The following is a 42472-nucleotide window of genomic DNA, read 5'->3' as shown; positions in this document are numbered from 1 at the left end:
CAGTTGTTAAAGAGCGGGTGGTTAAGATCTTTCGTCTCAACCGAGGCGCGCATTCTACAGCGTCTCTTGTTTCTGTCAAGCGGTTATTTTAAGAAGTTTTCAAAGTTTCCTTATCAACTTCAACCACTTGCGCTTCGTTCGACTTAACGTCTCACGTCAGCGGGAGGCGAATTCTACAGCGTTACAACCTGCTGTCAACTGCCTTTTTCACCGCTGTCGATTCAAGCATCTGAACCGAAGCATTCCTCGCTGCTTACTTCGTCCAACTCTTTGATTATCAAGGAGTTTTCCGTTTCGTCTGCGCCGGAAGTGGGGCGAATTATAGACAGATTCAGAGGGACGTCAACACCTAATTTGAACTTTTCATGAAAAAGCCAAAACCCTAACGAAATCCGACGCTTCCTTCTGTTTATATAGAGATCGGCTAAAGACTCCTGCAAGAGCACCAGCCCTTAGAGAACGCCCCTCTTACGCAAGGCAGTTACCTCAGCGTGAGGTAATCCTAATAAGCCGGTTAGAACTTCCAATGTGTGCTCTCCCAGCAACGGCGGCGCACGCCGATATTCAACAGGCGTGGCAGATAAACGGATCGGACTGGCAACCTGAGGAACAGTCCCACCCAATGCATGAGGCAACTCGACATGGAGACCGCGGAATTGCACCTGCGGATCTGCGAACACCTGGGCGACATCGTTAATAGGGCCACACGGTACGCCCGCCCCCTCCAACGCCGCGACCCATTCGGCCGTGGTCTTGAAGACGGTGGCCTGCCGGATCAGCGGGATCAGTTCGGCACGATGCGCCACGCGCTGCTTATTACTCGCAAACCGCGGATCGCTGGCCCACTGCGGTTGCCCGGCCACTTCGGCGAATTTGCGGAACTGGTTGTCGTTCCCCACCGTGAGAATGAAATCGCCATCGGCGGTGGGGAAATCCTGGTAGGGCACGATATTCGGGTGAGCATTACCCAGTCGCCTTGGCGATACGCCCGTCGTCAGGTAATTCATTGCCTGATTTGCCAGGCAGGCGACCTGCACATCCAGCAACGCCATGTCGATGTGCTGACCAGGCCCTCCCTGATCCCGATGCGCCAGAGCAGCAAGAATCGCAGAAGTCGAATACAGCCCCGTCAGAATATCCGTCAGCGCCACGCCGACCTTCACCGGTCCCGCGCCATCCTCCCCCTCGGGACGACCGGTAAGGCTCATCAGCCCACCGAGCCCTTGGATCATGAAGTCGTAACCTGCTCGCTTGGCGTAGGGTCCCGTCTGACCGAACCCGGTAATGGAGCAATAGATGAGCCTGGGGTTCTCCAGTTGCAGTGATTCGTAATCCAAACCGTAGGCCTTCAGCCCGCCAACCTTGAAGTTCTCGATGACGATATCGGACTTCGCCGCCAGTTCGCGGACCAGCTTCTGGCCTTCGGGTTGGGTGAAGTCGATGGTGACGGACTGTTTGTTGCGGTTGGCTGACAGGTAGTACGCAGCTTCAGACGTGTTTTCTCCGCGCGGATCCTTCAGGAAGGGCGGCCCCCACGCCCGCGTGTCATCGCCGTTACCCGGGCGCTCGATCTTGATCACCTCGGCACCGAGGTCAGCCAGAATCTGCCCTGCCCAAGGGCCGGCAAGGACCCTGGACAAGTCCAGCACACGCAAATGCGATAACGCGCCCATTGCTGGCTCCTTAATAGAAGGCCTGGATGCCGGTTTGCGCGCGACCAAGGATAAGCGCATGGACGTCGTGTGTACCTTCGTAGGTATTCACCACCTCCAGATTGACCAGATGCCTGGCGATACCGAACTCATCAGAGATGCCGTTGCCACCCAGCATGTCACGCGCCATACGCGCGATGTCCAGCGACTTGCCGCAGGAGTTGCGCTTCATGATGGAGGTGATTTCAACCGCTGCAGTGCCCTCGTCTTTCATCCGGCCAAGACGCAGGCAGCCTTGAAGCGCCAGCGTGATCTCGGTCTGCATGTCAGCGAGCTTTTTCTGGATCAGCTGATTAGCTGCGAGCGGACGGCCGAATTGTTGACGGTCCAGTGTGTATTGACGCGCGGTGCGCCAGCAAAACTCGGCAGCCCCCAAGGCGCCCCAGGAAATGCCATAGCGGGCGGAGTTCAGGCACGTGAACGGACCTTTAAGACCGCGGACTTCCGGGAAAATGTTCTCTTCCGGCACAAACACGTTGTCCATCACGATCTCGCCAGTGATCGAAGCGCGCAGGCCGACTTTGCCGTGAATCGCCGGAGCAGTCAGGCCTTGCCAGCCCTTTTCCAGTACGAAGCCGCGGATATCGCCGGCGTCATCTTTGCCCCAGACAACAAAGACATCGGCAATCGGGCTGTTGGTGATCCACATTTTGCTGCCGGTCAGACGGTAGCCGCCTTCGACGCTTCGCGCACGGGTGATCATCGCGCCCGGATCCGAACCATGATTGGGTTCGGTAAGGCCGAAGCAACCAATCCATTCACCGGACGCAAGCTTTGGCAGGTATTTCTGCTTTTGCGCTTCGGTACCAAATTCGTTGATAGGCACCATGACCAGGGAGGACTGCACGCTCATCATCGAGCGATAACCGGAATCGACGCGCTCGACTTCGCGAGCGATCAAGCCGTAACACACGTAGTTCAGACCGCTGCCGCCGTACTGCTCCGGGATCGTGGCGCCGAGAAGACCTATCTCACCCATCTCGCGAAAGATCGCCGGGTCTGTCTTTTCATGGCGGAAGGCTTCAAGCACACGCGGTGCCAGTTTGTCCCTGGCGAACTGCTCGGCGCTGTCGCGAACCATGCGCTCTTCTTCGGTGAGTTGCTGGTCCAGCAACAGGGGGTCGATCCAACTGAAACTTGCCTTGCCGCTCATGACTCTCTCCTCACCAAATGCGCTTCCGGACCTGCCGGAGAAGTAATGAAGCGAGCCTAGGCCTGAACCCGGGATCGAGCAAACGACGATTTCGCATCATCCTGTGCTAATTTCTCACTCCGAGACACGGCCGGTGCCACCGGGCCGTCGCTATGAGTGAGGCAAAGGTACATGCGTCGTAAAATCCCAAGCACCGCTGCGCTGGTGAGCTTCGAGGCAGCCGCGCGGCACGAGAGCTTCACCAAGGCGGCTGAGGAGCTTTCTCTGACCCAGAGCGCGATCTGCCGTCAGGTCGCGAGCCTGGAAGAGTTCTTGAATGTCGGCCTGTTCCGACGTTCGCGACGGGGTGTGAAGCTTACTGAGGCTGGCCTTTCCTACAGCCGGCGCATCGCAACGCAACTTGACGCTGTTGAACGCGACACGCTGTCAGTGATGGGTCATCAGGGCGTCAATATGATCGAACTGGCGGTAGTGCCCACCTTTGGCACGCAATGGTTACTGCCACGCCTAAAGGATTTTCAGAAGAACCACCCTGACGTCACTATCAACCTGACCAACCGCACGCGACCGTTTTTGTTTGCCGATACCGAATTCGACGCAGCTATCTACTTCGGTGATGCTGATTGGTCTGGTACCGAGTCCCACAGACTGATGGGCGAAAATCCCATGCCGGTCTGCAGTCCGGCACTGCTTGGGGCACGGCACAGCATCAGCGCTCAAGAGTTGGCCGAGATGCCGCTGCTCCAGCAAACCACTCGGCCCTACGCCTGGCGGCAGTGGTTCAACTCGCTGGACATGGGGGTGGCTCGCGACATGACAGGTCCCCGATACGAGCTATTCTCCATGCTCGCTCAGGCAGCCATGCACGACATGGGTGTGGCGCTCATACCACCATTTCTTATTCAGCATGAACTGGCCGAAAAACGCCTGGTGATTGCCAACCCTCACCAGCTTTCAAGCTCAAAGGCGTATTACTTGATGATTCCGGAGCGCAAAATGGAATCAGCGTCGCTGAAGGCGTTTCGCGACTGGCTGATTCAGCAGGCCAAGACCTACTCCCTGCCCTGAATGCCTATCCACAACACGCACGTTCCCGTGTAGTACGAAAATCTTAAAACCTACATATATCTTGATTTGTCGCATTTGCGACACACGCTTCTTTTTGCTCGCGTTATCCCAATAGTCATACAAATAGCGCTCTACAGCCTGATTTCACTTCATTTTAGGAATTTTGCCTTAACACGGTTGTGAGAACCCGTTACCAAGGAAATGTATTTGGTATCAATGACTTAACAGGTTTTGTGCGTCAATCGGTCACAGGGTGACTTGTAGTACATTTTTCGTTCGGTTACAGAAACCCTTGAAGGCCTCTGGTATCCCCTGCAAAATGCCGCGCCCGGCTGTGTTAACGGGCGTAGTGATCGCAATCCCAGCCCTCGGGCCGTAGCGCGCTGGCCTAATTAAGACAATAAGATCACGCAGGAGATTTGACGTGCACATTGGAGTCCCCCTCGAAACCCAGTCTGGTGAAACCCGGGTCGCCGCCACTCCCGAAACCATCAAAAAGCTCATCGCCCAAGGCCACACCGTGACTGTGCAGAACGGCGCGGGCATTGCGGCGAGCGTGACCGACAGTGCTTATGAGGCGGCAGGTGCATTGATCGGCAGCACCGCCGATGCATTCGGCGCTGAACTCATCCTCAAGGTCTCCGCTCCCGGCGACGCCGAGTTGCCGTTGATCAAAAGCGGCGCAGTGGTGGTCGGGATGCTCAACCCTTTCAATAACGACATGATCGCCAAGCTGGCTGAACGCGGTATCACCGCTTTTGCCCTCGAAGCGGCGCCACGCACCTCGCGCGCGCAAAGCCTCGACGTGCTGTCTTCCCAGGCCAACATCGCTGGCTATAAGGCTGTGCTGTTGGCGGCGCAGCACTACCCGCGCTTTATGCCCATGCTGATGACAGCGGCCGGTACGGTGAAAGCAGCGCGCGTGCTGATTCTCGGAGCGGGGGTTGCGGGGCTGCAGGCCATCGCCACTGCCAAACGACTGGGTGCGGTCATTGAAGCCTCGGACGTACGTCCAGCGGTGAAGGAGCAGATCGAGTCGCTAGGGGCCAAGTTCGTTGACGTGCCCTACGAGACTGACGAGGAGCGGGAAGCTGCCGTGGGCGTCGGCGGTTACGCCCGCCCGATGCCGGCCAGCTGGATGCAGCGTCAGGCTGTGGCCGTTCATGAGCGTGCCAAACAGGCGGACATCGTGATTACCACGGCGCTGATTCCCGGTCGCAAGGCTCCGGTGCTGTTAAGCGCTGAAACGGTCGCGCAGATGAAGCCCGGCTCGGTGGTGATCGATCTGGCGGCAGCGCAGGGCGGCAACTGCCCTCTGACGGTAGCCGACCAAGTGGTGGTCGAGCATGGCGTGACCATCGTTGGCCACACGAATCTGCCCGCCATGGTCGCGGCGGATGCGTCGGCTCTTTATGCCCGCAACCTGCTGGACTTCATGAAGCTGCTCTTCACCCAGGAAGGCCAGTTCCAGATCAACCTCGAAGACGACATCGTTACCGCGTGCCTTATGTGCCGCGATGGCCAAGTCATCCGCAAGAACGGCTGAGGATAAAAATAATGGAAGAGTTCATCTCACCCGGTATCTACAACCTGATCATCTTCGTGCTGGCCATTTACGTCGGCTACCACGTGGTCTGGAACGTGACGCCTGCACTGCACACGCCCCTGATGGCAGTCACGAACGCTATCTCGGCCATCGTCATCGTCGGCGCCATGCTTGCCGCCGCGCTGACAGTGACGCCACTGGGCAAAACCATGGGCACCCTGGCCGTTGCGCTGGCGGCCGTTAACGTCTTCGGCGGTTTTCTGGTCACCCGGCGGATGCTTGAGATGTTCAAAAAGAAAGCGCCCAAGGCAAAAGACGAGGTGGCCAAGTAATGAGCATGAACCTCGTCACCTTGCTGTACCTCGTTTCGGCCATCTGCTTCATCCAGGCGCTGAAGGGCTTGTCTCACCCGACCACCTCGCGTCGAGGCAACCTGTTCGGCATGCTCGGCATGGGCCTGGCTGTTCTGACTACGATCGGACTGGTGTTCAAACTGGCTGCGCTATCTACCGACGGCGCCAGCGCAGGCATTGGCTACATCCTTATCGGTCTGCTGGTCGGCGGTACTGCGGGTTCGATCATGGCCAAGCGCGTCGAGATGACCAAGATGCCGGAATTGGTCGCCTTCATGCACAGCATGATTGGTCTGGCAGCCGTGTTCATCGCCATCGCTGCGGTGGTCGAGCCACAGTCGCTGGGCATCGTTCACCACTTGGGCGATCCGATTCCTGCGGGCAACCGTCTGGAGTTGTTCCTGGGCGCGGCGATCGGGGCGATTACGTTCTCCGGTTCGGTCATCGCCTTCGGCAAGCTGTCGGGCAAATACAAGTTCCGCCTGTTCCAGGGCGCACCGGTGCAGTTTGCCGGTCAGCACAAGCTCAATCTGGTTCTGGGTCTGGCGACGCTGCTGTTCGGCATCACGTTCATGCTGACGGGTAGCCTGTTCGCGTTCAGCGTCATGCTGATCCTGGCGTTCGTGATTGGCGTGCTGCTGATTATCCCGATTGGTGGCGCAGACATGCCGGTTGTGGTGTCGATGCTCAACAGTTACTCGGGCTGGGCAGCGGCGGGTATTGGCTTCTCGCTGAACAACTCGATGCTGATCATTGCCGGCTCTCTGGTCGGCTCCTCCGGCGCGATTCTGTCGTACATCATGTGCAAGGCGATGAACCGCTCGTTCTTCAACGTGATCGGCGGCGGCTTCGGTGGCGCAGTGGATGCCGGTGCTACGAGCGGCAGCAAGGAAGCCCGTCCGGTCAAATCGGGATCGGCTGACGATGCAACCTTCCTGCTGACCAACGCCGACACCGTAATCATCGTGCCGGGTTACGGGCTGGCGGTTGCTCGAGCGCAGCACGCGCTGAAAGAGCTGACCGAAAAGCTGACCCACGCGGGCGTTACGGTGAAGTACGCGATCCACCCGGTGGCCGGCCGGATGCCGGGGCACATGAACGTGCTGCTGGCGGAAGCCGAGGTGCCTTACGATCAAGTGTTTGAGATGGAGGACATCAACTCCGAGTTCGGTCAGGCGGACGTCGTCCTGGTGCTGGGCGCCAATGATGTGGTCAATCCGGCGGCGAAAAACGATCCCAAGTCGCCGATTGCCGGCATGCCGATTCTCGAGGCGTACAAGGCCAAGACCATCATCGTCAACAAGCGCTCCATGGCCAGCGGCTATGCAGGTCTGGATAACGAACTGTTCTACCTGGACAAAACCATGATGGTCTTTGGTGACGCCAAAAAGGTCATCGAGGACATGGTCAAAGCGATCGAATAATCGCTGCAACTCGCGATGAAACAACCCTCGGCGCAGGTCATGGCCGAGGGTTTTTTACAGCCCGGGTAAAAGTGTTTCTCGCGCAAAGGCGCTAATTAGAGCCTTTAGTGCGACCTTGGTAGCGGGACGAACGCTCCTCAAATCTCTAGACTTCGCTCACGCATCTTTGTCATGAGATTAAACAACATGCACCGTGAACGAATCCGTCTGCCTTCGCTGATGAGCAAGATAATGAGCGCGGCCGACGCCGCTTCCTTGATCAAGGACGGCATGACCGTCGGCATGAGCGGCTTCACCCGCGCCGGCGAAGCCAAGGCCGTGCCCCAGGCGCTGGCCGAACGCGCCAAAACAGTTCCGCTGAAGATCAGCCTGATGACGGGCGCCAGCCTGGGCAACGATCTGGACAAGCAACTGACCGAGGCCGGCGTGCTCTCCCGCCGCATGCCGTTTCAGGTCGACAGCACCCTGCGCAAGGCCATCAACGACGGCACCGTGATGTTCATTGACCAGCACTTGTCGGACACCGTCGAGCAGCTGCGCAATCGCCAGATCAAGGCCGTGGACATCGCCGTGATCGAATGCGTAGCAATCACCGAAGAGGGACATCTGGTGCTCAGCACGTCAGTCGGCAACTCGGCGAGCTTCGCCATTCTTGCCGAACACGTGATTATCGAGATCAACCTTGCCCAACCCATGGAGCTCGAAGGGCTGCACGACATCTATATACCCACCTACCGGCCAACACGCCTGCCGATCCCGGTGCTTAAGACCGATACCCGAATTGGCAGTCAGGCCGTGAAGATCGATCCGGCCAAGATCGTCGGCATCGTGATCAGCAATCAACCCGACTCGCCGTCGACGGTGTTGCCGGCAGACACCGACACTCAGGCTATCGCGGGCCACTTGATCGAGTTCTTCAAAGGCGAAGTGCGGCTGAACCGACTGACCAATCAGCTCATGCCGCTGCAGGCCGGGGTAGGTACGATCGCCAATGCCGTCATGACCGGGCTGATCGATTCACCCTTTCACGGCATGACCATGTATTCGGAAGTGCTGCAGGACTCGACGTTCGATCTGTTCGAGGCGGGCAAGCTGGATTTCGCTTCGGGCTGTTCCATGACGTTGTCCGAGCGCAAGCACTCTGCGGTCTACGACAATCTGGAGCAGTACAGATCCAGACTGTTACTGCGCCCCCAGGAAATCTCGAATCATCCGGAGGTCGTCCGCCGCCTGGGCATCATTGGTATCAACACTGCCCTGGAGTTCGACCTGTACGGGAACGTCAACTCCACTCACGTGGGCGGCACACGGATGATGAACGGGATAGGCGGGTCAGGCGACTTCGCCCGCAACGCCCATCTCGCCATTTTTGTGACCAAGTCCATTGCCAAAGCCGGAGCCATTTCAAGCGTGGTGCCAATGGTCAGCCACGTAGACCATACCGAACACGATGTAGACATTCTGGTCACCGAGATCGGACTGGCAGACCTGCGAGGCTTGGCACCCCGCGAGCGCGCCCGGGTCATCATCGACAACTGTGTGCATCCGGCCTATCGCGAGGCGCTGAATGACTACTTCCGCCGCGCCTGTGCAATTGGCGGTCACACGCCGCATGTGCTGCGGGATGCACTCAGCTGGCACCTGAACCTGGAAGAAACCGGCCGCATGTTGGCGATCTGAAAACACAGTTTGTCAGTGGCGACGACCTTTCGTCGTCACAGTTCGCAGCCTGAACGCAAATTCTGCAAAAACTGTACTGCTGTACGGGTGATTTCACGTACGCCTAACAGCAAATGATTGGCAAGATGGCCAAAAAAGCACACTTCTGGTGCAGACCCGTACAGTTGTCCCACTTCCGAACAAAACAGTGATTATTAACAGTTAACTGGAGCAGCACAATACAAATGAACTGTGTCTAGAGAGAGACGGGCAATGAGAGGAATATTGTCACCAATCAAGTCAATCTCTAATCCCGCCACAAGCGGAAGGAAGAAGCATCATGGAACGCACCGTCAGTTCCGAATTGTTCTACGAAGACACCGCAAAAACCGCACAAGCCTCGTTGCCGCTGCGCATGTTCGCCAACCTGATGCTCTGGCAGCGTCGCCTGTCCAGCCGCCATCAACTGGCTCGCCTGGATGCACGTTTGCTGGCTGACGCCGGTATCAGCGAATCCCAGCGTTACGAAGAGCTGAGCAAGCCGTTCTGGCGCTAAGTTAGCGTCTGCTGGTCCCAGGCCGAGCGCCTCTCACCAGCAACCCGAATTGTTCAAACAAAACCCGTCAGCAGGTCACTGCTGACGGGTTTTGTCGTTCTTGGGTCGGGCAAAACACGCTAAGGGCCAACCAGTACAGTTTTACGCAACTCAGAAAATCCCATTACAGTCCAACGACCACGGGTAATTGCGGCAGATATGGAATTACGTAGCGGCCACTGGCACAAGGCCGGGATAGTTCGGCAGCCCGCTTATAAGCTAATCTTGCGCCACCTTGACCATGCAGTCACAAGACAGCTCTCGCTGAGCTTCCCGATTTATGCGTCTGTGGTTTTCGAATCCCGTTATTTTTGGAGTGCCTGTATGTCTCGCGTTCGCCTGTTGAGTGCCGCTTTCCTGATCGTCGCTGCCACCGGAGCCCAGGCTTCCAGCTTTGTGGTTACAACGGACACCATCGTCCGTGCGCTCGATGCTTCGTCCAACGCCACGTCTAAAATTTCGTCCTCCTTCCACGATGACAAGATCGTTCTGGCCGCCCGCGACGACGCCGCAAGCTTCGTTGCCAGCGAAGGCGAGATCCGAGGCGTGAAGCTCCAGGGCGCCTTGCAACACATCCGCGAGGTTGCACCGGGCCTGCAAGCGTCGGACGCGCAACTCGCGCAAGCGATTCTTGCCATCTGATTCAGCTTCGCGACAGGTTTCTCAAACGCGAGCCCGGGTCTTTGCACTAGCTCTGGCCCAGGTGTTGCGCTAGCCTTGCGACTCGTTTCGCAGAACCTGAACAGCCCTGAATAGCCATGCATTCGTTGTTTCGCCTCGTGCTTGCCGTCACCGCAGCCTTGAGTATTTCAACTCAGGTTCTGGCGTTCGACGTGACAACACAAAGCCTGGTCAAAACCGGATACGCCACCAGCCAGGTGACAACCGGGCCTTTCGATAGCAAGTTGATAATTGCCGCCCAGGATGATGCTGCAGTGTTTGTCGCCAGTGACGGCCAACTGCGAGGAGCACGGCTGGAGTCTGCGCTGGCGTACCTGCGTCAAACCCGCCCAAAACTTCATGCAAGCGACCTTGAACTGGCGCAGGCAATCCTCGTCCAATAGTCACTTTTTTTGTAACTACCGTATTTTGGAGACGTTCCATGCGTACCCCGTTGATCGCTGCCGCCCTTGGCCTGCTCTTGCTGACTGATATGGCACAGGCGCAAACCCTGAAGGCCACCAGTAACATCGTCGTTCGCGCCCTCGGCCGCAGCATCGATTTCACCTCCGACACCACCTCATCCGTGCGCAACTGGAAACTCGTGCTCGAAGCGCGCGACGACGCCGCCAGCTATGTCGCCAGTAACGGTGACATCCATGGCGCACTGCTCGACGCAGCCTTCATCACACTGCGTGACCGCCTGCCTGAAGCCCGTAATGCCAGTGATCAGGACCTCGCCGAGGCCATCCTCGCACTGTGAAACGCCTCGCTGTCTGGCTGCTGACGTCGGCGCTCTCGCTGATTTGCACGAGCGCCTTCGCCGACCTCAGCCTGTCGCTGCATAACGACGGGCTCAGTCCTGCGCAACAAAAGGCCAGCCAGACATTGCTCGACGAAGCCATGGCGCACCTGCCGCCATTGTTCGTCAGCAAGCTTGATCGCAAGGTGGAAGTGCATTGGACCGACGACATGCCGTCCAATGCTTACGGCCGTGCAGACGGTCCCTACCGTCTGGACCTGAATGAGCACCTGCTCGCAGGCCTGACCGATGGCAGCGCCGCAACGACACGAACCAACCGTCCTCACGGCACCGTGCGCGAGGAAATGCTCGCCACGGTCCTGCATGAGCTGACCCATATCTATGATCACGCGCAGCTCTGGTCCCCTGAAGACCGCAAGCTGATCGTTGCGTGTGCCCGGCAGGGCAAGAGCGTGGGGAAGGTTGGCCTGCGTGACAGCTGCCGGGGGCAGACCGACCGACGTTTCACGCTGAGTGATGATCCGCGCCTTCTGGATCTGGCGGGATGGCCGCAGTACGTCGGCCGCCGCGGTGACAGGGAAGAGCGCAATGGCCAGGTCGCGCGCAGCCCGGATATCTACGAAATCAGCAGCCCGCTGGAATTCGTTGCGGTGAACATGGAGTACTTCCTCCTCGATCCGGCCTACGCCTGCCGCCGTCCGGCGTTGTACGACTATTACAAGGCTCGGTTCGACTGGGCGCCAGCGACGAAGGATCAGTGCCCGACGTCCTATCCTTATCTCAACGCCGGTAACGACTTCGCCCGAGAGCCGCTGGGCAAGCTCGATCCCGAGCGGGTGTATGAGGTGGATTACCTGCTGGCCGAGGCCAACCAGAATCTGGCGAGCCGTTGGGGTCACAGCATGCTGCGGCTGGTGATCTGCAAGCCTGGTCGCCCACGCGGCCCGGACTGCCGGCTGGACCTGGATCAGCACTTGGTGCTGTCGTATCGCGCGTTCGTCAATGATCTGCAGCTGTCCAGCTGGAGCGGCCTGACCGGCAAATATCCGTCGCGCCTGTTTGTCCTGCCACTGGGTCAGGTGATCGATGAGTACACCAAGACCGAACTGCGTGGCCTGGCCTCGGTCCCGCTGAAACTCTCCCGTGAGGAGATCAACGGTCTGGTTCAGCACGCAGCCGAGATGCACTGGGCCTATGACGGGGATTACTGGTTCCTGTCCAATAACTGCGCGGTGGAAAACCTGAAGCTGCTGCGCAGTGGCACTAACGATCCGCGGCTTGTCGGGCTGGACAGCATCATGCCCAATGGCCTGCTGGAAGTGCTGAAGGGCAGGGGGCTGGCGGATACCAGCGTGCTGGACGATCCCAAGAAAGCGCTGCGCATGGGCTACCGCTTCGACTCGTACCGCGACCGTTATCAGGCGATGTTCGATGTGCTGCGCAAGACCACCAGCGTCAAGCAAACAACGGTGGAAGACTGGTTGGCATTGACCCCGCAGGAACGGCGTCCGTATTTCGCTCAGGCTGACCTGCGTACCAGCGCGGCAATGCTGCTGCTGGAACAGGCCGGACTGCGTCGTCAACTATTGCTCGCGCAGGATGAGGTGAAACAGCGTTATCTAAGTGCTGTGGAGCAAAAGGATAACGGCGTTTCCAAGGCGACCGGCACATTGCAGGACATTCTGGCCAACAGCGGATTCCTGAGTCGCCCGGCGGAATTGCTCGGCAGCGGCGGCTACGGTTTGCCGCAGGAAGGCGAGTGGCAGCGTCTGGAAGACGAAAGTAGCCAGCGCCAGAAACAACTGCAGCGGCTCAGCGGTGATCTGGATAAAGAGGTGAGGGCGCTGCTTGATCCCGACCGCGCCGCCGAGATTGCTGCGACCGAAGACAATCTCAAGCAGGTCGGTGATCACCTGCGGGCATTGCACAAAGCAGCCGGCGGCCTGGAGCTGCCTTGATCGTTGCGCAGCGGCACGGCCGCACTGATTCAGGCTGTTTCCCCAGGCTCACCCGGCAGATGCTCGTCCAGGTGCAGCCAGGGCAGGCGGCTGTCGGTCCAGATATGCCGATCGGCAGGCGTGAGCTCCGGGCGATCAAGGGTGGCGATGGTCACGTCCATGGTCTCCGGGCTGTTGCGGCTGAACAGCGCGACCTGCGCCCCACAGTTATTGCAGAAATACCTGACGCACGTCGGCCCTGAATCATAGGGGGTCGGACTTCCCGCCAGCCATTTGAAAGCCTCGACCGGCACGCTGGTCCACGTCACGACGATCCCCCCTGACGTGCGCCGACAAATCGTACAGTGGCAGTGGGCAACGTCATCCACGGGCCCATCGATCTGGTAACGCAGATTGCCGCAATGGCATCCGCCGGTATGCAATTCACTCATGAGCACTCTCCAGGTTATGTAGGGGTCTGACCGCATCCTGGGGTCGATAACTCAAACTCCCGCTCGTCAACTTCAGAAGTGCAACGAAAGCTGGCTGAAAGCTTCCCCGTTTAGCATCACCTCACCGCCGGCGACAGACCGGTCGGCCAGGACGAACGCGCTTGACGTTCTCCGGCCCATCTACAACAACAATTAGGTGATTCCCGATGCTTGCATGTGCCCTGCAGTACCCCCTCCGTAATCCCCGACTCCACGCGCCGCTCGTTTTGAGCTGATCGATTCGTCTCGTCCGTTCCCCGCCGCGTAACGCTGGAGTATTGCTATGTTGACCTTCCTCGGCTTCGCCATGGTCGTCGCCTTCATGTACCTGATCATGAGCAAGCGCCTGTCAGCGCTGATTGCCTTGATCATCGTTCCTATTGTTTTCGCTCTGTTCGGTGGTTTTGCCTCCGAAATCGGCCCAATGATGCTGGCCGGCATCACCAAGCTTGCGCCAACGGGCGTGATGCTGATGTTCGCCATTCTTTATTTCGCACTGATGATCGACTCCGGGCTGTTCGACCCGGCGGTGCGCAAGATCCTCAAACTAGTGAAAGGCGACCCCGTCAAAGTGTCGGTCGGTACGGCGGTGCTGGCGCTGGTTGTCTCGCTGGACGGTGATGGCGCCACGACGTACATGATCTGCGTGGCCGCCATGCTGCCGCTGTACAGCCGTCTGGGCATGAGCCCGCGCATCATGGCCGGTTTGATCATCCTGGCCGGCGGCGTGATGAACATGACCCCATGGGGTGGCCCGACCGCGCGTGCGGCGAGTGCCCTGCATGTCGATCCATCCGACATCTTTGTGCCCATGATTCCGGCGATGCTGGCGGGCGTTGTGGCGATTCTGGTGATTGCCTACTTCTACGGCAAACGTGAACGTGCGCGCCTGGGCGAACTGCACTTGCCCGGTGACGAAGGCGATCACAGCGACATCAGCGTTTCCCAGTTTCCTGAAGCCCGCCGTCCCAAGCTGATTTGGTTCAACGCCGCACTGACGCTGGCGCTGATGGTGGCACTGATCATGGGCCTGTTGCCGCTGCCGGTGCTGTTCATGATTGCGTTCAGTATCGCCATGATCGTCAACTACCCGTGCCTGCAAGCGCAGAAAGACCGCGTCGCTGCCCACGCCGGCAGCGTGCTGGCAGTGGTCGGACTGATTTTTGCTGCGGGGATCTTTACCGGTATCCTGTCTGGCACCGGAATGGTCGACGCGATGTCGAAGAGCCTGCTGGCCGTGATCCCTGAAGCGATGGGCCCTTATCTGGCCGTGATCACTGCGGTGGTCAGCATGCCGTTCACCTTCTTCATGTCCAACGACGCGTTCTACTATGGCGTGCTGCCGGTACTGGCCGAAGCCGCTTCGCATTACGGCATCAGTCCGGTGGAAATGGCACGTGCCTCGATCGTCGGCCAGCCCGTCCACCTGTTGAGTCCGCTGGTGCCGTCGACGTATCTGCTGGTGGCACTGGCGGGCATCGAATTCGGTGATCACCAGCGCTTTACCCTCAAATGGGCCGTGCTGGTGTGCGTGTGCATTCTGATCGCCGCGCTGCTGATGGGAATCTTCCCGTTCTTCAGCAGCCTATAACGCAACTCAACGCTCCCTCTGGCGCAACCGTGCCGGAGGGAAAACGAACGCTCAAAGGAATACGTAATGGAATGGCTGACCAACCCTGAGATCTGGGTTGCTTTCTTCACGCTGACCGCCCTGGAAATCGTGCTGGGCATCGACAACATCATCATGATCTCGATTCTGGTCAGCCGCATGCCCAAGGCCATGCAGCCACGCACCCGTATCTTCGGCCTGGCGCTGGCGATGGTGACGCGGATTCTGCTGCTGCTGTCGATCACCTGGGTCATGCGCCTCACCGACGACCTGTTCGTGGTCTGGGGCCAGGGCATTTCGGGTCGCGACCTGATTCTGTTTTTCGGTGGCCTGTTTCTGTTGTGGAAGAGCTCGCAAGAGATCTACCACGGCATGGAAGGCGAAGAAGAGACGCTGGACGAGCCGAAAGGCAAGGGCGGCATGTTTCTGTACACCATCATTCAGATTGCAATCATCGACATCGTATTCTCGCTGGACTCGGTCATCACTGCTGTCGGCATGGTGTCCCACGTACCGGTGATGGTGGCGGCGATCATCGTGGCGGTGCTGATCATGATGCTATGCGCAGGCGTCATCAGCGACTTCATCGAGAAGCACCCGTCGCTGAAAATGCTGGCGCTGTCGTTCTTGATCGTCGTCGGTACCGTCCTGATTGCCGAGTCGTTCGATGTGCATGTGCCGAAGGGCTACGTCTACTTCGCCATGGCGTTCTCGCTGGCAGTTGAAGCGATCAACATCAAGATGCGCACGTCGGTGGCTAAAAAACGTGCGATGCAGGACCCTGTGAAACTTCACAAGGATGTGCCGGGTCAGTAACGTCCGCCGCACAGACGTCAAAACAACGGGGCTGTGAATGCCCCGTTTTTTATTGGCAGAGCGCAAAAGCGTGGCATTCAAACACCTGATTTATGACAGATTTGTTTCAGGAAATAATCCGCTGTGCCATGCTGGCATTAAGGCCACAGGCCGACTAAAGCTTTAGTTGAGTGCGCTGTTCGATTCACCTCAAGCGCGTACGCTCGCTACACGCTGGACCTTTTAACTTTGCCCAATGGGCAACCTTCAGGGGGCTCTCCGTATGCTGACCCTGCTCGATTTGCTTTCCGCCGTCGCGCTGTTGATCTGGGGCACACACATCGTTCGGACCGGCATTCTGCGTGTCTACGGCTCGCAGCTGCGCCGGGTCATTGGCCAGAACATGTCCAAACGCCCGCTGGCATTTGTCGCAGGGATACTCGTCACCGCGCTGGTGCAGAGCAGTAACGCCACGGCAATGCTGGTGACGTCGTTCGTTGGCCAGGGCTTGATGGGCCTGACGCCCGCGCTGGCCATCATGCTCGGTGCCGACGTCGGTACAGCGGTGATGTCGCGAATCCTGACGTTCGACCTGTCGTGGTTATCACCGCTGCTGATCTTTCTGGGCGTGATCTTCTTTCTGTCGCGCAAACAAACCCGTGTGGGCCAATTGGGTCGTGTCGGCATTGGCCTAGGCCTGATCATTCTCGCTTTGCAACTGATCGTCACTGCCGCCGCGCCGATTACCCAGGCTGCAGGTGTGAAGGTGCTGTTCGCGTCACTGACGGGCGATCTTCTGCTCGACGCATTGGTCGGCGCCATGTTCGCGCTGATTTCCTACTCAAGCCTTGCGGCCGTGCTGCTGACGGCGACCCTCGCAGGCGCGGAAATCATCAGCCTGCCGGTGGCGATTGGTCTGGTGATCGGCGCCAACATCGGCAGTGGTCTGCTGGCGTTCCTTAGCACCAGCATGCAAAACGTCGCCGGTCGGCAAGTGGCGCTGGGCAGCCTGCTGTATAAGCTGATCGGCCTGCTGCTGATCACCCCGGTGCTGACCCCGCTGGTGGCGTGGATGGACACGCTGAATGTCAGTCCGTCGAGCCTGGTCATCAGCTTTCATGTCATCTACAACTCCCTGCGCTGCCTGATCATGCTGCCGACGGTGGGGCCGATGGGGCGCCTGTGCGCGTCGATTCTGCCGCAGCAGGCCGAGATCAACGGCCAGACCAAGCCTCGCCATCTGGACCTGACCGCACTCGCCACGCCAAGCCTGGCGCTGGCAAACGCGGTGCGCGAAACCTTGCGCATGGGTGATCTCATCGACAGCATGCTCAATGCCATGCAAGAGGTGCTGCGGGGCAACCAGACGGCGGTCACTCAGGAAGTACGTCGGCTCAACGACGATGTCGAGGTGCTTTATAACGCCATCAAGTTGTACCTGGCGCAGATGCCACGCGACGACCTCAGCGATCAGGACAATCGCCGTTGGGCCGAGATCATCGAACTGGCGATCAATCTGGAGCTGGCCAGCGGCCTGATCGAGCGCATGCTGCGCAAGGTCCAGCAGCAGAAAACGTCGCAGCGGCGGTCGTTTTCCGACGTCGGCCTGGAAGAACTCTCAGGGCTGCACGAGCAACTGATGGCGAACCTGCGTCTTGGCCTGTCGGTCTTCCTCAGCGGTGACCCGGAAAGCGCGCGCCAGCTGTTGCGCGAGAAACGTCGTTTTCGGGCACAGGAGCGGCGGCTGGCCCACGCCCATGTCAGCAGACTGCAACGCAAGATCGTGCAGAGCATCGAGACCAGTTCCCTGCACCTTGAGCTGATTTCCGACATGAAACGCCTGAACTCGCTGTTCTGCAGCAGCGCCTACGCGGTCCTTGAAACCACCGACACAGGCGCCTTGTCCAGCGAGGGCAACGCGGATTAATCGTGGTGAACGCAGGGGCCTCTGCGAAGTCTGTTACACATACCGGCCCGCAAGGAAGCCCGTTTTTATGCGTTGCCTGCTGTTCGTTTGTCTGGTTCTGACATCCCTTTCTTCCATGGCCCTCGACCGGTTTCAGGTCGAGGGCTACGTGCTGCCCAACGGTTTGCAGTTGCTGCTCAAGCCTGCGGACAAAGGTCATGTCGCCATTCGCCTGGTCGTGGGAATTGGCTTCGATGACTTCAAATGCGAAGACAAAGAACTGCCGCACCTGCTTGAGCATCTGCTGTTCAGCGGGATCGACAACAGCGGTGAGGGCGGCCTAGAGCAGCAGATGCAGGCGTTGGGCGGTGAATGGAACGCGTTCACCAGCAACACCGACACCACCTTCGTCATCGAGGCGCCGGCGCAGAATCAGCGCAAGGTGCTCGACCTATTGCTCAATCTGCTGACCCACACGCAAATCAATCAAGCCAATCTGGACACCGCCAAGCGCATCGTCGCTCGAGAAGACGGGGGCCATTATTCGCATTTGCAACGCTGGCTGGACAAACGCGACCTGGGCCACGGCGCCAGCAGCCAGCTTGCCGTGGAGCTTGGCCTCAAGTGCCCGGAGCGGCCTGAGGTCGATCACCTGACGCTGGAGCAGATCGAGAATATCCACGACAACTGGTACGCCTCCAACAACATGACGCTGATCATCGTGGGCGACCTCGACAAACTGCTGCCTGCCTACCTTGAGCGCACCTTCGGTCAGCTCAATGCGGTCGAGCCGACGGAGCATCCGCCGCTGCGCTCGATCACTGAAAAGGCCGATCCTGAGCGCACGCTGGTGCGGGGCGCGTTGGGCGATGGCGCGAAGCTGCATCTGCTGTTCCCCGAGCCAGACATGGGCGAGCAGCACGATGAAACCTGGGATCTGGTGAAAGCGTATCTGGACTGGGCGCTGTACAGCGAACTGCGTCTGGACAAGGGTTATTCCTACGGGCCATGGGCCGATCGCGAAGCATTTGGGGACACCGGTTTTCTCAGCCTGAACGCTGATCTCAACCGCGAAGACGTCGATTCGGCCACGGCGGCGGTACGCTCGATGCTCCAGCGGCTGCGCAAGGAAGGTATGGACCCGGCGACCTTTGCGCGGCTGCAGCAGGCGTCCATTGCCAGGCAGGCCTGGGCGGTTCAAGGCAACAGCGCGTTGGCCGACTATTACTGGGGTGCGCTGAATGATTACGATGATGGCCGCTTTGAGGATCCGGCCATGAGGACCCGAGGCGTGAGTCTGGATCTGGCCAATCAGGCGATGCGTCAATTGCTGGCGCAACCCGGGTATCTTCGCGTTGAGGAGCCACTGCTCAGCTACGACGAGCTGTACGCAGTCGGATGCCTTCTTACGGCACTGGTGGCGTTGCTGATCCTCTGGCGGTGGCGGGTATACAAGAAGAGGCCGTTGTAAGCGAGGCGCTTGGCGTTTCAATATTTCGACGAAGTGGGCGCAGTCCGGCTTGGTTATTTTTATACACCCAGCTCCGTACATCCATACTCCAACACCAAGACTCACCCACGAAGAGCGACGCCCCGAGATGCCAGACATTAACGCAATCATTCAGCACTCGCTGGTACAGCGCGTGCTGGAGTTCATCAAGCGCTACCCCGGGCTGATTGCGTTCTTCGGGTTCTGCTCAGGCATCGGCAGCTTCATTCTGGTGGATCGCCAGGCCAAGCTGGCGACCTGGATTGCGGTCATTCTGCTGGTGAGCTGGATCTGGCTGATGGTTGAAAACAGCGCCGTCGCCCTGTTCGCGAAGCTGTTCAAACGCGAGATCCCGCAGCCGCTATTGCGCTACGGCACCCAGATGATCCATCAGGAAAGCCTGTTTTTCGTACTGCCGTTCTTCTTCGTCACCACCACGTGGTACAGCGGCCAGCTGGCGTTCACCGGGCTGCTCGGGGCGGCAGGTCTGATTTCGATCATCGACCCGCTCTACTACAAATGGCTGGCGCCGCGCCGCTGGCTGTTCATGGCCCTGCACACCCTGACGCTGTTCGCCGCACTGCTCACGGCGCTGCCGATCATCGTTCACCTGACCACGGCCGAGAGCTACAAGCTGGCACTGGGCATTGCGATGCTGCTGTCGTTCCCGAGCCTGGCATCGGGCTACCCGATCAACAACTGGAAACGCGGCGTCGGCGTGGTGGCCATGACACTGGCCATCGGCGGGGTGGGCTGGATGGCGCGATTCTGGGTGCCGCCGGCGACGCTCTGGCTGACCGAGGCGGCAATAAGTACGCGCTTCGATAACCAGAATCGCACCCCCGGCGAGAGCATTCAGGAGATCGGCGTCAACCAGCTGCGCAGCGCCGGGCTCTACGCCTACACGTCGATCAACGCCCCGCGCGGTCTGAATGAACGGATTTATCATGTGTGGCGCCATAACGGCGAGGAAATAGAGCGCATTGCTCTAGACATCAAGGGCGGTCGTGAGGAAGGCTACCGGGCCTGGACGCACAAACAGAATTTTCCGCCGGACGTGTTGGGTAAATGGCAGGTGAGGGTGCTCACTGAGGACGGGCAGATGATTGGTGTGCTGCGCTTTGACGTCACCGAGCGCGATCAGCCGCCCGTCACTCGCAACAAGATCAAGCCGGCAGGCCTGAAGCCAGGCACCGACGCTGCGGATCCGGATGATTCGGACGCGAAAAAACCTGCGGACAGTGCGCCAGCCGAGAGCCCATCAGCCCCGGCCAAAACCAACTAAGCTCGTCGCTATGACCCCATTGACCACGCAGGCTTCCTCCGCGCCCAAGGTTCCAGGACGCGTCTTACTGGACACTTCGATCAATCCCGTGCAACTGCGGATTGCCGGAGACTGGACGCTTGCCCATTACCGCGAACTCAAGCGCCAGACCGATGCGCTGAGCGCCGGATTCGGTCCAGCCACCCTCGTGGACATGGACGAACTCGGCGCCCTCGATACCGCCGGTGCGTCGCTGCTCGTGGAACTGCTCGGCGTACAGCGCCTGCGCCTATTGGCCGTACAAGCGCCCAACCTGCCGGAATCCAGCCGCGCGCTGATGCAGACCATCCAGAGCGCACTGGCAGACTATTGCCAGCCAGTCCGAGAGCCCGAGGCGGCCGTGGGCATGCAGCTGCTGTCACGAATTGGCTCGGCAGTGGAGGTGATCTGGAAGGACACGCTGCAGCTGCTCGGCTTTATCGGGCTCATCCTGCAGACCTTCGCGTCTACCCTGTTTCGCCCCAAACGATGGCGCACCACGTCCGTCATCGCCCACATCGAGCAAATCGGCCTGGACGCCGCGCCCATTGTGGCGCTGCTGACGTTCATGGTTGGCGCGGTGGTAGCCTTTCTCGGCGCCACGGTGCTGAAAGCTTTTGGCGCGACGATTTTCACCGTTGACCTGATCGGCTTCTCGTTCCTGCGGGAATTCGCCGTGCTGTTGACCGCCATCCTGCTGGCCGGTCGCACGGCCAGCGCCTTCACCGCGCAGATCGGCTCGATGAAAGCCAACGAGGAATTGGATGCGCTGCAAACCCTGGGGCTAAGTCCTACAGAACTGCTGGTATTGCCTCGCGTGATCGCGTTGCTTATCTCACTGCCCATGCTGACCTTTCTCGCGATGATCTGCGGCATCGTCGGTGGCGGCGTGGTCTGCGCTCTGTCGCTGGGCATCTCGCCGGCGATGTTTCTGTCGTTGATGCAGGCCGACATCGGCGTGCAGCACTTTCTCGTCGGCATCGCTAAGGCGCCCATTTTTGCGTTCTTTATTGCCGCGATCGGTTGCCTGGAAGGCTTCAAGGTCGAGGGCAGCGCTGAGTCCGTTGGGGCTCATACGACATCGAGCGTGGTGCAGTCCATTTTCGTGGTCATCGTGTTGGACGCACTGGTGGCAATGTTCTGCATGGAGATTGGCTGGTGACCCGACGCTGCGTACAACCCGTCGAGACGGTGATTGAGGTCCGCGGCTTGAGCAATCGATTCGGCCCGCAGGTGGTGCACGAGAACCTCGATCTGGACCTGTATTGCGGGGAGATCCTTGGCGTGGTGGGCGGTTCCGGCGCAGGCAAATCTGTGTTGCTGCGCAGCATTGTCGGGCTGCAAAGGCCTGCCGCAGGAAGCGTCCGCGTCTTGGGTCAGGATTTGCTGAATCTGTCCGACAAAGCACGCTCCCAGGTTGAACGACGTTTCGGGGTGCTGTTTCAGAAGGGCGCGCTGTTCTCCTCGCTGACCATCACGGAGAACGTCGCGCTACCGCTGATCGAACACGCCGGCCTGAGCCGCGAGGAAGCAGAGCATCTGGCCGGGATCAAAATGGCGCTGGCCGGACTGCCGCTGTCGGCGGCGCACAAATACCCAGCGTCGCTCTCGGGCGGCATGATCAAGCGCGCGGCGCTGGCACGAGCGCTGGCGCTGGATCCGGACATCCTGTTTCTGGACGAACCCACTGCCGGGCTCGATCCGATAGGCGCCGGCGCCTTCGATCAGTTGATTCTGACCCTGCGCGACGCCTTGGGGCTGAGCGTGTTCATGGTCACCCATGACCTCGACACGCTTTATACAATCACCGACCGCGTCGCCGTGCTGGCGCAGAAGCGCGTGCTGGTTGCGGACACCATCGACAGGGTGTCGGCGACCAAGGACGCCTGGATTCACGAATACTTTCATGGCCCGCGCGGCCGCTCGGCCTATTCGGCGGCCACCCACCCACACGAGGTCTCATGATGGAAACCCGCGCCCATCACGTTCTGATCGGCCTGTTCACGGTGATCGTGGTCGCTGCCGCGCTGCTGTTCGGTCTGTGGCTCGCAAAGTCCAGCGTCGACTCGGCGTTCAAGGACTATCAGGTTGTCTTCAACGAGGCGGTGACGGGGCTGTCCCGCGGCAGTCCAGTGCAGTACAGCGGGATCAAGGTGGGTGACGTCGTGCAGTTGCGCCTCGATCCCCAAGACCCGCGCCGGGTGCTGGCGCAGATCCGCGTGGCCGGTGAAACCCCGATCAAGCGCGACACCTTCGCCAAACTGGCACTGGCCGGCATCACGGGTACATCGCTCATTCAGCTCAGCGGCGGCACACCCCAAAGCGAGGAACTGAAGGGCGAGGGCGGCAACCTGCCAGTGATCATCGCCTCGCCGTCGCCCATTTCGCGGCTGCTGAACGACAGCGATGATTTGCTGAGCGGCAGCACCGCATTGCTGCACAACGCCAACGCGATGTTTTCTTCCGAGAACGTGGAGACGCTGTCACGCACCCTGCAGCATCTGGAGCAAACCACCGGGGCCATCTCCGATCAGCGCGACGACATTCGTCAGGCCTTGAAACAGATGACGCTGCTGAGCAAGCAGGCCGGCGCGACGCTGGAGCAGACCTCTACGCTGATGCGCAACGCCAACCAGTTGCTGACCAGCGACGGCAGGCAAACCATCGCCAGTGCGCAGCAGGCGATGAAATCCCTCGAACAGAGCAGCCAGACCATCAATACGCTGCTCAAGAACAACCAGAATTCGGTGAACGATGGCCTGCAAGGGCTGGGCGAACTGGGCCCGGCGATTCGCGAGCTGCGTGAAACCCTCAGCTCATTGAAAACCATCTCGCGCAGCCTGAACGCCAACCCGAGCGGCTATTTGCTGGGCAGCGAGAAGAATAAGGAGTTCGAGCCATGAGGCTTGTCGGTCAGTCCATCACTCGGCTGTTATTGGCGGCTACCCTGATGTCGCTCGGCGCGTGTTCGATCCTACCCGAGCAGGCGCCGTCTGACGTATACCGCTTGCCGACGGCATCGCCCGCCAGCAAAGGGGCGGCGCCGGTGGCGTGGTCATTGCGGGTGGTGCGGCCCAAATCCAGCGAGACACTGGACAACCCGCGTATAGCCGTCATCCCCCAGGGCAATGTCATCAGCAGCTACAAGGGCGCGCGATGGAGTGACCCGGCGCCGGTTCTGCTGCGCAACCGACTGACTGATGCTTTCTACCGCGAAGGGCGAGTGCAGTCGATCAGCACCGACGACAGCAATCTGCAGGCTGATTTTGAATTGGGCGGGGAGCTGCAGGCGTTTCAGAGCGAGTATCGCGGGGCCGCCATTGAAGTGGTGATTCGCCTGGATGCGCGGCTCGCTGACGATCGCCAGCGGATTGTGGCGAGCCGGCGCTTTGAAGTGCATCAGCCGGTGGCCGACAAGCAGGTGTCGGCGGTGGTCTCGGCGTTCGGTCAGGCCAGCGATACGCTGGCCGCCCAAGTGTTGCAGTGGACCGTTGAGCAGGGCGAGAGGCGTTACGCCGCCGAGCCGAAGAACCAGTAGCAGACGGCGATCGCGGCCACCACACCGGCGAATTCCGCCAGCAGCGCGCAGCCCACGGCGTGTCGCGCGCGCTGAATGCCCACGGCGCCGAAGTACACCGCCAGCACGTAGAACGTAGTTTCGGTGCTGCCTTGAATCGTCGCCGCGACGAGGGCCGGGAAGCTGTCGACGCCCTGGGTTTTCATGGTTTCGATCAGCATCGCCCGCGCCGCACTGCCGGAGAACGGTTTGACCAGCGCCGTCGGCAGGGCATCGACGAAACGGGTGTCCATGCCCATCCATTGAATCCCGTGACGAATGCCCTCAAGAATCAGATCCAGCGCGCCGGACGCTCGCAATACGCCGACGGCGCAGAGCATCGCGACCAGATAAGGCAGCAGGTTTTTGGCAACGTCGAAGCCCTCTTTCGCGCCCTCGACGAAGGTTTCGTACACCTTGACCTTGCGCAGCGCGCCAACCACCAGGAACAGCATGATGATGCCGAACAGCGTCACGTTGCCCAGCACCGACGAGAGGCTCGACAGCGCAGCAGCGGACAGCCCCGCGAGTACCGCCATGAAGCCGCCCAGCAGCAACGCACCGGGAATCAGATAAGCGAGCACCACCGGGTCCCACAACTTGAGGCGCTGCATGAACGCCACTGACAGCAGACCGACCAGCGTCGAGGCGCTGGTGGCGAGCAGGATCGGCAGAAAGACCATGGTGGGATCGGCAGCGCCTTGCTGGGCGCGATACATGAAGATGGTCACCGGCAGCAGCGTCAGCGAAGAGGCGTTGAGCACCAGAAAGAGGATCTGCGCGTTGCTGGCGATGGTCTGGCTGGGGTTGAGCTCTTGCAGTGAGCGCATGGCTTTGAGACCGATGGGTGTGGCGGCGTTGTCCAGACCCAGCGCGTTGGCGGCGAAGTTTAGGGTGATCAAGCCTAACGCCGGGTGGCCGCGCGGCACTTCAGGCATCAGGCGATGAAACAGCGGCGCCAGGACTTTGCCCAGCCAGTCAACGATACCCGCCTTTTCGGCAATGTTGAGAAAGCCCAGCCACAGGGTCAGGGTGCCGAACAACAGCACCATGACTTCAACCGACAGCTTGGCCATGGCGAAGATGCTCTCGACCATGGCGGCAAAAACGCCAGCGTTGCCACCGACCAGCCACTGCGCCAGCGCAGAAATCGCCGCGACCACAAAAAACCCAAGCCATAGGCCGTTCAGCATACAAATCCCCTCGCAAGATGCGGCGATGATAACGGCGGGGGCAGAAACAACAAACCCCGGCCGGGGCCAGGGTTTGATGATTCACGCCAGACAGTGATTACTCCACCGTCGATTGACCCGCCGGCAGAGGGTCCTTGCCACGCCAGTGCGGCAGGGAGTTCCAGTAGCGCTCGCCCTTGGCGTCGTCGTACATGCCTTCCCAGCGGGAGATGACCAACACCGCAAGCGCGTTGCCGATCACGTTCAGCGCGGTGCGCGCCATGTCCATGATGCGGTCGACGCCGGCAATGAACGCCAGGCCTTCCAGCGGAATGCCCACGCTGCCCAAGGTTGCCAGCAGCACGACAAACGACACGCCCGGCACACCGGCAATGCCCTTGGACGTCACCATCAGGGTCAGGACCAACATCAACTGCTGGCCGATTGACAGATCAATGCCATACAGCTGCGCGATGAACAGCGCCGCGATGCTTTGGTACAGCGTCGAGCCGTCAAGGTTGAACGAGTAACCGGTCGGCACCACGAAGCTGCTGATGGCCTTGGGCGCCCCGTACGCTTCCATCTTCTCGATCACGCGCGGCAGCACGGTCTCGGAGCTGGCGGTGGAATAGGCGAGCACCAATTCATCTTTGAAGATGCGCATCAGCTTGAGCACCGAAAAGCCAAACAGGCGCGCAATCAGGCCCAGCACCACAAAGGCAAAGAAGGCGATGGCGACGTAAACCAGAATCACCAGCTTGGCCAATGGCAGCAACGAGGCAAAGCCAAAGTTGGCGACGGTCACGGCGATCAGGGCGAACACGCCAATCGGCGCGTAATTCATGATCATGTGAGTGACCTTGAACATGGTCTCCGACACGCCCTGGAAGACCTTTACCAGTGGATCACGCACTTCCGCGTTCAGGCTCGACAGGCCCAGCCCGAAGAACACCGAGAAGAAGATGATCGGCAGCATGTCGCCACGGGCAACCGCCGCGAAGATGTTCGACGGTATGAGATTGAGGATCGTCGCGACGAAGGCATGGTCATGCTGCACTTCGGAGGTGGTCTTCTCGTACTGCGAGATATCCACCGTGCCCAGCGTGCTCATGTCGATGCCGGTGCCGGGATGAAAGACATTGGCCAGCAGCAGACCCACAACGATGGCAATCGTGGTGACGGCTTCAAAATAGAGAATGGTCTTCAGGCCGATGCGGCCAAGCTTCTTGGCGTCCCCAACGCCCGCAATGCCTACGACCAGAGAGGAGATCACAATCGGGATAACGATCATTTTGATCAGGCGGATAAAGATGTCGCCCGCTGGCTGCAGGATGTTGCTGATCCACCAAGCCTTCTCGGTGCTGAAGTGGTTCAGGACGGCGCCGATGGCGATACCCAGGACCAGGCCGATGAGGATCTGCCAGGCGAGGCTCAGTTTTGCCTTCTTCATGTCATTACCTTGTTGTCATTGCCGGGACATCCCCCAACCACACGTTCATCATTGCGCTTGCCAGCAAGCGCGACGCCGCGGTCGCCGTCAGGACTGTCTCGTAAGTGGCCGCAGGCGAGCATCCGAGCTCTGAGCAGGCGAAAAAGGCGCAACTATTCCCACGGTGACTGTCATCGTCTAATGCCGTAAATGACTACCCCATGCCGAATCGGCATGATGAAAATCAATCACTTACGTTGCAGTGCGCCAAAAGAGGGCGAACATAGTTGACTGGAGAATGCTGAGAGGTGGCTAAAACGTCGCCTGTAGCCGATTTACGCGAGGCGCGGTGGCAATATGACAGATTGGTCAAAGGTGGCCGACAAGCCATTTAAGCGGGGGATTTTTGGCGATATACGGTCGTAGGAAACGTAGAAGCAGCTCTGTAGGACTCTTGAAGACCGGAGACCTTTGAGGAAATAGAGGATATTTGCGCCTCACAAGTCCACTGTCGGATAAAGGCTAAAACCGTATCGGACGATGGACTTGCGTTGCGGCTTGCCTGACCCGGCCCACGTGTGGGAGTACTCCTTGTACACCTAGAACGCTTCAATCACTCCGTTGATCGTAACGCCCCGGCCCCTTGGTCACACGCGCACCGTCTTCGGGCTGCGCGCCTATCAGGAAGGTCTGTCAGGGACAGGTCTCCCCTCATTCAAATCAGTACCAGTTCGGGTCTTTCTTGAGCTGCTCTTTCAGAAGGCCTTGCATGCCTTCGTCCGGTTTGCCCAAAAACCGGTAATCCGCATGACGCGTCGGCGATTTGTCTGCGGGAAGTCCCGCCGGCACTTCGACCAACATGGCGTAAGCATGGGATTTGTCGAGACTGAACGCGACGATGAGACGCTTGTTGCGGCAAGTGTCCTGGGTTTCGCAGAGCGGCCCTACCAGATACTTGTCACCGTCTTCGGTCACGGCGTTCATTTGCTCCGCGGCACCGGAGAGATTGATCACCCAGTCGGGCAGTCGCTCTTCCTTCTTCACGACGCTCGACCACGTCTCGCGGTACTCGGGATTGGAGCTCAAAAGCTCGTTCGCCCGAGACTGACCGTCGTTGGCCGCCATAGCTGTAACGCTGGCGCTCCCAAGGAGCGCCAATGTCAGTGCATGGAAATGCTTGAAGCCCATATTCAGCCTCGGCCGCGACGCCCAAAGAAGAACGACACCACGAACATAACCAGGAAGACCACGAACAGGATCTTGGCAATGCCGGTAGCAGTACCTGCGATACCACCAAAACCAAGGACGGCTGCAACGATAGCGATGATCAGAAATGTGATTGCCCAACTCAACATGGTGAATCTCCTTACTGTTTATTGATTTTTTTGCTACGTCGAGGCGTCGGAATGACCCTCGGGGTAGATCGCGTCTTCGACCCGGAAGTTCAGAAAACCCAGCTTTGCTGACGTGGCGCTTCATCAGGAGTAGCGGCCGCGTCATCAACTTGCATGCTCAGGGCGACATCCGAGGCTTTCAGCGCACTTGCCTTGGCAAACGGTACGGTGTGGGCATGGGAGTAGTGGACCTGAGTCACTTCCTGTTTCTGATTCCAGTGATTGAACTGCTGCACACCAATGAGCGTGATCATCAGCGCCAGACTGGCAAACAAAACCTGCTGCAAATGCAGAGGTGAGATACGCAGTTTGTTGGCGAGATGTTGAGCGTTCATTCAGCGGACTCCTGGCAATCTTGTCGGCCGTCTGTTCGGGCCTTTGTTACCAAGGGTATTGCACGCTGTGTGCCAGCTTTCTGAAGGCCAATAAACCTTTATAAATCAATAAGTTATAACTACAACCCGGAAGCGTCTTACGCGCAAGCTGCACGATTGAACATCTGCCATCGTGCGGAATGCACGAACCGCCTGACACCACGTTGGCGGCCGAATTCATTCAGGATGTAATTTCTGATCTCAGAACCGTCATTCGACCGCCGCGTAACGCTCTAGCCTGCGCTGCGCGCCGTGACGCGCAGCGTGTCGGCATCGACGCCTTTAACCCCGCGAATGTTGCGCGCGATTTCGACCGCGAGTTCCTTCTCGGCGTAATTGGCCACCACACCGTCCAGCGTGACTACTCCGTTTTTGGTCTCAACCTTGATGTTCAAGCCATCGAGGGTGCGGCTATATATAAGGCTGGATTTCACCTTGCTGGTGATCCATGCATCGCTGAATTCCTCGCGAACGGCATTGGCCTGGAGTTCGCTCTGCTCTTTGATGGCCTGGGTATCTCGCGCACTGACACTGATGAGGTTATTCACCTCCGTCACGCCGTCCGTATTGGTGGCCAGGCTTCCGGCCAGCTGCTTGGCATCTGCGTCTTTCGCCTGTCCCTTTAGGGTGACGACACCCTGAGCAGCGCTGACATCGATATTCAATGCCTCGGTCACGCTGTTCCAAAGCAGCTTGGATTTGATGGTTGCTATCAGCGTTGCGTCGTCGAAACGCTGGGCCATGGTGGCTTTGGTGCCCGGATCGGCCGCGACCTGCGGATCGATCTCAAGCTGATTATCGACCTTGTTGATGCCCTGAATGTCGCCCGCTATCTGCGCGGCAAGATCCTTGTCGACCTGGTTTTCGACCTTCCCTTTGAGGATTGCCGTGCCCTGTTCCACATCCACGCTGATCTTGAAGGGACTCAAATGCCGGTTCAGGGCAAAGGCGGTCCAGATCGACCCCTCTTGGCGCGCTTCGGCCAGTTGGGTCGGCAGATCGGCGGCTGCGGCGTGAGCAATGACGGGCGTCAGTCCGAGCAGGCTGGCGGTGGTGATGGCCAGGGCGATCTTCTTCAACGGGGGCATGGGAATCTCCAGACAATTGCAAAAGGTACCTCTGGACAGACTGGTCTTTCGCCCAGATGTTCGGCGCGACCTGATTTTGCCCACATGGAGATTCGGGGCAACGGTAATCCCACGTGCCCTGCCATGGATCAGCGCATAACGGCTTTTTTCAGAAGATCGCTACCATGCAGCGTAAAGAATCAATCAGAATGAACCATGCAACTTGCCCGATCTTTCCGGGACTAACACAGACTATTCACTGAGGAGCGTAGGAAAAATGGAAGCAGCCGCTGAGAATCAGGGCCGTATTCTGCTCGTGGATGATGAATCCGCCATCCTTCGCACCTTCCGTTATTGCCTGGAAGACGAGGGCTACAGCGTAGCCACCGCCAACAGCGCGGCGCAGGCTGAATCGCTGCTGCAGCGTCAGGTATTCGATGTGTGCTTCCTCGACCTGCGTCTGGGCGAGGACAACGGGCTGGACGTTTTGGCGCAAATGCGCGTGCAGGCGCCCTGGATGCGCGTGGTGATAGTGACTGCGCACTCAGCGGTCGACACCGCCGTGGATGCGATACAGGCCGGCGCTGCCGATTACCTGGTCAAACCCTGCAGCCCGGATCAACTGCGCCTCGCCACTGCCAAGCAGCTCGAAGTCCGCCAGTTGTCCGCGCGACTCGAAGCGCTGGAAGGCGAAGTACGCAAACCGAAGGACGGCCTTGATTCACACAGCCCGTCGATGATGGCGATCCTCGAAACCGCCCGCCAGGTCGCCAACACTGACGCGAACATTCTTATCCTCGGCGAATCCGGTACGGGTAAAGGTGAGTTGGCGCGGGCGATTCACGGCTGGAGCAAGCGCGCCAAGAAGGCCTGCGTGACCATCAACTGTCCATCGCTCACTGCCGAATTGATGGAAAGCGAACTGTTCGGCCACAGCCGTGGCGCCTTCACCGGCGCCAGCGAAAGCACCCTCGGTCGGGTGAATCAGGCGGACGGCGGTACGTTGTTCCTTGATGAAATCGGCGACTTCCCGCTCACGTTGCAACCGAAACTGCTGCGCTTCATTCAGGACAAGGAATACGAACGCGTCGGTGACCCCGTCACCCGTCGTGCCGACGTGCGCATCCTGGCGGCGACCAACCTGAACCTCGAAGACATGGTCCGCGAAGGGCGTTTCCGCGAGGACCTGTTGTATCGCCTGAACGTGATCACCCTGAACCTGCCGCCGCTGCGCGAACGAAGCGAAGACATCCTTACGCTGGCGGACCGCTTTCTGGCGCGCTTCGTCAAGGAATACAGCCGCCCGGCGCGTGGCTTCAGCGAACAGGCGCGCAGTGCGCTGCTCAACTACCGCTGGCCCGGCAACATCCGAGAGCTGCGTAACGTGATCGAGCGGGCGAGCATTATCTGCCCACAGGAAAAAGTCGAAATCACGCATCTGGGCATGGCCGAACAACCGGTCAACAATGCCCCGCGTGTCGGCGCAGCGTTGAGCCTGGATGAGCTGGAGAAAGCCCACATCGGCGCAGTACTGGCCACCAGCGATACGCTGGATCAGGCCGCGCGCACGCTGGGCATCGACGCCTCGACGCTGTACCGAAAACGCAAGCAGTACAACCTGTGACAGGGCGCCGATGATGTTTGCGATGAAGTTGCGCACCCGACTCTTCCTGAGTATTTCCGCCCTTATCACCGTTGCCCTGCTGGGCCTGGTGCTGGGGCTCGTCAGCGTCATGCAGATGGCCAAATCTCAGGAATCATCAATTCGGCACAACTTCATCACCCTCGATATCGGCCTGAAGCTGCGACAAAACCTGGGTGACCAATTGGTCATGATGCTCCAGGACAACCCCGATCAGGTGGCGATCAAGCGCAATCAGGAGGAGTTTCAGAACCTGCTCGTTCAGGGCATTGATCATGATCAGCAGACCGGCGTTCCCAGCGGATTCGAAGCGGCCCGGGTGAACTACGCCCGCTTCGTCAAAACCATTGAGCAATCCAGCGAACCTGGTGACGCGATCCGCGACGATGAGGCCGTGACAGAGGCGTTCAACACGTTGCGTAACGGCTTGCTCGACGCCCATCGTCAGGCGCTTGAGAACATCAGCCAGGCTGAAACCGCGTCGAGATCGCGAGCGCTCTGGGTTTCCGCGCTGCTGGGACTGGTGGGGCTGGCGGTGCTGGTTATCGGCTTCGTCACCGCCCACGGCATCGCCCGGCGTTTCGGCGGCCCCATCGAGCAGCTGGCCAAGGCGGCGGACCGGATTGCCCAAGGGGATTTCGACGTTACGCTGCCCACATCCTCGTCGGATGAAATGAATCTGCTGACTCACCGTTTCGGCATGATGGCCGACGCATTGCGCCAGCATCAGAAAACCAATGTCGATGAACTGCTCGCCGGCCAACAGCGCTTGCAGGCGGTGCTGGACAGCATTGACGACGGTTTGCTGATGATTGATCGACAAGGGCGGCTTGAGCACCTGAACCCGGTCGCGCAACGGCAGTTGGGCTGGGAGGAAAGTCGCTTGGGCCAAGGGCTCGGCGAAGCGTTGCAACGCCCGGAACTGGACGAGCAGCTGTATCTGGTGCTGCGCGGCGGCACGCTGGAACGGGCACCCGATGACCTTTCCATCGAGATCGACGGCGAAGTCCGCCTGCTGACCTACAGCCTTACGCCGGTCAGCCACACCAAAGGGCACATCGTCGGCGCCGTGATGGTGCTGCACGACGTCACCGAGCAGCGGGCATTCGAACGGGTACGCAGCGAGTTCGTGCTGCGCGCTTCCCACGAGTTGCGCACGCCTGTCACCGGCATGCACATGGCTTTCGGCCTGCTTCAGGAGCGCGTGCATTTCCCGCCGGATTCGCGAGAGAAGGACCTGCTCGACACCGTCAATGAAGAAATGCAGCGCCTGATGCAGTTGATCAACGACCTGCTCAACTTCTCGCGCTACCAGAACGGCCTGCAGAAGCTGACGCTCGAACCCTGTGACATCAACGAATTACTCGAAGCGGCGCGTCAGCGCTTCGCCGATACCGCCCACGATCAGGACGTCATGGTGCTGCTGGAAACCCAGGAGCCGCTGCCACGGGTGCAGGCGGACAAGGCGCAGCTGGACCGCGTGCTCGACAACCTGCTTGATAACGCTTTGCGCCATACCCCGAAATCCGGCCTGATCCGCTTGCAGGCGCGGCGTCATGGCGAGCGGTTGATCATCAGCGTGGAAGACAACGGCGAGGGCATTGCCTACGGCCAGCAAGCCCGAATCTTCGAGCCTTTCGTTCAGGTTGGACGCAAGAAAGGTGGGGCAGGCCTGGGGCTGGCCCTGTGCAAGGAAATCGTTCAGTTGCACGGCGGGCGAATGGGCGTGTATTCCCGACCTGGGCAGGGTACGCAGTTCTACATGGCGCTGCCGCTCTAGACCGGCATTGCTGCGCTACGCCACATCATCCGCACGCCGCCCGGCGCTGCGTCTGCCGCCGGTCACCAGTTCAGTGAACTTGGTCGCGCTCAGGGGCCGGGCGAACAGCCAGCCCTGGCCATACATCACCCCTTCGCTTTTCAGCAGCATCGCCTGTGACTCGAACTCGATGCCCTCGGCGATCACCCGCAGTTGCAGCGCATGGGCCATCCGAATGATATGCGGCGCCACGCCACTGCTGGCGGCATCGTGGCCGAGGGCGTCAATAAACGCCTTGTCGATTTTCAAACAGTCCACCGGCAGCGTCTGCAGATAGGCGAGGCTGCAATAGCCGGTGCCGAAATCATCGATCAACACCTGATGACCCCGATCGCGCAGCGCCTGAAGATGATTGCGCGCGACTACCACGTCCACGAGACCGCGTTCGGTCACTTCAAACGCAATCTGCCGAGGCGCCACCCGGTGTAACGCCAGCAGCTTCGCCGTCACTCGGCCGATGCGTGGGGCCATGACATCGCACGCTGCCAGATTGACTGACACGTACAGGTGCGGATTGGCGCGTAAAAGCTGGCCGAGCTGCTCCAGCAATTGCTGGAGCACGAAATCGGTGATCTGACGGATCTGCCCGGTGTTTTCCGCCAGCGGAATAAAGAGGTCAGGACTGGTCAACGTGCCGTCCGGTCGCCGCCAGCGCACCAAGGCCTCGGCGCCCACGCACAGCCGCGTGTTGAGGTCGAAAATCGGCTGATACAAAACCTTCAGCTCGCCACGGCGCAATGCCCCGTGCAGCTCACCGCCCAATGACTGCCGTTGACGCACCAGTTGCAGGACGAGAATGCCGATGAACAACGAAATCAACAGGCTGGCCGGGACCAACAGCCACCACGCACCGGTGATCTTCTGTTGCAAGGCACTGCGCGGGGTAATCAGGACCAGTTGATATTCCGGGCTCTGGGTCGGCATCCGGTAGACGAGTTTGTCCTGGGTGGACATCAGCGTTTCGGTGGAGGTCGGCGACCAGTCCGGCGTGGGCGGCCATGTCTGAGGCGGGCCCAGGACCGGGACTGCCTTGGAGCCACGATCTAGCACCACCACCAGACTGCCGCCCACCGGCAGGTCAACGACGTCAGTCAAATGGCCGCGGGAAGTGGAAACACGAAACTCCCCGCGCCCGAGCATCAGTGAAGCCAGGTTGTCGTCAGGCTGGGTGGAGGTATTCAGCCAGTAATCATAAGTGGGGCCGCGAATGTCCGGCGGCCTGGGCTTGCCAATCAGGCTCTGCCGCGTCCAGCTTGAACAGAACTGACTGTCGCTGACGTACGCCACTTCGTAGATAAAACGGTAGCGCGAGTTCACCTGACGTAACTGCTCGATCATTGCGGGGCTGCAACCGCGCAACGGCTGCGCTTCAAGTTGATCGAGCCCGGCCCTCAACTGACCGAATAATTGCTCCAGTCGCACCAGAAAGCGCTCGCCCTGTGCATTCATTTGCGCACGTTCGTCCTGTCGGGCCTGATGCATCGCCAGCCCAAAGCTGCCCGCCAGCAAGACGGCCGCGCTTAACAGCGCGGCCACTAATGCCAGAAGCCAGGGACGATAAAGTAAAGAGCGCAGTCGCGGCGTCGCCGTGAACATCGGCAGTCATCCAGATGGTGGGATTTCCATAACCACTGAGGTATAGCAACAAGCGCAGAAATAGTCCGAAAAAAACCGGCAATTAGCGGAATTTAGTGCCTGAAGTTAAGTACTTGCAGCATAGCTGCACTTTGCAGATCCGGCTCACCGTCAAATTTTTGTGGTCGATAGTGCATCTGAAACGCAGCCAGTGTGTGACGTGTTGCGATGTCCAGCTCACCGGTCTGCGGCGTCGGGTAACCCAGCAGCGCCAGTTGCTGCTGGAACCACACGATATTTGGCACGACGCCCATCAACTGGGTTTGACGCTGTGCCACCTGCTGTTCATCCGGCCAGATGCCCAGGCCTTCCTGGGCCAGCCGCTTCCACGGGAACAACGGTCCCGGATCGAGCTTGCGCAACGGCGCGATGTCGCTGTGACCAATGACGTGACGGGGTTCGATGTGGTTGCGTTTAACGATGTCTTTGAGCAGAACGATCAGCGCCTGAATCTGCGCTTCGCTGTACGGATACCAAAGCCGACCCGTAGGCGTGTCGCGATAGCCCGGATTGACGATCTCGATGCCGATGCTGCTTGAGTTGAGCCAGGTGCGCCCGTCCCATTCGCTTTCACCGGCGTGCCATGCGCGCTGGGATTCGTCGACCAGCTTGTAGGTGGTGGCCGGACCGTCGCCGATCAGGTAGTGCGCGCTGACCTCACCGTGGGTCAGCAAGGCCAGCGACCGGTCGAGGGAAGCAGAGGTGTAATGAACCACCACGAACTGCACGCGGCTGTCGAAATTGACGGAAGGGTGGCTGGTGTCGATCTTCGGACCGCTGCTGCAAGCGGTCAGCAGCAACAACAGAAACAGGGCGGAAATAGACTTCATGGCGGCACGACGTGTAGGCAAATAATGCAACAGTGTAACGTAACGTCGGCGGCGCATTCAAAAATGCATCAAGCCTACGCAGCCAACCAGACGAAGCGTTCAACCCTGCTCGATACGGTTACGTCCTTCGTGCTTGGCGCGGTACAGCGCCTGATCCGCACGTTTGAGCACCACATCACTGCGCTCACCCGGAGCGAACAGCGTGATGCCCATGGACACCGTGACCGTCACCCGCTCGCCCTTGAAGTGAAACGGGCATTGTTCGATGCCCTCCCGCAGACGCTCCAACAGCGCCAGCCCCTCATCCATCGGCGTGGTCGCCAGCAGGATCACAAACTCTTCTCCGCCGAAACGCGCAATGAAATCCGAAGCCCGTAACCGCTTTCGCAGTTGACCGGCGATGATCTTCAAGACCTTGTCGCCCGCCAGATGGCCGTAACCGTCATTGATGCGCTTGAAGTGATCCAGGTCGAGAATGCCGAGCAGCAGGCTTGAACGCTTCCTCTGCAACTGATCGATCTCATGCTCCAGCCGCTCGTTCCACGCCGCGCGGTTCGGCAGGCCTGTCAGTGTGTCGATCAGCGCCTTCTGCCGTTGTTCTTCCAGATGAACCCGGAAGCCCAGCGCTTCCTGCTCCATTGTTGCCACGCGGCTGGAGAGGGCTTGCAGGCGGGTGGCGACTTCCTGTTCGCGCTGATCGCGTTGCTGCTGATGATGATCCATGGTGCCAATCAGCCCTTCGAGACGGCTTTCCAACACGTGCTTCAGGCTGTCCAGATCGGCCGCCTGCTGCAAACTGGTTTGCAGATCGTCGACGTGTTCACGCAACTGATGATCCAGTTGACGCGACGCCGAATGCTGATCGGCGTGGTCTTCGCTGGCAGCCAGCAAGCCGCTCTGAAACGACTCAAGGCGCTCGTTGAGCTGCTTGAGATAAGCCTCGAATTCGTGCTGGCCGCTGTCGGTGATGGCGAGCATCAGCACGGCGAGATCGTCGAGGATCGGCAGCAGTTCGTACCAGTTCAGCCCATGTTCAAGCCGGGCGCGCATGGCTTCGGCTTGCGGCCGATGGTGTTCAGGCAGCGTCAGTTCGTCGAGCAGGCCCAGCAACGTTTCTTCGATATGGGCGGCGACCGAGCTGTAACTCGGCTCGGGCGAGGAGGGCAGCGCGTAGGAGCTGTCCTCTTCAGCGATGGTCTCGTCAGGCTCTTCGTCTTCAGCGACGACTTCGATATGGTCGGCAATAACAACGGCTTCAGCAATCTCTTCGGGATCGGGAGAGGGCGCTTCATCCGCAGGCTCAGATGCTTCGTCGTCGGAAGACTCGGCGGCGGAGGCCTGTGGGACATCAGCGGTGTGAAGCGGCGCCTCGGGTTCTTCTTCTGGCCGGGCCGGCTCGGGCTCGAGCATTACCGGCTGGACTGCAACTTCCAAGGGGGGCGTCGGAATGGAGCGCTCGGGCTCTTCGGCGACAGGCTGGGGGACCGGCGGGACGGTGCTGCGAAGTTCAGCCTCCAGCTCAGTGTTCTCTGGGGCAGCTTCCGGCACAGCGGATGAATGCTGCGGCGCACCATCGGAAGCCTGCAGCCCGGCCGGCTCGGCAACGGAATGGGGCAACGGGGCCGACTCATCACCTTCGCTGCCAGCCTCACGGTGACTGCCGAACAATCGCTGCAGGAAACCCGGGCGGGACGCTTCATCCGGGTGTTCGATCTGCGACAGCGCCTGCCCCTGAAGTCCGCTCAACTCGCTTAATAACAGCGGTAGCTCACGGGCTTGGGTAATGCGATCTTCCAGGCTCTTGGCGAATCGCTTGAGCGGCTTGCTGACGTCCTTGGGCAGCGGCAACGCCTGCAACTGCGTGACCAACGAGGTCAACGCCGTGCCCATCTGCTCGACGCGCTGCTCGCGACGCTGTTCGGAGTCCAGCACCGCTTTTTCCAGGCGCGGAATCAAGGCTGCCAGGCCTGCGTCCATGTCGTCCTTGCGAACGATTTCGCGCATTTCCTTCATGCACGCATCAACCGCCTTGTCGGCACCTTCGGCCGCCAGGCTGCTGCGCACGAGGCCTCGACGCAGCAAGTCGAGCCGCGCGTTCCAGCGCCGCTCCAGTTTGTCTTGCTGCTCGATGCTCTTGAGGTACTTTTCTTTCCAGCGCTGCGCTTCGTCGGTCATTCCACAGGTCCGCGAGGAGATGTGCTTGTTATCGGCAGCGAGTCACCGATTAATGAGGCCGGCAAGCGAATCTCCACCGCGACGGGCAGATGATCGGAAATGGGCTGCGCCAGTACCTGCACTTTTTCAAGGGTCAGGGTCGGGCTCAGAAGGATGTGGTCCAGGCATCGCTGCGGACGCCAGCTCGGAAAAGTCGCTTCGATCTGCGGGGCGAGCAGGCCGAGATCGCGCAGTGGCGAGGTTTGCAGCAGGTCATTGGCGTGGGTGTTCATGTCGCCCATCAGCACCTGATGGCGATACCCGCCAATCAGCTCGCGAATGTACGCGAGCTGCCGTGTACGGGTCCGCGCGCCCAGTGCCAGGTGCATGACCACCACAACCAGCGCATCCGGACCTTCGCCGAAGCGAACGAGAATGGCGCCACGCCCGGCGGGGCCTGGCAGCGGATGGTCTTCGATGTCCCACGGACGCAAACGGCTGAGCACGCCATTGCTGTGCTGGGCGAGGCGTCCGAGGTTTCGATTGAGTTGCTGGTGCCAGTACGGAAAAGAACCGAGCTGGGCAAGGTGTTCGACTTGGTTGATGTAGCCCGAACGCAGGCTGCCGCCATCAGCTTCCTGTAACGCGACCAGATCATAGTCGCGCAGCAGATCGCCGATCTTCTGCAGATTCCCGGCTCTGCCATTGTGGGGCAGCAGATGCTGCCACCCTCGGGTCAGGTAGTGCCGGTAGCGTTCGGTGCTGTTACCCACCTGGATATTGAAGCTGAGCAGGCGAAGCCGACCGTCGGCCGGCAACCCTGTTTCGTGAAGATGATGCTCGTTGACCTTCGGCTTGTGCCGGGCAACGACCCGTTCAGTAGTTCCCCAGCGCGCCATGGTCAGCGCTTACTTGGCGGTCAGCGTCGCGCGCTCTTTGGCGATCAGCTGATCGGCCACTTGAAGCGCTTGCTCAGGACCACCGGCAGTGCCGAGGTCAAAGCGGTATTTACCGTTGACGATCATGGTCGGGACGCCAGTGATCTCATACTTCTTGGCCAGTTCCTTGTATTGAGCGATCTTGCCCTTCACAGCGAACGAGTTGAAGGTTTCGAGGAACTTGGTCTTGTCGACGCCCTGGGTGGCAACGAAGTCAGCCATGTCGTTCGGGTCGGTCAGACGCTTGCCGCCTTTCTGAATCGCGTCGAACACGGCGGTGTGGACTTTCTTCTCCACACCCATGGTGTCGAGGGTAATGAATAGCTGGCCGTGAGCGTCCCAAGGGCCGCCGAACATGGCGGGAACGCGGATGAAGTGAACGTCAGCGGGAAGCTTTTCGACCCATGGGTTGATGACCGGCTCGAAGGCGTAGCAGTGCGGGCAGCCGTACCAGAACATTTCGACGACTTCGATCTTGCCCGGCTCGGAAACAGGAACAGCGCTTTTCAGCTCGACGTATTGCTTGCCGGCTTCGATGGGCTCTGCTGCTTGAGCGGTCAGACCGAACAGGCTGGTGAAAATCAGAGCGGCGCTGAGAATCAGATTACGCATGCTTAACTCCTGGGCATGGAAGGTCACTTCGGTGGCCGCAGTTCGACCGGCCGAGGTGATATGAGTTCGCAAGTGTAACGCCTGCAGCCACAAAAAAGGGCAGCCGTTCGCTACCCTTTTTGGCCCGTCCGGGCAGGTCTGTCGGCAATTTGTTTTACCAACCGTGTCCGTCAGGATCGCGGTCCTGACGCTCAATGCAGCCCTTGAATGTAAGCCGCGAGGGCTTCGATATCCTTGTTGCTCAGCTTCGCGGCGATGGTGCGCATGACCCGCGTGTCGCCGTCGTTAGTGCGGTCACCTACGCGGAACGCCGTGAGCTGTTTCTTGATGTAATCGGCGTGCTGCCCGCTCACGTGCGGAAAGCCTGCCGTTGCAATGCCCGCGCCGTCTGGAGAATGGCAGCCGATGCAGGCCGGCATGCCCTCATCGAGCTTGCCGCCGCGAAACAGCGCTTCACCTCGGGCGGCGAGATCGGGATCGGCAGTGCCGACACTGCCTTTCTGGCCGGCGTAGTAAGCGGCGATGTCGGCCAGGTCCTGATCCGTGAGCGGATTAAGTTGTCCAGTCATTTCCAGCACGACCCGCTTGCCGTCCTTGATGTCGTGCAGCTGCTTGAGCAGATAACGCTCACCCTGGCCGGCGAGCTTCGGAAAGATGGGCACCAGGCTGTTACCGTCGGGCCCATGGCAGGCGCCGCAGACTGCTGTTTTCCCTTGGCCGGCGAGCGGATCGCCCACGGGCGAGTCAGCGGCCTGCACGACGCCATTCAGGCTCAGGGTCAACAGCAGGCTCGACAGAAATGCGTTCATGGGTTGATCCGATGCGGCTGAAAGTACGGCCCTCAATGATGGACTGCCTTGAGAGGAAGCGGCCTGTTTTTGGACGTTTCAGTGCAGATGCCGGGCGGGCTCTTGCGTCGACAACACCCTTGCGGGGGCAGGACAAGGCACACATGAAAATCCGCGGCATTATATACTCGCGCCCATTGAACGGAAAAAGACACGCCGTTGCCGCGCACGTCGCAACGCCCCCACCGGATATCCCATGCAACTCAAAAACCCTATTCTCGGCCTGTGCCAACAAGCCAAGTTCATGCTCAGCGCTGCCAAAGTCGACCAATGCCCGGATGACGAAGGCTTTGAAGTCGCGTTCGCCGGCCGCTCCAACGCCGGTAAATCCAGCGCGCTGAACACCCTGACTCACGCCAGCCTGGCGCGCACGTCGAAAACCCCTGGCCGCACCCAGCTGCTGAACTTCTTCAGCCTGGACGACGACCGCCGTCTGGTCGACTTGCCTGGCTATGGTTACGCGAAAGTGCCGATTCCGCTGAAGCTGCACTGGCAGCGCCACCTCGAAGCCTATCTGGGCGGCCGTGAAAGTCTGAAGGGGCTGATCCTGATGATGGACATCCGCCACCCGATGACCGACTTCGACCTTTTGATGCTCGACTGGGCCATCGCCAGTGGTATGCCGATGCATATTCTGCTGACCAAAGCCGACAAGCTGACCTTCGGCGCGGCGAAAAACACGCTGCTCAAAGTCCAGTCGGAAATCCATCGCGGTTGGGGTGACGCAATCACCATCCAGCTGTTCTCGGCACCCAAGCGCATGGGCCTGGAAGAGGCTTACACCGTGCTGGCGGACTGGATGGAACTGGAAGACAAGGCACCGGCGGCCTGAATCGCAGGCAAAAAAAACCCCGGACTTCATGTGGGGAGGGGAAGTTCGGGGTCCAAGTCCAGACCTCTCGGAAGGGGTCCGGATATCTGCCAACACTTAACACAACATAGGAGCATGAATGGCTACGTCAGCCATTCGCAAACTCAGACCGGGTTTTGTCCGCCGAAGTTCAAAACCGGCGGAAATTTAATGATGGCGCGGTTCCGACTCCCTGCAGAATCGGAACGGCAAACCAGTATCAATGCGCCTCGTCCCAGTTGTTCCCCACACCCACTTCAACCAACAGCGGAACGTCCAGCTCGGCGGCGCCGCTCATGTGCACGCGGATGTCCTTGCTGATCTGCTCGACCAGATCCTCATGCACCTCCAGCACCAGTTCATCGTGAACCTGCAGGATGACGCGAGCATCCAGACCTGAGTCTTCCAGCCAGCCGTTCACCGCGACCATCGCCCGTTTGATGATGTCCGCCGCCGTGCCTTGCATCGGCGCGTTGATCGCCATGCGTTCGGCACCTTTGCGCAGCGCCTGATTCTTCGCGTTGATGTCCGGCAGGTACAGGCGACGACCGAAAATGGTCTCGACATACCCTTGTTCCGCCGCCTGCGCACGGGTGCGCTCCATGTAATCCAGCACGCCGGGATAGCGCGCGAAGTAGCGATCCACGTACGCCTGGGATTGCTTGCGATCAACACCAATCTGCTTGGCCAGCCCGAACGCGCTCATGCCGTAGATCAGGCCGAAGTTGATCGCTTTGGCGCTGCGGCGCATGTCGTTGGTCACGTCCGGCAGTTCGACACCGAACACTTCACCCGCCGTTGCGCGGTGCACGTCCAGGTCGTTGCGGAAGGCGTGCAGCAAGCCTTCGTCCTTGGCCAGATGCGCCATGATCCGCAGCTCGATCTGCGAGTAGTCCGCCGCCAGCAGTTTGTAGCCTTGGGGGGCGACAAACGCCTGACGTATGCGACGACCCTCGGCGGTCCTGATGGGGATGTTCTGCAGGTTCGGGTCGCTGGAGGACAAACGGCCGGTCACCGCCACCGCCTGATGGTAGGAGGTGTGGATTCGCCCGGTGCGCGGGTTGATCTGCTCCGGCAGGCGATCGGTGTACGTGCTCTTCAGCTTGCTCATCGAGCGGTACTGCATCAGCACCTTCGGCAGCGGATATTCCTGCTCAGCCAGTTCAGCGAGCACCGCTTCAGCGGTGGACGGCTGGCCGGTGGCGGTCTTGCTGATGATCGGCATGCCGAGCTTTTCGTAGAGAATCACCCCGAGCTGCTTGGGCGAGCCGAGATTGAATTCCTCACCGGCGATGGCGAACGCTTCGCGCTCAAGCTCGGTCATTTTGTTGCCCAGCTCAACGCTCTGATTGCCCAGCAGATTGGCATCGACCAGTGCACCTTGACGCTCGATGCGCGCCAGTACGGGCATAAGCGGCATTTCAATGTCGTTCAGCACAGGGGCCAGACTCGGCGTCTTGGCCAGCCTGTCCTGCAGCACCTCGTGCAGGCGCAGCGTCAGGTCAGCCTCTTCCGCCGCATAGGTGCCGGCCTGCTCCAGCGCGATCTGGTCGAAACTCAGCTGTTTCGCACCTTTGCCCGCGATGTCCTGGAAATTGACCGGCGTGTGATCCAGGTACTTGGCGACCAGGCTGTCACGGTCGTGGCGCGTCGCGGTGGAGTCGAGCACGTAGGATTCGAGCATCGTGT

38 protein-coding genes and 1 pseudogene (1 of these 39 only partly in view) are annotated in these 42472 nt (G+C 59.7%); 23 read left to right on the top strand and 16 right to left on the bottom strand.

Annotated features, from left to right (window positions below; genetic code table 11):
• Positions 1-452: 452 nt before the first annotated feature.
• On the bottom strand, positions 453-1673 hold the full coding sequence (locus tag ACYASU_RS25025) for a CaiB/BaiF CoA transferase family protein (RefSeq protein ID WP_463584403.1): 1221 nt from the start codon (positions 1671-1673) through the stop codon (positions 453-455).
• A gap of 10 nt (positions 1674-1683) precedes the next feature.
• Positions 1684-2865 (bottom strand): acyl-CoA dehydrogenase, encoded by a 1182-nt coding sequence (locus tag ACYASU_RS25020; RefSeq protein WP_463584402.1) that lies wholly within the window; start codon positions 2863-2865, stop codon positions 1684-1686.
• Positions 2866-3036: 171 nt separating this feature from the next.
• Here ACYASU_RS25020 and ACYASU_RS25015 point away from each other — a divergent pair, with 171 nt between their 5' ends.
• The 10 genes from ACYASU_RS25015 to ACYASU_RS24970 all read left to right on the top strand — a co-directional run bounded on the left by ACYASU_RS25015 (position 3037) and on the right by ACYASU_RS24970 (position 12891).
• Positions 3037-3933: a LysR family transcriptional regulator gene (locus ACYASU_RS25015; RefSeq protein WP_463584401.1), complete on the top strand. Its 897-nt coding sequence runs from the start codon at positions 3037-3039 to the stop codon at positions 3931-3933.
• Between the two features lie 424 nt (positions 3934-4357).
• A complete protein-coding gene (locus tag ACYASU_RS25010) occupies positions 4358-5479 on the top strand; it encodes a Re/Si-specific NAD(P)(+) transhydrogenase subunit alpha (RefSeq protein ID WP_463584400.1) in 1122 nt (373 codons plus the stop codon).
• An 11-nt stretch (positions 5480-5490) separates the two neighbouring features.
• A complete protein-coding gene (locus tag ACYASU_RS25005) occupies positions 5491-5811 on the top strand; it encodes an NAD(P) transhydrogenase subunit alpha part 2 (RefSeq protein ID WP_065987890.1) in 321 nt (106 codons plus the stop codon).
• Positions 5811-7256 carry an NAD(P)(+) transhydrogenase (Re/Si-specific) subunit beta gene (locus tag ACYASU_RS25000; protein WP_192174468.1) on the top strand — a complete coding sequence of 482 codons (1446 nt, stop codon included), beginning with the start codon at positions 5811-5813 and terminating at the stop codon, positions 7254-7256. The genes ACYASU_RS25005 and ACYASU_RS25000 overlap by 1 nt, the downstream gene beginning before the upstream one ends.
• A 186-nt stretch (positions 7257-7442) precedes the next feature.
• A complete protein-coding gene (locus ACYASU_RS24995; protein WP_463584399.1) occupies positions 7443-8936 on the top strand; it encodes an acetyl-CoA hydrolase/transferase family protein in 1494 nt (497 codons plus the stop codon).
• 319 nt (positions 8937-9255) lie between these two features.
• Positions 9256-9471, top strand: a complete 216-nt coding sequence (locus ACYASU_RS24990) for a DUF1127 domain-containing protein (protein ID WP_093466716.1) — start codon at positions 9256-9258, stop codon at positions 9469-9471.
• 363 nt (positions 9472-9834) lie between these two features.
• Positions 9835-10152, top strand: a complete 318-nt coding sequence (locus ACYASU_RS24985) for a DUF2388 domain-containing protein (RefSeq protein WP_133774179.1) — start codon at positions 9835-9837, stop codon at positions 10150-10152.
• 116 nt (positions 10153-10268) lie between these two features.
• The gene (locus ACYASU_RS24980; protein ID WP_282365496.1) at positions 10269-10574 is read left to right on the top strand and encodes a DUF2388 domain-containing protein; all 306 of its coding nucleotides are present in this window, start codon (positions 10269-10271) and stop codon (positions 10572-10574) included.
• 38 nt (positions 10575-10612) lie between these two features.
• Positions 10613-10933 (top strand): DUF2388 domain-containing protein, encoded by a 321-nt coding sequence (locus ACYASU_RS24975; protein WP_037017155.1) that lies wholly within the window; start codon positions 10613-10615, stop codon positions 10931-10933.
• Positions 10930-12891: a DUF7844 domain-containing protein gene (locus ACYASU_RS24970; RefSeq protein WP_463584398.1), complete on the top strand. Its 1962-nt coding sequence runs from the start codon at positions 10930-10932 to the stop codon at positions 12889-12891. Before ACYASU_RS24975 ends, ACYASU_RS24970 begins: the two co-directional genes overlap by 4 nt.
• A gap of 29 nt (positions 12892-12920) precedes the next feature.
• Here ACYASU_RS24970 and ACYASU_RS24965 read toward each other — a convergent pair whose 3' ends face one another.
• Complete coding sequence (locus ACYASU_RS24965; RefSeq protein ID WP_463584397.1) at positions 12921-13322, bottom strand: GFA family protein; 402 nt, start codon at positions 13320-13322, stop codon at positions 12921-12923.
• A 322-nt stretch (positions 13323-13644) separates the two neighbouring features.
• Between ACYASU_RS24965 and ACYASU_RS24960 the strand changes: the two genes are divergently transcribed.
• From ACYASU_RS24960 to ACYASU_RS24920, 9 genes are all read left to right on the top strand, one after another.
• Positions 13645-14952: a CitMHS family transporter gene (locus ACYASU_RS24960; protein WP_192174463.1), complete on the top strand. Its 1308-nt coding sequence runs from the start codon at positions 13645-13647 to the stop codon at positions 14950-14952.
• A 66-nt stretch (positions 14953-15018) separates the two neighbouring features.
• The gene (locus tag ACYASU_RS24955; protein WP_463584396.1) at positions 15019-15786 is read left to right on the top strand and encodes a TerC family protein; all 768 of its coding nucleotides are present in this window, start codon (positions 15019-15021) and stop codon (positions 15784-15786) included.
• A gap of 262 nt (positions 15787-16048) precedes the next feature.
• Positions 16049-17692, top strand: a complete 1644-nt coding sequence (locus ACYASU_RS24950; protein WP_192174461.1) for a Na/Pi cotransporter family protein — start codon at positions 16049-16051, stop codon at positions 17690-17692.
• 67 nt (positions 17693-17759) lie between these two features.
• Positions 17760-19142 carry a M16 family metallopeptidase gene (locus tag ACYASU_RS24945; RefSeq protein WP_463584395.1) on the top strand — a complete coding sequence of 461 codons (1383 nt, stop codon included), beginning with the start codon at positions 17760-17762 and terminating at the stop codon, positions 19140-19142.
• A gap of 127 nt (positions 19143-19269) precedes the next feature.
• Positions 19270-20445: a DUF5924 family protein gene (locus tag ACYASU_RS24940; protein ID WP_463584394.1), complete on the top strand. Its 1176-nt coding sequence runs from the start codon at positions 19270-19272 to the stop codon at positions 20443-20445.
• 10 nt (positions 20446-20455) lie between these two features.
• On the top strand, positions 20456-21625 hold the full coding sequence (locus ACYASU_RS24935) for an ABC transporter permease (protein ID WP_192174458.1): 1170 nt from the start codon (positions 20456-20458) through the stop codon (positions 21623-21625).
• Complete coding sequence (locus ACYASU_RS24930; protein WP_463584393.1) at positions 21622-22428, top strand: ABC transporter ATP-binding protein; 807 nt, start codon at positions 21622-21624, stop codon at positions 22426-22428. The genes ACYASU_RS24935 and ACYASU_RS24930 overlap by 4 nt, the downstream gene beginning before the upstream one ends.
• Entirely contained in the window at positions 22428-23366 is a 939-nt protein-coding gene (locus tag ACYASU_RS24925) for an MlaD family protein (RefSeq protein ID WP_122623686.1), read from the top strand. Before ACYASU_RS24930 ends, ACYASU_RS24925 begins: the two co-directional genes overlap by 1 nt.
• A complete protein-coding gene (locus ACYASU_RS24920; RefSeq protein ID WP_463584392.1) occupies positions 23363-24001 on the top strand; it encodes an ABC-type transport auxiliary lipoprotein family protein in 639 nt (212 codons plus the stop codon). Before ACYASU_RS24925 ends, ACYASU_RS24920 begins: the two co-directional genes overlap by 4 nt.
• On the opposite strand, the gene ACYASU_RS24915 is transcribed toward ACYASU_RS24920, so the two are convergent.
• The 6 genes from ACYASU_RS24915 to ACYASU_RS24890 all read right to left on the bottom strand — a co-directional run bounded on the left by ACYASU_RS24915 (position 23974) and on the right by ACYASU_RS24890 (position 29476).
• The gene (locus ACYASU_RS24915; RefSeq protein WP_463584391.1) at positions 23974-25212 is read right to left on the bottom strand and encodes a nucleoside recognition domain-containing protein; all 1239 of its coding nucleotides are present in this window, start codon (positions 25210-25212) and stop codon (positions 23974-23976) included. The two genes, ACYASU_RS24920 and ACYASU_RS24915, sit on opposite strands and share 28 nt — an antisense overlap.
• Before the next feature lie 97 nt (positions 25213-25309).
• Entirely contained in the window at positions 25310-26641 is a 1332-nt protein-coding gene (gene gltP / locus ACYASU_RS24910; protein WP_463584390.1) for a glutamate/aspartate:proton symporter GltP, read from the bottom strand.
• Positions 26642-27340: 699 nt separating this feature from the next.
• On the bottom strand, positions 27341-27808 hold the full coding sequence (locus ACYASU_RS24905; protein WP_192174453.1) for an inhibitor of vertebrate lysozyme family protein: 468 nt from the start codon (positions 27806-27808) through the stop codon (positions 27341-27343).
• Positions 27809-27810: 2 nt separating this feature from the next.
• Entirely contained in the window at positions 27811-27975 is a 165-nt protein-coding gene (locus ACYASU_RS24900) for a DUF1328 domain-containing protein (protein WP_002555679.1), read from the bottom strand.
• Between the two features lie 89 nt (positions 27976-28064).
• Positions 28065-28349: a hypothetical protein gene (locus ACYASU_RS24895; protein WP_192174452.1), complete on the bottom strand. Its 285-nt coding sequence runs from the start codon at positions 28347-28349 to the stop codon at positions 28065-28067.
• Between the two features lie 272 nt (positions 28350-28621).
• Positions 28622-29476 (bottom strand): BON domain-containing protein, encoded by an 855-nt coding sequence (locus tag ACYASU_RS24890; protein ID WP_192174451.1) that lies wholly within the window; start codon positions 29474-29476, stop codon positions 28622-28624.
• Between the two features lie 256 nt (positions 29477-29732).
• Here ACYASU_RS24890 and algB point away from each other — a divergent pair, with 256 nt between their 5' ends.
• From algB to ACYASU_RS24875, 3 genes and pseudogenes are all read left to right on the top strand, one after another.
• The gene (gene algB, locus ACYASU_RS24885; RefSeq protein ID WP_192174450.1) at positions 29733-31079 is read left to right on the top strand and encodes a sigma-54-dependent response regulator transcription factor AlgB; all 1347 of its coding nucleotides are present in this window, start codon (positions 29733-29735) and stop codon (positions 31077-31079) included.
• Between the two features lie 10 nt (positions 31080-31089).
• A pseudogene (locus ACYASU_RS24880) lies at positions 31090-32491 on the top strand (KinB sensor domain-containing domain); the annotation flags it as partial.
• 20 nt (positions 32492-32511) lie between these two features.
• Positions 32512-32877 carry a sensor histidine kinase gene (locus ACYASU_RS24875; protein ID WP_407073261.1) on the top strand — a complete coding sequence of 122 codons (366 nt, stop codon included), beginning with the start codon at positions 32512-32514 and terminating at the stop codon, positions 32875-32877.
• Positions 32878-32892: 15 nt separating this feature from the next.
• Here the strand turns inward: ACYASU_RS24875 and ACYASU_RS24870 are convergent, their stop codons facing one another.
• From ACYASU_RS24870 to ACYASU_RS24845, 6 genes are all read right to left on the bottom strand, one after another.
• Positions 32893-34512 carry an EAL domain-containing protein gene (locus tag ACYASU_RS24870; protein ID WP_463584389.1) on the bottom strand — a complete coding sequence of 540 codons (1620 nt, stop codon included), beginning with the start codon at positions 34510-34512 and terminating at the stop codon, positions 32893-32895.
• Between the two features lie 92 nt (positions 34513-34604).
• Positions 34605-35381 carry an N-acetylmuramoyl-L-alanine amidase gene (locus ACYASU_RS24865; protein ID WP_172610133.1) on the bottom strand — a complete coding sequence of 259 codons (777 nt, stop codon included), beginning with the start codon at positions 35379-35381 and terminating at the stop codon, positions 34605-34607.
• A 99-nt stretch (positions 35382-35480) separates the two neighbouring features.
• Positions 35481-37556 carry a GGDEF domain-containing protein gene (locus ACYASU_RS24860; protein WP_463584388.1) on the bottom strand — a complete coding sequence of 692 codons (2076 nt, stop codon included), beginning with the start codon at positions 37554-37556 and terminating at the stop codon, positions 35481-35483.
• Positions 37553-38434, bottom strand: coding sequence for an endonuclease/exonuclease/phosphatase family protein (locus ACYASU_RS24855; protein WP_192174445.1), 882 nt, complete (start codon positions 38432-38434; stop codon positions 37553-37555). Before ACYASU_RS24855 ends, ACYASU_RS24860 begins: the two co-directional genes overlap by 4 nt.
• A gap of 9 nt (positions 38435-38443) precedes the next feature.
• On the bottom strand, positions 38444-39085 hold the full coding sequence (locus ACYASU_RS24850; protein ID WP_192174444.1) for a thiol:disulfide interchange protein DsbA/DsbL: 642 nt from the start codon (positions 39083-39085) through the stop codon (positions 38444-38446).
• Between the two features lie 191 nt (positions 39086-39276).
• Positions 39277-39894: a c-type cytochrome gene (locus ACYASU_RS24845; RefSeq protein WP_463584387.1), complete on the bottom strand. Its 618-nt coding sequence runs from the start codon at positions 39892-39894 to the stop codon at positions 39277-39279.
• Positions 39895-40129: 235 nt separating this feature from the next.
• On the opposite strand from ACYASU_RS24845, the gene yihA reads away from it, so the two are divergent.
• On the top strand, positions 40130-40765 hold the full coding sequence (gene yihA / locus ACYASU_RS24840; protein WP_065987940.1) for a ribosome biogenesis GTP-binding protein YihA/YsxC: 636 nt from the start codon (positions 40130-40132) through the stop codon (positions 40763-40765).
• Positions 40766-41003: 238 nt separating this feature from the next.
• Here the strand turns inward: yihA and polA are convergent, their stop codons facing one another.
• Positions 41004-42472, bottom strand: the 3' portion of a protein-coding gene (gene polA, locus ACYASU_RS24835) for a DNA polymerase I (RefSeq protein ID WP_463584386.1). Its footprint extends 1297 nt past the window's final position; 1469 of the gene's 2766 nt are visible here — the last part of the coding sequence; its start codon lies beyond the right edge, outside the window; it ends in the stop codon at positions 41004-41006.

Source organism: Pseudomonas sp. HP_12 (assembly GCF_055283955.1).
The sequence above is the reverse complement of the archived record's forward strand: the minus strand, read 5'-3'. Positions and strand labels throughout refer to the sequence as shown.

Bases quoted from the DNA above. Each gene is read 5' to 3' on its own strand.
- ACYASU_RS25025 (WP_463584403.1), bottom strand. From the start codon at position 1,673: ATGGGCGCGTTATCGCATTTGCGTGTGCTGGACTTGTCCAGGGTCCTT.
- ACYASU_RS25020 (WP_463584402.1), bottom strand. From the start codon at position 2,865: ATGAGCGGCAAGGCAAGTTTCAGTTGGATCGACCCCCTGTTGCTGGAC.
- ACYASU_RS25015 (WP_463584401.1), top strand. From the start codon at position 3,037: ATGCGTCGTAAAATCCCAAGCACCGCTGCGCTGGTGAGCTTCGAGGCA.
- ACYASU_RS25005 (WP_065987890.1), top strand. From the start codon at position 5,491: ATGGAAGAGTTCATCTCACCCGGTATCTACAACCTGATCATCTTCGTG.
- ACYASU_RS25000 (WP_192174468.1), top strand. From the start codon at position 5,811: ATGAGCATGAACCTCGTCACCTTGCTGTACCTCGTTTCGGCCATCTGC.
- ACYASU_RS24995 (WP_463584399.1), top strand. From the start codon at position 7,443: ATGCACCGTGAACGAATCCGTCTGCCTTCGCTGATGAGCAAGATAATG.
- ACYASU_RS24990 (WP_093466716.1), top strand. From the start codon at position 9,256: ATGGAACGCACCGTCAGTTCCGAATTGTTCTACGAAGACACCGCAAAA.
- ACYASU_RS24985 (WP_133774179.1), top strand. From the start codon at position 9,835: ATGTCTCGCGTTCGCCTGTTGAGTGCCGCTTTCCTGATCGTCGCTGCC.
- ACYASU_RS24980 (WP_282365496.1), top strand. From the start codon at position 10,269: ATGCATTCGTTGTTTCGCCTCGTGCTTGCCGTCACCGCAGCCTTGAGT.
- ACYASU_RS24975 (WP_037017155.1), top strand. From the start codon at position 10,613: ATGCGTACCCCGTTGATCGCTGCCGCCCTTGGCCTGCTCTTGCTGACT.
- ACYASU_RS24965 (WP_463584397.1), bottom strand. From the start codon at position 13,322: ATGAGTGAATTGCATACCGGCGGATGCCATTGCGGCAATCTGCGTTAC.
- ACYASU_RS24960 (WP_192174463.1), top strand. From the start codon at position 13,645: ATGTTGACCTTCCTCGGCTTCGCCATGGTCGTCGCCTTCATGTACCTG.
- ACYASU_RS24955 (WP_463584396.1), top strand. From the start codon at position 15,019: ATGGAATGGCTGACCAACCCTGAGATCTGGGTTGCTTTCTTCACGCTG.
- ACYASU_RS24950 (WP_192174461.1), top strand. From the start codon at position 16,049: ATGCTGACCCTGCTCGATTTGCTTTCCGCCGTCGCGCTGTTGATCTGG.
- ACYASU_RS24945 (WP_463584395.1), top strand. From the start codon at position 17,760: ATGCGTTGCCTGCTGTTCGTTTGTCTGGTTCTGACATCCCTTTCTTCC.
- ACYASU_RS24940 (WP_463584394.1), top strand. From the start codon at position 19,270: ATGCCAGACATTAACGCAATCATTCAGCACTCGCTGGTACAGCGCGTG.
- ACYASU_RS24935 (WP_192174458.1), top strand. From the start codon at position 20,456: ATGACCCCATTGACCACGCAGGCTTCCTCCGCGCCCAAGGTTCCAGGA.
- ACYASU_RS24925 (WP_122623686.1), top strand. From the start codon at position 22,428: ATGGAAACCCGCGCCCATCACGTTCTGATCGGCCTGTTCACGGTGATC.
- ACYASU_RS24920 (WP_463584392.1), top strand. From the start codon at position 23,363: ATGAGGCTTGTCGGTCAGTCCATCACTCGGCTGTTATTGGCGGCTACC.
- ACYASU_RS24915 (WP_463584391.1), bottom strand. From the start codon at position 25,212: ATGCTGAACGGCCTATGGCTTGGGTTTTTTGTGGTCGCGGCGATTTCT.
- gltP (WP_463584390.1), bottom strand. From the start codon at position 26,641: ATGAAGAAGGCAAAACTGAGCCTCGCCTGGCAGATCCTCATCGGCCTG.
- ACYASU_RS24905 (WP_192174453.1), bottom strand. From the start codon at position 27,808: ATGGGCTTCAAGCATTTCCATGCACTGACATTGGCGCTCCTTGGGAGC.
- ACYASU_RS24900 (WP_002555679.1), bottom strand. From the start codon at position 27,975: ATGTTGAGTTGGGCAATCACATTTCTGATCATCGCTATCGTTGCAGCC.
- ACYASU_RS24895 (WP_192174452.1), bottom strand. From the start codon at position 28,349: ATGAACGCTCAACATCTCGCCAACAAACTGCGTATCTCACCTCTGCAT.
- ACYASU_RS24890 (WP_192174451.1), bottom strand. From the start codon at position 29,476: ATGCCCCCGTTGAAGAAGATCGCCCTGGCCATCACCACCGCCAGCCTG.
- algB (WP_192174450.1), top strand. From the start codon at position 29,733: ATGGAAGCAGCCGCTGAGAATCAGGGCCGTATTCTGCTCGTGGATGAT.
- ACYASU_RS24875 (WP_407073261.1), top strand. From the start codon at position 32,512: ATGGTGCTGCTGGAAACCCAGGAGCCGCTGCCACGGGTGCAGGCGGAC.
- ACYASU_RS24870 (WP_463584389.1), bottom strand. From the start codon at position 34,512: ATGTTCACGGCGACGCCGCGACTGCGCTCTTTACTTTATCGTCCCTGG.
- ACYASU_RS24865 (WP_172610133.1), bottom strand. From the start codon at position 35,381: ATGAAGTCTATTTCCGCCCTGTTTCTGTTGTTGCTGCTGACCGCTTGC.
- ACYASU_RS24860 (WP_463584388.1), bottom strand. From the start codon at position 37,556: ATGACCGACGAAGCGCAGCGCTGGAAAGAAAAGTACCTCAAGAGCATC.
- ACYASU_RS24855 (WP_192174445.1), bottom strand. From the start codon at position 38,434: ATGGCGCGCTGGGGAACTACTGAACGGGTCGTTGCCCGGCACAAGCCG.
- ACYASU_RS24850 (WP_192174444.1), bottom strand. From the start codon at position 39,085: ATGCGTAATCTGATTCTCAGCGCCGCTCTGATTTTCACCAGCCTGTTC.
- ACYASU_RS24845 (WP_463584387.1), bottom strand. From the start codon at position 39,894: ATGAACGCATTTCTGTCGAGCCTGCTGTTGACCCTGAGCCTGAATGGC.
- yihA (WP_065987940.1), top strand. From the start codon at position 40,130: ATGCAACTCAAAAACCCTATTCTCGGCCTGTGCCAACAAGCCAAGTTC.